This window comes from Olivibacter sitiensis DSM 17696, from assembly GCF_000427965.1.
Taxonomy (GTDB): Bacteria; Bacteroidota; Bacteroidia; order Sphingobacteriales; family Sphingobacteriaceae; genus Olivibacter; species Olivibacter sitiensis.
In genome coordinates, this window is the sequence record NZ_ATZA01000023.1 from 1 (window position 1) to 57,671 (window position 57,671).

Below are 57,671 nucleotides of genomic sequence, written 5' to 3' on the forward strand. Positions count from 1 at the left end.
GGCTTTTTTATCTAATGAAAATATTTACTGATAATCAGTAAGTTAAGTGAGTTTATTGCCTGTTTTTAAGTTTATCCGTTTGGTAGTGTTTATTTTTATATATGAACAGGGGTAAACTTGGAATCGAACACCATATTGTTGAATTGAAATCTTTTATTTTTGCGTTGGTATTTGGGTGTTTTTCCATGTCGCTATTTGCTCAAAATGGATCGATAGAAAATGATCCTGCCGCTCGTCAGGGACATATCCATTTTATGGATCAAAAGTACGAGCAGGCCATTAAATATTTCAAGCAGGTCAAAGCACCAAATGCATCGGTCAACTACATGCTTGGCTATTCACAATTTCAGCTGCAGGACTATAAATCTTCTATAGCCTCATTTACAAGTGCAATAGAGAGCAAGCAACTCACAAAGAATTTGGCTTCTGCCTACTATTATCGGGCAAAGGCCAAAAATACCTTGGCACAGGGCGATCTTAAAATCAGTGATACCGAACGGGAGAAATTATTGGCTTCTAGTATTGAAGACTATAGCAGTGCAATTGATTTGAATAACAATGAGACCAGTTATTATTTAAATAGAGGAATTGCCTATCGTGATTTAGGAATATTAAGAGGTACTGAAACGACGGCTGGATACGACAAGGAGTTGGCTTCGAGCTACTACCAAAAGGGAATTGATGACCTGCAGGTGGTACTGAGCAAGAATAGTAAGCGCGAAGATATAGCGAAAGAAATCAAGAAAGTCTCAATCTATAAGGAGAGCTTGAAGTAAATAGGAGGGTAGTTTTTTAGGAAAAACTAATTGTTCCCGTACGGAGAAAATTGATAAAGAGGCTGTCTAAAAAAAGTATTAGATTTCGTCATTTCGAGCGAAGTCGAGAAATCTATCATATTGACAATGATATCTGTCCCTGCCTACCGCAGGCAGGCGTTACGCTTCGCTCCAGTCGAGATGACGAATTACACATTTTTAGACAGCTTGTTTTATTTGTTAAGGGAACCTGTTATTTTATATTTTTTTTCTCCCAACAGACGTACATGTTGCTCTTTGCTGATGCGGTACATGGAGTCAGGAAAATAATCTAGGTGCTCAGTGGAGCGGTATAGACTATTGCTATCGCGGTTTTCTATGTGAATATGTGTCAAACGACCTTTGTAGTGCTTAATTTTAATTAGTTTTGTCCTTATTTCTGGATTCTTTGAGGTATAGCTAATTTGATTTGAAGTACTATCTACCCGGAACTCTCCAATCCAATCACTTTTGTTAATGTCCGAAGAAATGAAAAAGTCGAGCTCGTTTTGCCAATTGGCTATTTGCATTTTTCTCGCTTCTAGGGCTGTATCCTGGCTTACTTCTTTGAAAATATAGGGGTTCGATTTTTGCAGGCTATCGGCTTGATGCAAGAAGAAGCCTTTGATGTCGAAATAGGTCTTGTTTTCTGGGATAGCCTCATTGTCCTTATTGGGTAGGCAAGCAGTAGGGAAAAACCCTACTGCGCATAATAAAGTGCCCAATACCCAGCCCTTATGTTTTTGATCCATCACTACTTGAGGTACCTATTTTGATACTAAGACATTGCCTGTCATCTTATCGGGAATAGGCACGTGCATCATGGCTAATATCGTTGGAGCCACATCGCCCAACTTGCCATCGGCAATCTTGGTAAATTCGTTGTCAATAAGTATGCAAGGCACCAAATTAGTGGTATGTGCCGTATTGGGAGTTCCATCTTGGTTGACCATGAATTCCGAGTTGCCGTGATCTGCCAAGATAATGAATGAGTAGCCTTCCTGAATACCTAATTCGACTACCTGTTTGGTACATTGGTCTACGGTTTCTACAGCTTTGACCACCGCATCAAAGACACCAGTATGGCCCACCATATCTGGATTGGCAAAATTGAGGCACACGAAATCTGGGTGGTTGGCTTTTACTTCATCGCAGATAGCGTCCGCTATTCCTTGGGCACTCATTTCGGGCTGCAGGTCATATGTCGCCACCTTTGGAGAAGGGATCAGCAAACGTTTCTCTCCTTCAAATTCCCTTTCCCGTCCTCCCGAGAAGAAAAAGGTAACATGTGGGTATTTTTCCGTTTCGGCTATCCGTATTTGCGTTTTTCCATTTTTCTCCAGTACTTCTCCCATAGTTTCCGTCACGTCGGCCTTTTCAAAAACAACCTTGACCTTTTTGAAGGTGTCGTCGTAATTGGTCATTGTGATATAATAAAGATCGAACGGTTTCATGTCGTATTCGGGGAAGGCCTTTTGCGTCAGTGCAATGGTTATCTCGCGGCCTCGGTCTGTACGGAAATTGAAGCAAATGACCACATCGCCCTCTTGAATGGTAGCTACTGCATGTCCGTTTTCCTGAATGACAATCGGTTTCACGAACTCGTCCGTTATGCCATCATCGTACGACTGCTTGATGGCCTTCAGAAGGTCATCTGTAGGGGCACCTATGCCGTTTACCAACAGGTCGTAAGCCCGCTTTACACGTTCCCAGCGATTGTCTCTGTCCATCGCATAATAACGACCAATGGCCGACGCCAATTTAATGGGCTTGTCTTGCAAATAAGTCTTTAGATTATCCACATAGCCATAGCCAGAATGGGGGTCGGTATCGCGGCCGTCTAGGAAGGCATGGATATAAGCCTTATCGATTCCGGCTTCCAGCGCCGCATCGCATAAGCCTATCAGATGCTTGGTGTGCGAGTGTACACCACCATCAGATAGTAGTCCTATAAAATGTACTTTTTTTCCATTTTCCCTGGCGTAGGTGAAGGCATCGTTCAAGATGGGATTTTTTATGAGATCGCCATCGGTTACAGCCTTATGTATGCGGCCCAACTCCTGGTAAACAACGCGCCCTGCACCCAAATTCATATGTCCCACTTCCGAATTGCCCATCTGCCCATTGGGTAATCCCACAGCTTCTCCGGAGGCGTCAAGCTTGGAGTGTGGGTAAGTGTCCAATAAATGATCTATAAATGGTTTTTTTGCGGCATTTACCGCATTGGATTCGTCAGTCTTTCCATATCCCAGCCCATCGAGGATAATTAACATTGCTTTTTTATGGCTCATATCTAAATTGCTCTATATGCCTACAAACCTAATATAAAAAAATGCTTTTATCAATTCCTGAACGAAGGAAGCGCTTGCTTTCCTGCTGCCTGTTTTATTAGCACGTTGTATGTTTTTATCTACAATAGCATGATCTGTTTATGCTTCTTGCTAGACTTCAGGAGCTGTACCGCTTCGTTTAAGGATTATTTCGTGGGATTCATCAAAAATGAGTTTATATGGCAGGATTTTTGATGACCGGTGACAAATGTTCTTTTAAGATGGATGTTCGGCAGTTGTATATAATGATTTTAGATGTATTATAAAAAGGCTCTTTTTGCGTTTTTTTTGTCTTTTGCAAGTATGTTTTGGGTACAAGGTCAAACAGATCCCGTAATTAACGATGTATCTTCCAGCTTCGCCTTGGCTAACAGTAAAGAAATAGCCAAATATTTTGGAGCTTCTGTGAGCATTTCTATACTCAATGAGGAAAGTGTCTATTCTAAAACTCATGGGGAAATGTTGTTGAAGAACTTTCTCGATAAAAATCATCCTATTTCTTCGAAGGTGACACAGTTTGTTCCAAGTTCAGGCGGAGGCAAATATGCTATTTTGTCGCTGAAGTGCAGCAACTCAGACTACCGTGTGAGTGTGTCGCTAAAAATAAATGCCGATAAATATACAATAACGGAGCTGCGTATCGACGCGTTGTAACAGGCTTTTTAACTGTTTATTAATGTAGCAAAGTTTTCAACTATTTGCTCTTGCAGTTAGCTTGGGCGGGGTCATTATGCTATTTTTAATAGTCATATAGTTTTAAATTATTATTTTTGGCCCATATTCTATTCCAATATGGAGAGTTCTACGGAAATTTTATTAAAAGCTTTTGTGCAAAATGCCTTGGCCGAAGATGTCGGTGATGGCGACCATACATCCTTGGCGACCATTCCCATCGGGCAAGAAGGAGAATCGAGACTACTTGCAAAGGAAGATGGTATATTGGCTGGTCTGGAAGTAGCTAAATATATATTTCATGAAGTGGATCCAGAATTGAAATTGGCCATCTTCAAGAATGACGGCGATCGGATAAAAAAAGGAGATGAAGTACTGCATGCTCGGGGTAGCGTACACAGCCTGCTCAAGGCAGAAAGGCTGGTATTGAATGTGATGCAGCGCATGAGCGGCATAGCAACGAAGGTGGATAGGATTGTCGATAAGTTAAAGGGAACGCGTACCAAGGTACTTGATACAAGGAAAACTACTCCCGGGATGCGGTTTTTGGAAAAGGAAGCCGTAAGAATTGGAGGAGGAACGAACCACCGGACAGGGCTGTATGACATGATTTTAATCAAGGACAATCACGTTGACTATGCAGGAGGAATTGCGGCGGCCCTAAAGGCGGCCAATGACTACCTGGCGAAAGTAGGTAAAAACTTGAAGATAGAAATAGAGGTTAGAAACCTTGAAGAGTTGCAGGAAGTGTTGGATTATGGTCATGTAGATCGTATTATGTTGGACAATTTTGATATTTCGACCCTTAAAGAGGCGCTAAAACGTATCGGCGGGAGATTCGAAACAGAAGCATCGGGCGGAATTACCGAAGACGAGATATCAGATTATGCAGCCACGGGAATGGACTATATTTCCGTAGGTGCTTTGACACATTCCGTAAAAAGTCTGGATTTGAGCCTGAAGGCGATAGTTTAATGTGTTTTTTAGATAATGGCTAAAAGTTTGATTTTTTGATGATCCCTTTAGGAGCTTTGATTGCCGTAATGGTAGCGTATCTCTTTGGTTCCATACCAACTGCTGTATGGCTGGGCCAAGCATTCTATGGCGTAGACGTAAGGGAATATGGAAGTGGCAATGCGGGTGCTACCAATACGTTTAGGGTCTTAGGTCCCAAAGCCGGTACTGCCGTGATGCTGATAGATATTCTCAAAGGCTGGACGGCCACTAATTTGGCTTATTTCATTGGTGTTTCAATTACGGGTCCGTCGGGATCTGTCCTGTTTATCAATTACCAGTTGGCATTGGGCGTGACGGCAGTGGTGGGGCACTTGTTCCCCATATTTGCCGGTTTTAGGGGCGGAAAGGGAGTAGCTACCCTATTTGGAATGGTACTCGCTGTTCACTTTCCCGCTGCGATGGTATGCGTGGGGGTATTTTTGCTGGTGCTTGTCACTACACACTATGTTTCACTAAGCTCCATTAGCGCGGGCTTTGCCTTTCCATTCAGTATAGCTTTCCTTTTCCATACAACGGTTAAATCGGTGTTGCTATACGGTATCTGTATCTGTGTGCTTATTTTGGTTACCCACCAGAAAAACATTGAACGCTTACTTAAAGGGAAAGAATCCAAGGTTCGGTTTTTCGGAAAAAAATAGGGGCAGGTGCTCGGCATAGATATTGCTTAACGTATCATGCCAAATAAGGTTTTGCCTTAGGTTTTGGAGGAAATAATTGTTTACTTTTACTCAGAAAAAATGAAACTAAATATTGCAAGGAAGTCAATTATATTAATAGGAATGGCCGTCTGTGTCTCTTGCTCTACTGTGCCCCTTACGGGACGGAAGCAATTGAGCTTGGTCAGCGAGAGTACCATGCAACAACAAGCGGCACTGGCTTATAAAGACTTATTGGCCGATCCAAATACCAAAGTTGTCAAAGGCAATAGCAATGCACAGATGGTACAGCGAGTAGGTAACAAGATAGCGCAGGCAGTAGAAAATTATATGAAGGCCAACGGGATGGCCGATCAAGTGAATTTCGCATGGGAATTTAACCTGATCGATGACAGCCAAGTGAATGCATGGTGCATGCCTGGAGGAAAAGTAGCGGTCTACACAGGTATATTGCCTGTCACTCAGAACGAAGCGGGGCTTGCCACGGTGATGGGGCACGAAGTGGCCCATGCTATTGCAGGGCATTCCAGGGAAAGAGCGTCCAATACCTTTGCCGCGCAGTTGGTAGGTGTAGGCGTTGGCGTAGCTACCTCTGGTAAGTCTCAGTTGACACAAGTAATGGTATCGCAGTTGTACGGAGTGGGAAGTCAGGTTGCTTTGTTGAAATATTCACGTGGACAAGAAAGTGAAGCGGATAGATTGGGCTTGATCTTTATGGCCATGGCAGGATATAATCCACAGGAGTCCGTGGGCTTTTGGGAACGTATGGATAGTAGAGCAGGAGGTAATAGCCAACCAGAATTCTTGAGCACGCACCCTAGCAATGAACGCAGGATAGCCGACATCAACAAACATCTGCCAGAGGCCTTAGGTTATTATAATAAATAGACGGCCTTACGTGCTAATAACCAACAAAGCCTCTAGAACCTAGGTTCTAGAGGCTTTGTTGGTTATGTTGCGGCCTATGGCTTACCAAGTACTAAAGTTTCCTAATTTTAATGTTCCTAAAAGCGACTTTGTTCCCATGGTCTTGCAAGGCTATTTTTCCACTGTCATATTTAGCAAAGTCTTTCCAGTCCTTAAATTTGCTGTTGGCAATCAATTCATCCCATGTGCTGCTACCTCGTTTTACAGAGGCCGTCTTAACATCGTTCAGCCAAAGGGTTATTTCGCCATCTTTCTGATGAATGCGAGCAGTGTTCCATTCTCCAACAGCTTTGGGCTTGGATACCTCGGCATTTCCAATAAGATCATAGAGCGAACCTGCCAAATGGTTAGGGATATGTCTATCGCCAGCCTCGATGTTATCAAGTACTTGCATCTCTATACCCGTGAGGTAAGTAGCATTGAACTCGGGTTTTTCCTGCACGTTGAAAATAATGCCACTATTTCCGCCTAGGCTTATTTTCCAATCGATACTAAGCTCGAAATCACCATAAATATCATCGGTGACAATGTCGCCTCTTTCTGAGGCGGTAGGATCAAATGTCAGCGCACCGTCTTCCACTCGCCAGGCATTTCCCACCCCATCTTTCAAATAGGTGTGCCATCCTTTGGTGCTTTTGCCATCGAAGAGCAACTTCCAACCATCTTTCTTTTCGGAGTTGCTTAACGTGTTTGGAGCTTGGGCAAATGCCTGCATAACTACAGCAAGCGATAAAACTATTGCGCACAGCGTTCTTTTTGTCTTTTGTTTTCGTGACTTGGTCATCATAGATAATAGGGGTTTTTAATTTTTTAACTGGTAGCTATTCTTTTTCTTACCTGTTCAAGAAAGGGGCAAAATAGTGACAATCGGCCTAATATGCAAGAGCAAAATCGTTTTTGTGGTTTGTATGTTTATCGGTTTTTATATATGTTTGATGCTCATTATATTTAGGGAGCGGCTTTGATACGAACTATTTCCATCCAATATTTCCATGCCATATTTTCGTTGTTGTTTCTTTTGCCTAGTTTGTTGTATGCGCAACAAGTGCAAAGAGTTACGCTCAATGGAACCATTAGGGACGGGAAATCGGGCGAGACGTTGGTAGGAGCCAGTATACGTGTACAAGGCGCCACTAACCTTGGTACTGCTGCCAATAGCTATGGTTTTTTCTCTCTCAGCCTAAGTCCTGGACAGTACGATATCGTTTTTTCTTCCCTGGGTTATCAATCTACGACCCTATCTATAGATCTGCAGGAAGATAGAAGGCTCAATGTGGAATTGATGCCAAACAATGTATTGGACGAGGTGGAAATAGTGGCAGACAATGGAAGTAGAGAACGACTGGAAAGTCCGAAAATGGGCGTGCAAAAGTTGGAGATTCGAGAAATGAACAGGGTGCCGGTCATATTTGGCGAGCGTGATGTACTGAAGGTTATCCAGTTGTTGCCAGGGGTAATGTCGGGCGGGGAGGGCACGAGCGGCTTTTTCGTTCGAGGTGGCGCTGCCGATCAAAACCTAGTGCTATTGGATGAGGCCGTTGTCTATAATGCCAGTCATTTGCTTGGTTTTTTCTCCAGCTTCAATTCGGACGCTATAAAGGGCTTGGAGCTGTATAAAGGGGGGATGCCTGCACAGTACGGCGGACGACTGGCCTCCGTGTTGGACGTGAGCATGCTGGACGGTAACAACCAGCAATATGGTGCTGAGGGAGGTATAGGGCTTATCGCTTCGCGATTGAAGGTAGATGGCCCCATCGTAAAGGGTAAAGGTTCGTTCATGGTGAGCGGCAGGCGGACTTATGTAGATCAGTTTCTGCGTATTTCCCCAGACAGTACGGTAAATAGCAGTAAGCTCTATTTTTACGATTTGAATATGAAAGCCAACTACCAGCTCAATGCCAATAATACCCTGTATCTTTCCGGTTATTTTGGCAAGGATCTACTTGGTTACTCCAATACCTTTGGTTTTGACTGGGGAAATGCGACGGGGACACTTCGCTGGAATCACTTGTTTTCTGATAAGCTGTTTTCCAATACCTCATTGATATATAGTGACTTCAAGTACAACGTCAATGTGTTCAACGACAACAACGACTTCAGGATAGCAAGCAATATCAAGAATGCCAATCTGAAGCAAGATTTCCAATACTTCGCCAGTAATGCCAGTACCCTGCGTTTTGGGGTACATGTACTACGGCAGCAGATCAGTCCAGCAGGGATAGAAGCTTCAAATACATCGGACATCAACTCACTCACGATAGATCGCAGGATAGGCCATGAGGTGGCTGCCTACCTATCTCATGAGTGGAAACCGAGAACCAATTTGAGCTTCTTGTATGGGCTGCGGATGAGCAGCTTTCTACAGTTTGGACCAGGTACTTTCTATACATTTGATTCAGAAGGCGACCCCACATCGAGTGAAGAATACAGGGCAGGAAAGTTGGTGCAGACCTATTTCAACATGGAGCCGAGGTTTTCCGTGAATTACATGATGGGAGAAAACACGAGCCTGAAAGCATCGTATAACCGCAATACGCAGAATTTGCACCAGCTGTCCAATTCCATTTCTTCTTTGCCCACAGATGCATGGGTGATGAGTAGCAATATCATCCGGCCACAGATAGCAGATCAGGTATCCGTGGGATATTACCGGAATTTTCTGGGAGATCGGTATGAGTTTTCGACAGAAGCATACTATAAGGATATGCAGCGTCAAATTGATTATCGCAATGGTGCCGATCTCCAGGCCAATGAATACGTAGAGTCGGAATTGATCTTCGGTAAAGGAAGGGCCTATGGTTTGGAATTTTATGTGAAGAAGAATAGGGGGAGGCTGAATGGCTGGCTGAGCTATACCCTTTCCCGGAGTGAACGCCGGTTTGACGGTATCAATGAGGGAAGGTGGTTTGCCGCAAGGCAGGATAGAACACATGATGTCGCCGTAGTAGCGATGTATAAGATATCGGATCGTTGGGATTTAAGTGGTAATTTCGTTTTTCAAACAGGCAATGCGGTCACCTTTCCCAGCGGGAAATATGACATGGGAGGAAAAACCTTGTTCTACTATACGGAAAGAAATGCTCACCGTATGCCCAATTACCATCGCATGGACTTAGGGGCTACGTGGACGGGCAAGGATAGGGCAGACAGGCGGTTTCGCTCTAGCTGGACTTTCGGCCTGTACAATGTATATAACAGGCAGAATGCCTATATTATCGATTTTCGCGACAAGAAAGGCAGTCCAGGGCAGACGGAGGCATACCAGGTTTCCCTGTTTGGCATTATCCCTTCTGTTACATGGAATTTCAGGTTTTAAATTTTCTATTCGAATGATGAAACTAAACGTCAAATGTAAAAGTCCGCTGCTCCTTATCGGACACTTGTTGTTCCTGATGAGCTTCAGTGCGTGCGAAAAGGTAATCGATATAGATTTGAACGAAGCAGAACCTGTTTTGGTGATTCAGGCAGAAATAGGTGGTGACCGAACCACCCAAGCGGTTGTATTGCAACGATCGGTCGCTTTTTCATCTGCCGTTACATCCGAACCGGTGAGTGGGGCACTCATCACCGTAAAAGACGAAAGGGTAGCCGATAGTAGCGGAAATCCAATAAACGGCAACTCGCTTGTTCGCAATGCTACATATACCTTTCGGGAGGTAACGCCAGGCGTATATTTACTGGACAATTACAGGGGCTATCCGGGGGTAAAGTATACCTTGAATATCTTATTGGACGACCATCAGTATGAGGCTTCCTCCGTGATGCCTCCATTGGTGAAAATAGATTCTATAGGGACCACTAAGAGCAGTATATTCGGCGAAGATCGAAATATGGTAGCCGTGAAGTACCTGGATCCGGAAGGGGTGCCCAATTACTATCGTTACCAGCTCGTTCACAACGGTGAATGGATGAATACCATTTTGGTGCGCAGTGATAAGTTTAATGACGGGCGGATGGTGGAGCAAAGCCTGTTTGATCTGGATGTGGATTTCAACGTTGGAGATCACCTTGAGGTGATACAACAAAGCGTATCAAAGGAAGTGTATGACTTTTTCAATGCCGTATTGTCCAATAATCCAGGTTCGGCGGCTCCTGCCAATCCGCCCAGCATGTTTGGACCTGGAACTATCGGGTATTTCAGTGCCTATAGTGCCGATCAGGCCGCTACTTTAATCAGCAATTGATTTTTATAAAAGCCCAAAACCAAAGCCTTTGCTTTTCCAATGGCCTATGGCCTTTGGTAGGGCATATAGCATGTTTTGTCTGGCCTTTATGTTGTCATGAAAGACAATGATGGAGCCGTTTTTTGCGTATTTTATCGCGTTTTCGTAGCAAGCTTCGGGACTAAGGCTTTGGTCGAAATCGTAGGTGATAACATCTGCTATGACTACTTCGTAGTGCGGTTTGAGTTGTCTCAGCTGGTTTTTGCTGATGCGGGCATAGGGGGGCCTGAACAAATGGCTATGTACAAGTGACTGGCATTGCGCTACATTTTCCAAGTATTCTTTCTCGGGCGTTTTTGAGCCGTTTAAGTGGTTATACGTGTGATTGCCAATGTGATGTCCGCCAGCCTTTATCTGTTCAAATAAATCAGGATGCTTGACGATGTTTTCCCCAACACAAAAAAAGGTGGCCTTGATGTCTTCCTTTTTTAAAATTTTCAACACCTCGGGTGTAACATCCGGTATAGGGCCATCGTCAAAGGTGAGAAAAATGCGCGGCTGCGACCTGTCTTTATGCCAAGTAATATCGGGATAGTACCATCGTACCAAAGCAGGAGGACTTACAATGCGTAGCTTCATAGTCGCTAAAAGTAGAAAATAAAAATTAAAAAATAAAAGCCACAGTCCGTAGGGGGACCTATAGGCATGGCTTAAAAAGTATTAGATGAACAATATGTTTTTACACTATACCAAGACGTTTGTCCTTTCAGTTTGCTTCTCTTTGTGCTTCGTTTATGTGAATGCGCAGGAGCCTAAGGTGGTGACCTTGCAGGAAGCCATCAAGCAGGCATTGGATAACAATTTGCAGGTAAAGCAGGCGGCTTTCCAGGAGTCTTTATCTGAACAGGATGTCTTGCAGGCGAAGATGAATATTCTTCCATCCATTAGCTCAAGTATATCCAGTAGCAAAAATTGGGGGTTGTTATTTGATCAGACTGCTGGGGTGTTGGTGAATTCCACAGTGACGTCCGCCGGAGCCAGTGCTAGCGGTAATCTTGTGCTATTTAGCGGATTTCAGCGAGTCAATCAGATAAAAATGAATAAGTATCAGTTGTTGGCGGATGAAAGCAATGTCGAAAAAGTAAAGAACGATTTAGTTTTATCCGTGGCAACAAAGTATTTAGAAGCACTTACTAACCACGATTTGATGGTAGCTGCACAGCAACAAGTCAAATTGTCGAGTGAGCAGGTAGAAGTGCAGCAAGCTAACTATGATGTAGGGAACAATACCTTGGCCGATTTGTCTCAAGCAAAAAGTCAGTTGGCTACGGATGAACTGAGCCTTACTACAGCGCAAAATGGCTATGAGATATCTGTCCTTGACCTTAAACAGTTGATGGAAATGGATCCAAAAATCAGGATAGAACTTCAAAAACCTGCCTTGCCGAATGTGGAGAAGCTAACATCGAGCTATGACGCCGAATCCGTGTATGAAAGTGCAGTTGACGATTATCCAGATATAATATTGGCGAAGTTCAATTCCATGGTAGCCAAAAAGAATGTAGACGTCAATCGGGGAGGTTTTTACCCTCAATTATCAATAGGTGCGGGATATGGAACGAACTACTCTTCGCAGGCGCAAAGGGTTGTATCTAGAGACCCGCTGATTATGGAGCTGATACCGTTTGGTCAGCAACTTGATCAAAACAGGAATCGCAATGTTTTTGCGTCATTGAGCATTCCTGTTTTTGACAATTATAGAAGAACTATCAATTATAGAAAAGCAAAGATCTCTTATAACAACGCTTTAAATAACGAAAGGCTTGCCAAGAACAACTTGAACAAGATCATTAATCAAGCTGTATTAGACTTGCGTGCAGCTGAGAAGAGATACTACTCAACAGAGCAGGCCTTTACATCGGCCAAGGATGCTTTTGAGGTGACCAAAGAACGCTATGATGTGGGCATGTCCAATGCGGTGGAACTGGCCACGCAGCAGACAGCGATGAACAAGGCTGAGTTCGACTTTATACAGGCAAAATACGATTTTATCTTTCGCAGTAAGGTGATCGATTTTTATCTTGGCAGAACAATAGCATTTGATTGATATAGATAGGAGATATGAGACGTTAGACATGAGATGTCAGGCGCAAACTAAAGCAAATTGCTAATAAGAAGTCTTGATGCTTGATACTTTTGTCTCGATACTGATCAATAACAAACAACGAATAACGAACAAAAAATACATATGGCAAAGAATAAAAAGAGTGGTTGGAAATATTTTATCATCATATCGGTAGGTATTATCGTGCTCTTGGTGATAGCCAAGATGGCTGGCTGGATAGGCGGGCCTAAGGTGACCCAAGTTGCTACCGAAAAAGCTGAGAAGCGGGTGGTGAACGAAACGGTTTCTGCCAGTGGCAAGGTGCAGCCCGAGATAGAGGTGAAATTGAGTTCCGAAGTTTCCGGTGAAATTGTGGAGCTCACCATAAAGGAAGGCGATGCCGTGAAGAAGGGGCAGTTGCTTTGCAAGATCCGTCCAGATATCTTACAATCGGGATACGACAGGGCTGTGGCCAGCCTCAACGCACAACGCGCCACGCTGGCTTCTACGGAACAGCAGTACAGGCAGGCGGAAGCGACTTTCCAAAATGCCGAAGCTACGTTCAAGCGCATTGAGGAGCTGTACAAGCGCAAGGTAATTTCGGCATCCGAATATGACAAGGCACTCTCCGACTACGATGGTGCCAGGGCGAACCTAGAGGCACAACGCCAAAATGTGCTGGGCTCACGGTATGGGATAGATCAGTCGCAAGCGGCCGTGAAAGAAGCCGGTGACAACCTTGCCCGTACCAGTATCTATGCCCCGGTAGATGGCGTTATCTCCATCTTGAGCGTTGAATTGGGTGAGCGTGTAGTAGGAACGGCACAGATGGCAGGAACCGAGATCATGCGTATTGCCAATATGTCTTCCATGGAAGTGAATGTAGACGTCAATGAAAGTGATATCAATAGGGTAGCGGTCAACAATACGGCAGACATAGAAATAGATGCTTTTCGAGGCAGAAAATTCAAGGGGATAGTCACCGAGATAGGTAGCTCATCCAAGGAAAATGCCAGTGCAACTACAAGCAGTACCGACCAAGTAACAAATTTTAACGTAAAGGTGCGCATACTGCCTGATTCGTATAAGGAACTGATGAAACCAGACCTTCCCAACCCATCACCGTTTAGGCCCGGACTATCGGCCACCGTTGATATCAACACCAAAAGTGACAATGGTCTGTCGGTGCCTATACAAGCGGTAACTACTCGGGAGGACAAGCAAGCAAATCCTGTGGTAGATACCGAAAAGGATAAGGCTTCGAATGGTCAGGAAGAAAGTAGCCAAAAGAAGGTGAAAGAATATGTTTTTGTCTATGAGGGCGGAAAGGTAAAACAGGTGGAGGTAAAGACAGGTATTCAGGATGACACTTATATCCGTGTGCTTTCCGGTCTCAATGAAGGTCAAGAAGTAGTCACTTATCCTTTTAATGTGGTAAGTAGTACCTTGAAGGACGGGGATTTGGTAGAAAAGGTAGATAAGTCAAAGTTGTACTAATCTAGTTTCCATACCATAACTTGCTTGTCGTCGCTTACGGATACCAGCTCATTTTTATGTTGACCCCATAGGATGGCATTAATGGACAGGCGGTGCACGTCATAGCCTTTCTCCAAGGTGATGTTTTTTGCTAGGGAAAAATCTTCTGCACGCCATAGCTTGATGCTCTTGTCACGACTTGCCGTAGCAAGGTAGGGCAAGTTGGGATGATAGGCTATGCCATAGATGCTGAAGAGATGAGCGGCGATGCTTTTTTGTAAAGTATAGCTCTTGGTATCAAAAACATTAAGCTGTGCATCGCGTGCGCCAGATAGGAGACGTGCGCCGTCGGGAGAATATGTGAGGGCAGTAATGGGCATACGATGAAAATCCAGCTCTTGTAACAGCGTATAATCCATGGCGTCATAAATTCTGATTTTGCCATCTTTAGAGCCAAACGCCAATTGCTTTCCTTGCGGGTGTACCGCAATGCAGCGCACTGTCTGCGGGGAGACCCTGAAATTATACAGTAAGTGATGTTTTTTGATGTCCCAAACCGATATAGAACCATCTTCGGACGATATGACTAGTTCTTCCTTTTCGACCAGGTGTTGGATATCAAAGACAGGCTTTTCATGGTGTTGTAGCCGAGCAACCATTTTTTTGCTCACCACATCTACCAAGGTGACAAGGCCGCTTCGCTCGCCAATGGCTAGCAGATCGCTCCCGGCAATATGACGTAAAGCGTACACGGAGGACTGGACGGGCATCAGCACATGCCGGAAAGTCATGCTATCCATGTCCCATTCTACCACTCCCTTGTCGTTGCCTGCCGTGAACAGCATATGCGGCAGAGGCCCATTTTCTACCGCAAATATGGGGTTTTGGTGTCCAGTCAATGTCGCTATTTTTTTGATGTCTATCATAGGGTCAAGTATCAAGATTTTAGTGTCAAGTATCAAGACTGTTTTCCAGGTCGTCAGGACGCCCCAACTTATATACCTTATTCCCCAGACCTTATGCCTACAGATTTTGAAAGCCGTTTTCTATAGCCTTTTCATCAATACTAATGAATGAATAGTGCCTGGGCAAGAAAAAGGCCATTGCCTGCGTAATGGCACGGAATGTATCGAGGTTTGGGAACATCGCTGGCGTGAGGTTAAATACCAGGTCGTAAACCATATTGCCATTGCTCTTGCGGCCCATGAGCAGTACCTTCACCGTTTGTTTCAGACCGTTTGCCTTGAAAAACTCCCGGAGGGCATAGCGTAACGATTGCGGAAGGATATCGTTTGGCGGAAAGCCAATGGTCACTTCTTCCTCTTCGGCTATGCTCCCTTCCTCATCTTGATGAGTGTTGAACATGCTTTGATAGGAATAAAACGATTTGCTGATGCTGTAGTTGATCAAATCGCCAAAACTGAGTATCCAATCCGGTTCGCCATAAGAAGCATTGATTACTACGCCAAATCCATTTTCCAATAAAAACTCATCGATCATCTCCTCGATGCAATAGCTTTGAAAGTTCTCTCCCGGCCTTGGTATCTCCAGATTGAAATAAGGAAAACCATCTGGGCCAGTGACCACTTGAGGTTCGCTGGGCTTGAGACTAGCTTTGGCCAAGTGCTCCACAAATTTCGTCTGCCAGGCAGCATTCCTTTTGTTAGGCGCTACTTTGGACATTTCCAACAGCACGCTGGTATTTGCCAAATTGCCCAAAGGGGATTTTTCTATCGTATTTGCCTTTTCTTTGTTCTTACTAGCCATTTTAATATAGTATTAGTGACTTAGAGATATGAGATATGAGATATGAGATTCTGGCTCATTAAGCCAACAACCGACAACTCACAATTCACAAACTCATAAGTCCATCAATCCTCTCGTCTAGGTTGCCCATGCCTTATTTCCAGATTCTTGGCTATTTGCTCTAGGGTATATCCTTTCTCTTTAAGAAGAAAGAGAAAATGAAATAACAGGTCGGACGATTCGTTTATAAACTCATTCTCTGATTCATAAAGAGCGGCAATGACGGTTTCTACGGCTTCTTCTCCTACTTTTTGGGCGATTTTGTGTACACCTTTATGATGCATCTTGTTGATATAGGATCCTTCTACGGGATGCTCATAGCGATCGTTGATGATGTTTTCCAGTTCAAAAACGAAATTCTGATTGTAAGGCGTGTTGAAGCAACTTCTGTTGCCCGTGTGGCAAGTGGGGCCTATGGGCTTCACCTTTATCAACAAGGTGTCCTGGTCGCAATCTTCCGCTATGCTCACTACTTGCAGAAAGTGACCACTGGATTCACCTTTGGTCCATAGCCTGTTTTTGCTTCGAGAGAAGAAAGTGACTTTGCCTTCTTGTGCGGTTTTCGTCAGCGCTTCCTCATTCATATAACCTAGCATTAGCACTTCGAGCGTCTGGGCGTCCTGAATGATGGCTGGCAATAGGCCGTCGCCTTTATTGAAATCCAATGTCATCTACATTCAACTTTTTTACTTTTTACTTTTGAATTTTTACTTTTAATACTAGCGTACGTCGATGCCGCTGCCCCGCAATAGGTTCTTGAGCTCCGGTATGTTGATTTCACCATAATGGAATACTGAGGCAGCAAGAGCAGCGTCTACATTGCTCTGTTGAAATACATCAACAAAATGTTGCGCTTTGCCGGCACCACCAGAGGCGATAACGGGGATGCGCAAGCTGTTGTTTATCCTGGTAAGGAATGGAATATCAAACCCGTTCTTAGTGCCATCGTGATCCATGGAAGTAAGCAAAATTTCTCCCGCTCCGCGACTTTCGGCTTCCTTGATCCATTCTTCCGTGCGGATGTTGGTTTTTAGCCTTCCTCCATTTAGGAACACGTAGGCGTCGCCATCCACAAAGCGCGTATCTACCGCAAGTACTACAAATTGGATACCGAAAGCCGAAGCCAGCTCATCAATGAGCTCGGGACGACGTACTGCGGCGGAATTGATGGAAATCTTGTCGGCACCCGAGTTGAGCAGTATTTCGGCATCTGCAATCTCCTTGATACCTCCACCTATGGTGAAAGGGATATTGACCTGCCTTGCAACGTTCTTTACCATATCTATGGTAGTCTTGCGCTTCTCATGGGTGGCCGTGATATCCAGAAAAACCAGTTCATCAGCTTCTTGCTCAGAATATTGCCATGCTAGTTCCACCGGATCGCCAGCATCGCGTAGATCTACGAAATTCACCCCTTTTACTGTCCTGCCATCCTTTACATCGAGGCAAGGGATGATGCGCTTGGCTACGCCGCTGGACTTGGCTAAAAGGTGATTAGTTGGCGTAGGTTCCATTCCTTGATGTCTTCTATGCTGATACGTTGCTCGTAAATAGCCTTGCCGATTACGCAAGATTCGATACGTAAGCTGTCTAGCTCTCTCACATCATCCATTGAGCTGATTCCTCCAGAGGCGATCAATTTAATGATAGGGGAGTGATCCAAGAGCTTCTTGTAAAGTTCCACACCAGCTCCACCAAGTTTGCCATCTTTGTTGATATCCGTACACAAAAAACGGAAAAAACCCAATTTAAGGCATCTGTCTATATAATTGATCAGCTTAATAGGGGAACTTTCCATCCAACCCGAATATTTGATGACCTCATCCAGTACGTCGATGGCGATAACGATATGGTCCGAGCATTTGACACCATTGCAATAAAGGTGACTCAACTCTTCCAAAAAGGTGGGGTTGGTGATAGCCTGGGTGCCTACTATTACGCGATGCACACCTGCGTCTATAAGTTCTTTGACTTTTTCTATGCTCCTGACACCTCCACCGTACTGGACTTTCATGTCGGTCTTGTGAATAATGTCAAATAGATAGCTTTGGTTGCTAAAATCGCCCTTGGCACCGTTGAGGTCTATGATATGGATTAGCTCTGTGCCATTGCCTTGGTACTTGGCGATCATCTCTTCCAAGCTTGTGTCATAGACGGTCACGTCTTCATACTTGCCTTCGCGAAGGCGGACCACTTTTTGATCCAAAATATCTACCGCTGGAATAATATACATTTTCTTTGCTTATATTATGTATGTTATAGTTTTGAAAAGTTACTTAACAATTTTTCACCTTCTTTGCCCGATTTCTCAGGGTGAAATTGCACTCCTATAAAGTTGTCCTGCTGTATAGCAGCAGAAAAAGTTGTGCCATATTCCGTTTTGGCTATTGTGAAATTTTCATTATACTCTAGAAAGTACGAATGTACGAAATAAAAATAAGCATCAGGTGCAATCCCGTCGAATAGTGGATGCTGACGGCTGATGAGCGCTCTGTTCCATCCTATATGAGGTACTTTCAGTTCAATGCGGCCCGCGAAATGCAAGGTGTTGATGGGGATCAATCCAAGCAGATCCACGTTTCCCTCTTCGGAATGCTCGCTTAGCAACTGCATGCCTACGCAAATACCCAATACGGGTTTGGTCAACGCTTTGATGGCAGGCACCAAACCACTATGCCGCAATTTGTCCATGGCTGCGCCAGCATGCCCCACACCAGGTATAATGATGTGGCTATGGCTGTCAAAGTCAGCTATGGTATTGACCATTCCGTAAGGCAAAGCAATGCGATCCAAAGCGGCGGTGAGGGAAAAGATGTTTCCTGCCCCGTAATTGACTATCCCAATAGATTTATTGTTGCTCATGTTGCCAGCTTTATCATCTTGTTAAAGTACCCCCTTGGTACTGGGCAATTGCATATGTTCCACGTCGCGTTTTACGGCCATTTTGATTGCCTTGGCAAAGGCTTTGAAAATAGCTTCTATTTTGTGATGCTCGTTTTGTCCCTCCACCTTGATGTTGAGGTTGCTCTTTGAGGCGTCTGAAAAGGACTTGAAGAAATGATAGAACATCTCTGTGGGCATTTCGCCGATTTTTTCGCGATTAAATTCTGCATCCCATACCAACCATGCCCTGCCGCCAAAATCTATGGCCACCTGAGCCAGGCAGTCGTCCATGGGTAGGCAAAAGCCATAGCGTTCTATGCCTCTTTTATTGCCTAGGGCCCGTAAGAACGTTTCGCCCAACGCTAAAGCCGTATCTTCAATGGTATGGTGCTCATCAATCTGTAGGTCGCCCTTAGTGTGGATGGTGAGGTCCAATTGGCCGTGACGGGCGATCTGTTCCAGCATATGGTCAAAAAATCCCAAACCGGTACGGATGTCAACTACTCCGGTACCATCGAGATTCACCTTGATATAGATGTCGGTCTCGTTGGTCGTCCGTTGGTGCTCGGCTACACGATCTCCATATTTTAAAAACTCATAGATACGAGCAAAATCCGTAGTTTCCAACGCTATATCCTTCTCATCTATCTGTAGGTTTTCCAATGCTCCCAGCTGATCATTGGCCCTGAGCCAAATGGCCTTACAGCCCAAATTGTGCGCCAGTTTCACGTCGTTCACCCTGTCGCCTATCACAAAAGAATGCTGCAAATCGTACAGGTCTTCATTGAAATAGGCTCCCAGCATTCCTATACCGGGTTTTCTGGTTGGCGCGTTTTCGTGTGGGAATGTGCGGTCTATATGTTCATGGGCAAAATGCACACCTTCATTGGCAAAGGTCTTGATGACAAAATGATGGACGGGCCAGAAGTTTTCCTCTGGGTGCGATGCCGTACCCAATCCATCCTGATTGCTTACCAAAATAAGTTCGTAATCCAGCTCTTTGGCAATGCGTGGGAGGTATTGCAGTGCGCCCGGGTAAAACTCCAATTTCAGGAACGAGTCTATCTGCTCATCTTCGGGTTCTTTAATCAAGGTACCGTCCCTATCTATAAAGAGAAGGCGTTTTTTTTGTTCTTTTACTGTCTCGGCCATTTTTTTGAAAGTGGATTCAAAGCTACTAAATTTATTTGTATTGAGGTGTAAGGTTGTAGGGGGTTAAGGTGTAAGATTTTAAGGTATGAAGCAGAGAGTCGTCGACTGTTTATTTCAATAAATTTTTAAGGCTTTCTGCATTTGGTAGTGCATCTTTAAACTGTTCGGGTATTTCGCTACTTGTTCTATAGGTAGCTACTCCCATTGCTTTACTAAAATCCCTGAAACTGTATTCTACAATTTTATTGTTTTTTTCTTTGCAAAGAATGATCCCTATAGATGGGTTTTCGTGTGGCTGCCTGATGGTATCGTCCAATGCCGATAAATAAAAGTTCATTTTGCCAAGATATTCGGGTTTAAATTTTCCTGTTTTTAGCTCAAAAGCAACCAAACATTGTATTTTTCTATTGAAAAACAATAAGTCAATAAAGTATTCTTGCTCTTCAACAATCAGACGATATTGATTGCCCATAAAGGCAAAATCGTTACCGATGGTCAGGATGAATTTTTTGATATTACGTACGATTTCATTTTCAATCAACCGCTCATCTTCTTCGTCGGGATTTTCAATATTGATAAAATCGAGAAGGTATTCATCCTTGAATGACTTTAATGCTTTTTCATTGTTGGTTGGAGATAATGCCGATTTGAAATTATTGGGCAATTTACCTTGTTGGCTGTATAAACCGGTTTTGAGTTGTTGTTCCAAATGACGATAGCTCCAGAATTCCGATGCTGTTTTGCATAAATAGAACCATGCTTCATATAGTGAGTTTGTTTTAGATGCAATTAGGTAATGATTCGAAAAACTAACGGAGAAAAATACATTCGCGAAGTTCTCCGAAATGAGTTGTTGCCCTTCTTTTTGTAATAAGTTCGGCAGTGTCAAATTTATTGCTTCATCTGGATTTATCAATTGGTTCGACACTGTCGAACCAATTGATAAATGGTTAAGCCAGAACTCTGAAAAGACCCTCATTTTCTTAATATTGCCACTTGAAAAACCCTTTAATCCTGGCAATTCTTTTTGTAACTCGAATGAAATTTGGTCTATAACCTTACTTCCCCAAGCCATTTTTTTTATATTGGAGCTAATTTTTTTGCCAATATCAAAGTAAAGGACTATCAATTTCTTGTTTACCAAACGGGCAGCCTGATACCTACTTTGGAGAATGGCATTTTTAAGTTCCCTTATAAAGCTATCGTCGTATTGTTTCGTCATTTTCATCAAATTAGATATCGTCTGGCATTTCTGTCTTAAACCTTTCCTCTCTACAGTCCTATTCCTTCCAATTGCTTCAACAATACCTCGTTCTCCTCAGGCGTACCCACGGTAATACGCAGGCAAGCATCGCAGAGCACCACTTTTGAGCGGTCACGGAGGATGATGCCTTTATTCACCAAGGTCTCATATACCTTTCGGGCACCATCCATTTTAACCAAGATAAAATTGGCGTCCGATGGGTACACTTGGCTCACAAAATCGAGCGACATTAATGCCGTAGCCAACTTTTCTCTTTCCTCCACGGTTTGTTTCACCCAAGAGTCTACCTGTTCCTTGTTGTCCAAGGCCTGTAGGACTATTTCCTGCGTGGCTTGATTGATGTTGTAGGGAGGTTTTATCTTGTTGAATACCTGGATAATGTCTTCACTGGCAAAGGCCATCCCAAGGCGTAAGGCAGCCAAGCCCCAAGCCTTTGAAAAAGTTTGCATGACCACCAGATTGGGATATTGATTGAGCTGAGAGATGAAGGAGGGCGTATCGGCAAAATCAATATAGGCTTCATCTACAATCACAAGGCCAGGGAAACGATCCAATAAGGTGATTACATCGGCCTGCTTTACGGCATTGCCAGTGGGGTTGTTTGGCGAGCAGATAAATAGGAGTTTGCTTTGGGCATTTGCTGCTGCCAAAATACCTTCTGTGTCCAATTGGTAGTCAGGCGTGAGGTTGACCTTTGTGAGCGCTACGTCGTTGATATGAGCCGATACCTCGTACATGCCATAAGTGGGGGGTACAATGATGGCATTGTCTATTCCAGGCTGGCAAAATGCTCTATAGAGGATATCGATGGCCTCATCGCTGCCATTGCCCAAAAAGATGTGCTGTGATGCAACTTGCTTGATCTCGGCAATTTTGTTTTTCAGTTTCCACTGCAGCGGATCAGGGTACCTGTTGTAATTGGTGGCCAATGGCGAACCAAAGGCATTTTCGTTGGCATCTAGTAGAATGCTTGCCTCTCCCTTGAACTCATCGCGGGCGGATGAGTATGGAACAAGTTTTTTTATGTTGTCCCGCAAGAGGGCGTTGAGGTCGAAAGTTGCTGTGTTCATCGTTTTGCTTATTTCTTATCTTTTATGTCCTGAAGCCTGATGCTTACTGCATTTTTGTGCGCCTGCAATCCTTCTATCTCTGCCAATACCTCTACGGTGGAGCCAATTTGTTGTATCCCTTTGGAGTCTATGTGCTGAAACGTGATTTTCTTGACGAAAGAATCGACAGATACGCCCGAATAGGCCCTAGCAAAAGCACTAGTCGGTAGGGTATGGTTAGTACCCGAGGCATAGTCGCCCGCGCTCTCTGGGGTAAGGTGTCCAAGGAATACGGAGCCGGCATTGGCGACCTTTGGAACAATTTCCTCCCAGTTGTCGCTTTGGATAATCAAATGTTCAGGTGCATATTCGTTGCTGAAGTGTATGGCGTCTGCTAGGGTGTCGCACGATACCGAGTAGGAGTTTTCAAGTGCCTTTTGGGCAAAAGAAGCTCGGGCTAGGACGGACAATTGCGTTCTTAGCTCCAGGTTGACGGCCGCTATCAGGTCTTCATCCGTGCTGACCAATATGGACTGGCTGTCTACCCCGTGCTCGGCCTGTGCCAATAGATCGGCCGCTACGTAGCGGGCATTGGCAGAGGCATCGGCAATGACCAGCACTTCCGATGGGCCAGCGGGCATGTCAATGGCCAACCCCATGCGCGACTGAAGGAGCGTTTTTGCCTTTGTGACATACTGATTGCCTGGGCCAAATACCTTATTCACTTGAGGGATGCTTTCCGTGCCATATGCCATGGCGGCGATGGCCTGTGCACCGCCTGCCAGATAGATGCGGTCTATCTGCAAAAGCTTTGCTACATATGCTAGATACGCATTTACCTTGCCATCTTTTTGCGGCGGCGAGCAGACAACGATTTCCTTGCATCCCGCTATGCGGGCAGGAATACCTAACATGAGGAAAGTACTGGGCAGTACGGCCGTGCCACCGGGGACATATAGGCCTACCTTCTCAATAGGTCGTGGCTCACGCCAGCAGTTGACCCCCGGCATGGTCTCTATTTTTTTCTCCTTACGCAGTTGAGCGGCATGGAAACGATGGATATTGTTGAAGGCGATTTCCAGTGCGCGTTGCTCCAGCCTGTTCAAGGTGGCGGCTAAGGCATCTATCTCATCCTGTTCTATGTAAAGCTGTTCCAGCACTACGCCGTCAAACTGCTGCGCATAGTCCCGCAAGGCGGCATCTCCTTTTGCCATTACCTCGTCTATAATGACGTTTACTCTATGGCCAATCTCTTCCGATGCGTCCACATTGCGCAAAGTAAGCTCTTTTATCTCACTTGGCAACAAGTTGTTGAATGAATAACTCTTTAACATAACGCTCGCAAATTAAAGCTTACAGAATGATTTTTTCTATGGGCATCACCAGTATCCCTTGTGCGCCTATCGCTTTTAGTTTATTTATCTTATTCCAGAAATCGGCCTCGGGTATCACCGTGTGTACGGCCACCCAGTTTTCTTCTGCTAGGGGCACCACCGTAGGACTTTTGACGCCCGGTAGCAAGGCCAGTATCTCGTCCAGGTTTTTCCGGTCGGTGTTAAGAACAACGTACTTCGTTTCCTGTGCTTTCAAGACCGATTGGATGCGTTGCAATAGTTCTATCACGATGGGATTTTTGGCAATGCCGTTCATGCCGATGAGTATGGCTTCAGACTTGGCCACATCGGCAAAAGGTATCAACCCATTGCTTTTTAAGGTGCTGCCAGTAGAAACGATATCGCAAATCGCATCGCTAAGGCCAAGTCCCGGTGCTATCTCTACCGAACCGGAGATGGTGCGTATATCGGCATTGACCTTGTTCTTGTCGAGAAATTTCTGGAGGATGACGGGGTAGGAGGTGGCGATGGACTTGCCTTCGAGGTCTTGGAGGATGGTAGCCTTGCTATCGGCGGGAACGGCAATCTTTAAGGTACATTTGCCAAATCCCAATCGCTGCAGGTAGGTGACCGATACCTCGGTTTCGTCTATCACGTTTTCGCCCACGATACCTAGGTCGGCAATGCCATCCTGTACGTATTCTGGTATGTCATCGTCTCGGAGGAACAATATCTCCAGTGGAAAATTGGAGGCCGTGGTCATGAGGGAACTCTTGTAGTTGTCGAAATTGAGCCCGCATTTTTTCAGTAGTTCGACTGATTTTTCGTTTAGTCTGCCCGATTTTTGAATCGCTATCTTTAATGTTTCCATTGTTGTTTTTGCTGGTTTTCTGATTCCAAATACCTGATATTACTTGTTTGATAAGTAGGGACCAGAATCAAAAAAGCCTATGCTTGATGATAAAAATTAACAAAATTAAAATTAAAACGTTGGGGGGTATTCTGCTTCACGTAGAAACATACTTATATCATATCGCCACAATGGCGATGATGGATATGGGTATGATGTGTGAAGACTTGGATCATTGCATGGCAAATGTAAACAATGATACCACTTGTGCAAAATTTTTTTTGAAAATCTTGTCTTATGCTCCAGCTCTTGAGGCAATAGGGATTTCAGGTCAAGCGTAGGCGCTGCGATTTAAAACATCAGTTCCTTGACGGCAGGCAGGTAGTTCCTGCCTATATTGATCTCGACGTCATTGGGCAATGCCACAAAGAGTTTGCTTATATCGCGATAGAGCTCTTGGATATAGTCGATGTTGACAATATAGGACCGGTGTACGCGCATGAAAAGTTTGGGGTCTAACTTGTGTTCAAGCTGCCCGATCCCGTTGGTGCTCAGATATGATTCTTTATTGATGGTGAATATCCATGTATAATCTCTATCTGCCTTTAGGTGCGTGACCTGATTGACGGGAACACTGACCAATCGATTTGACTTTTCCACCAAAATGCGGGACGGATACACATGTGCCGCCTTCCCTGTGCTGTTTGCTTCGAAGAAAGGCCTATTTCTTTGCTCAAATTTATGTAGGGCGTCTTGTATCCGCTGGAACGTGAGGGGTTTGAGCAAGTAGTCTATGGCATGGTACTCAAATGCTTGGGCGGCATGTTCTGGGCTATTGGAGGTAAAGATCACGGACGGGGTATGTTCAACTGTTTTCAATACTTCAAATCCGCTCTTGCCAGGCAACATGATGTCCATAAATACCACATCAGGCTGTAATGCATCTATGTATTTAATGGCCTCCAGACCATTGGCACATTCCCATATAGCAGTGTAGGATAGAGACCTCATCGCTTCACGTAATTCTTTTCTTGCTAGATCATCCTTGTCAACTAACAATAATGTAGGCTTTCTCATGGTTTCGTCGGCTTTACTTTCCTACAAAGTTAGGGCTAAGGTGCCTTGTTTATAACTGACATTTGTCAGGAATTGAATCATCTATTGCTTCCTGCGTATTGACTAGTTACCCCCATCGATCTAAAGGGAGTGTTTGTTGGCAAAATATTGCGGTTGGTCGAAATATTTAGGGAAAAGATATTCGAAAAATTAGTTTTGACGCAATTTGAACCAAGGACCAGAACAGTGTCTTGGTAGAATTGGTTGCGAAACCGATGAGTGAAGTTTATAAGTTGCGATTATTATGAATAGAATAATTTGGTGTTTTTTAGGGTTGTTTTTATTGTTTTGGGCGTGTAGTGACCGAGAGATTTCCCAAGATTTGGATCCGGACGATGTGGGAAACGACTGGGATATAGTGATTGGGTCCTCAAAAGATCGGCCTGGCATAGGCAATGCGGAGGGGCAGCCTCTGGGAGAGACTTTTTCTTTGCCAGATGGGATTGAGTTGGTAACACGGCCATTTAAGTCTTTCGACCCAGATCTAGGCTTATTATATGGTAGCCTCAATACCTTTTATGCCGATCTTAGTTTCGTGAACAGGGGGGATACTACTATACAGTTGGAAATACCCAGCGGACTTATTTGCCTGTTCAGGCATGAAGGAAAAACGCAGAATGGCATACTGACCTCGGCTGTGCGCATCGCTATCCCGCCTACCTACGGTGGGGTAAGCCCCATGGCCGATACTACTACTATTTACTTGGGGTTGGGATGCCTCAACTATTCCATGGCCTTTCCTTGGGAGGAAAACCAAGAAACGGATACGCGCGACTATCCTATAGGGAAAAACATGTATATGCCCAGTGTCATTACGTCGGATGTCAATATTCGTAAACTGTTGGATTTGTTGAAAGACTATCCTAAGCTTCGGCTTACGCGGCATTATAACCCGCAAGATACGTTTGAGCCCGATTACGAATTGCCCGAATGGCAGAAGATATACGTTTTAATACAAGATGCGTTGTGGGACATTACGGACGGTCATGGTTTGACGCGAAAAGACTATAGAACGCTTTTGGAGGCCTTAAAGAATTACAAATAAATTGACATTAAAGATGAAATCAGTATTGATCCCAATGCTCCTTTGTATGGGGCTTTCGGCAACGGCGCAGTTGCGCTTTGGCACTTATCGATATGAGGATGACGACAGGGTGGGGAATGTACTTCCGGCCGCCAATGCGTTAGCGGCAGCAACTTATAATACCGCCACGGTAATAAGCTACCCGAGCGTGCAGGCATTAGTTGAAGCCATTCAGCAGGATGAAGTAGATGTCGCTTTTATCAACACCTTTGGATACCTGTTGCTAGCTTCGGATTCGGTGAGGCAGCAGATGGAGCCACTAGCAGTTTGGAAGGCGTCCAAATCTCTTGAAATACCTTTAGGGCCTGTGTTGGTTAATCGGAAACTACCGGAACCTATGCGACTAAAGCTTGCTTCTGTACTATTTGGCCTACACCGAAGCCATAAGCAGGCGTTTTATGCTGCCAGGAACGGGTGGATGGAAGCAAAGCATGTGAAAGCATTTGTTCCCGTACCAGAAGACTACCATGAACGATTTTTGCACCTATTTGGAAATGCGATGGAGCGCAAGCACATCTTGGGTGAGTTGTTGGATGATTGCTCATAAAATTGTCAGCCAGGTATCTGCCCACACTATCCGTCATAGGGCCCCTATTCCTCCCATTGAATGTTGCTTTGATCATCCAAATAGGCTCCTTGGGTAGGGTGGGTGGGCTTGGCTTTTTCACAGGTGATCCATACCCCATCTCGTACATACCCTACTTGCAGCACTTCACCTGCATAGTACTTCCGGTCTGCCGTGAGGAAGTCTTCGGAAGAGCTGTTGCCTCTATCAAGGCGCATTTGTAGGGTGATCACCACGAGCAGTACCCTGCCTTCCGCATGGGGGAGGGGAATGTTTAGTTTTTTGGGCTTGCTTGTTTCTTCCTTGTTCGTTCGGGTGGGGATTGATAGGGCAGCGGAGATGTGCGCTTGAACATCGCAGGTGCGCTCATCTATTTCACAACAGGTGAAGCGGACAAGTAGTTGAGTGGCCCTTTCCGGTACATGGATATCTTTTCGTGGGATGATCTCCCGACCGCAGGAAACCGAGCTTGAGATGTAATTATTGTGCGGGTTTAAGAGTTTCCTTCCCAACTATTATATGCAAAATATTATTGGGAAGGAAAATAAGTCCATGAAATCTATGAATGGCTTTTCAACTTATCGGTGCGTGTCTTGACCAGTTGAAATGCCTTTTCGGTGGCTTGCTTCAGGGCCAGGCCGATATCGTCTGCCGTTGCTACAACAGCCTCTGGATTTTGACCTTTTATGCGTACCTCGATGGTGCAGCGCTTGTCGTTACTCCCTTGCTTTTCGCTGTTCTCATCGGCCAAAAAGACCTCTATACGAGTAATAAACTCGTCAAAGCGGGATAAAGAATCATGGAGGCTCTCGGTGATCTTGGTGATAAAACTTTCACTTGCCTGGATATTCTTGTCTGAATTAACTTGTATCGTCATAATTAGTTTTTTTTTGCGATAATACGAATAAGATGGGATTATAAGGAATCTTAAGGCAATTAACGGGTCATTTTACCCTGATAAATGAGCACTATCATATAATTAGGTGATACAATAGAGATTTGCGATCTCCGCAATAGTGAATTTTGAAAACATGATTTTAGTATCTTGCTAGAGGTACCCAAAAAATAAATTTGACATTTAAATGTTTGAACATTTAAATCGATTTTACGTTATTCGCATCAAAATAATTTAATGATTTAATATGAAAAAAATTAGCGTACTAGCATTGGCAGGTTTTGCATTTCTGATGGCGGCTTGTGGAGGCAATAGCTCAAACACTTCCGTCAGTGAGGAACAAGAGGTGGCCGAAAAGCATGGGGATGCTTATGTAGTGGATTTGAATGCATCAAAAGTGGATTGGAAGGCATTTCACAAGGGTGGATTTGCACCACGTTGGGGTACCCTTTCTATCCAATCAGGTGAGGTTTCGGTAGAAGATGGTGCTATCACTGCAGGTGATTTCGTAATAAACATGCAGTCACTGAAGGTCGATTCGGCATCGGTGACAGAAGAAGGCAAAAAAGCGTCGGATTTGGAAGCACACTTGAAGAATCCAGATTTTTTCGATGTTGAAAAATTTCCTAAAGCAGAATTTAAGATTACCAAGATTACCGATCTGGACGAAACAACGGCAAAGGGAGCAATTGAAGGCGCAAACAAGACGATTAACGGTAATTTGACCTTGCTTGATAGCACATTGAATATCTCTTTCCCCGCGAAAATCTCCGTGACGGACGACAAGGCTTCTGTAGAAGCTAAATTTACAGTAAACCGTGCCGATTGGGGTATTAAGTTCGGTACTTCTGATGCTGATCCAGCTGAATGGATGATCAGTAAAGATATTGAAATAAGTATATCTGTGGAAGCAGGTAAAGAATAAGTTGATATAATTTCAACTTTAAAAATCGTCCTCTATGTTTTGCTATGCAAACTAGAGGACGATTTTTTTGCCCAGTAAAATGGGGTTTGTTTTTTCCTAATGCTCTAAAAAAGATGGGCTTTGAGCCCATTACTTTCTCTGATCCCCCAACCCGGTGACCGATAATGCATTCCGTCAGAATACGCGCAATCAGTAGGTGAATTGGCGAGCTTCTTGAATTGTCAAGCCCACCACATGTGATTTTTTAGTGATAGTTCCGTTAAACTATATCACAATGTAGTCATACGACCCTCGTTCAAGATAGGGCTGCCTGAAACTAATTCCGGTGCGAAAATGCTCGGATAGGGTTTGATTTGCCGAATGGAAACACCTCCTAATCCACCGCTTAAACTCTTTGTCGAGCCATTCTCATAGGTAAAGGTACCTTCCAGCTTATCCCAATTCAGGGTTGCTACGGGCGTGCTAGGCGACTTTGCCGTAACGCCCCATACCGTAGCGCCCACTACTTTGGCCGTAAATTCCAGCACGCCGGCATCGACTTCCATCACAATTTTATATACTGTAGGAATAAATGCCCCCAAGGCCTGAAGGTACGCCCATTCTAGGTGTTCAATAGTGAAATCTCCTGTTGGGAAATACAGGTTTTCTTCGGCCAGATTGAGCGACATATCCTTGTTGCCCAGCTTCATTTCATACATGCTGCCGAACGCTTCATCAAAATGAAACCACATCCAGTCTTCCCATCCACCGATCTCCGCCGCGGAAGAATCAACCGCAATATACCTTTCGCGAATACCCTTTCCCGTAAAGTTTATTTCACGTCCTTCGATGAAGAGCTTGCCTTCTACGATACCCGACCAATTGTATCCATAGGCAATGCTATGCGGTGTGAGGTACGATGGTTTTTCCTTTCCGTACCAAGTGGGAAAACCTGCTCCGTGGTGTACAAATTCGACTTTGATGCCTTTTTCCTCGTCTTCAATGCTGTAATGCCAGGTCTTGTCGTCCTTACAGATCACCTGGAAACTGCCTAAGTTAACTTTTACTTGGTTAACAGCCCTCTCTACCTGTAGGGAACCACCCGGCAAACTATGGCGGGTGGTTATACCAACGGGCGGAAAATCGGCAATTTTATAAATAGTTCCTGGCATCGGGACGACTTTCCCGGTTTCCCAACTGATTTCCAGGTTCCACATATCGACGTTTTCAAGAGCCAAGATAAGGGGGGATGTACCGAACCAATACATTTTTCCATCATCCCCATAGGCAACTACGGAACATAGCCAATCCAAAAATCCGGCTTCTCTTACGTCTTCGGGTATCCCATGTGCTTCGATATCCAAAGTCACCTCGGGGTTATCTACTTGCTTTTTGAGCTTGTTCATAATAAATCTGATTTTTGTTATCTGCTGGGTTGCATAAATACTTAAAAAACTAATTGTTCCACGGAAATATCGGATTGGAATTTTTGCTGTGCCAGCTTATATCGGTAAAAGTAAAGATGTGCATGGACGTAAAAAAGGTCAGTATTAGATAATATTGTTCTCTTTTAGCTATTTTGTTTTTAAATCGAGCAAAATGTCTTTTTTTGTGTGTCGAAAAGAAAAAGACATGAGGAACATTGCCATCCATAATATCTACGAATCGCTCAAAAAAAGAGCGGACGTAGACCAAATTGAGCAGGAAATCTATATATATGAAACAACCGAAATAAACCACGACGGGCATAGCCACCCGCTTAAAACGGACTGCACGATTTGCTGTATTTGCCTGAAAGGGGAGATGAGAGGAAAAATTGATCTAAAAGAGTATCATGTTAAAAGCCCTGCACTGACTATTTCGGTGCCAGGCCAGGTACTTGAACATGAGAGTTGCAGCGATGATTTTAATGGGATATTGATTTTCATGACACAACGGTTTACGGAAAAATTCAATCTTTTGTTGGGGCATTCCATCTCTATGAGTATAAAGAACCATCCTTATATGGCATTGGGCAATGAGGAACTGCAATCGATACTGGCTTATTGCCATATGGTAAGAAAGGTAATCAGAACCGATGATAACCCCAATCGGTTACAAATCATAACCCATCTCACCATCGCTTATTTTTACGGTATAGGGTATTTCCTTCACAAATCCATTAAGGACGAAGGTCTATCCAAGGACAGGGACATTGCTGAAAAATTTCTACAAAAGGTACGCCAGAACTACAAAACTGAGCGTAAAGTGGAATATTACGCAGTACAGCTTCAGCTTAGTGCCAATTATTTATCGCATGTAGTAAAGGATGCGACGGGCAAGACCGCGGGAGAATGGATTGACGATTACATAGCATTGGAAGCAAAGGCACTGCTAAAGTCTACCAATATGACCATACAGCAAATTGCCGATGAATTGAACTTCCCCTCCCAGTCCTTCTTCGGTAAATTTTTTAAAAGGGTGGTGGGTGTAGCTCCCAAGTATTACAAATAGCGTTATAGCTTAATCCGTAAGATTTAAAAATGAAAAGGAATATCCAGGGAAATATTATCGCTGTTTCTATGGCCAATCTAAGGGCTAAAATAATGTCGGTTTTTTTTGTTTTTATAAACATCATGTTATCGATTGTACCTATCGCTGCCCAACAACCGGACTCGGCCTATATCAGGTCCTATCCTCAAATAATTTGGGCTACGGGATATGTATCGACCAATACCCTTCAGGTGGAAAATGATAATAATACCTTCAGCCCCAATTACCCCATCAACGCCGGCATCGGATTGGGCATCAGAAATACGATGGTCAATTTTCTATTGGGGCATAGCATCGTTCCTTTGAAGGGAGACAAATATGGAAAAACAAAAGCCGTCGATTTGCAGGTACACAGCTATGGGCGACATCATCTCATCGACCTGTACTATCAGAAATATCGCGGTTTTTTTAGCGAAGATGAAAATACACTCCGTTTGTATCCAGGATTGTCCGTACAGCAAATAGGGATGGAGGACACCTATATTTTCAATGGAAACCAGTTTTCAGCAAAAGCGGCGTTTGAACAAAGTGAAAAGCAGGTGCTTTCTGCCGGGAGCTTTCTGTTGGGGGGTGGTGCTTATTGGCATAGAATGGTGCCCGATAGTACCCAGGAACTGCTGGACGCTGAGCCATTTAACAATGTGCAATTGGGAATAAATACCGGCTATGCCTATTCTTGGGTGATAGATCAACACTGGTTTGTAACTGGTATGGCTACTGCGGGAGCTAATTTTGGAAATGAAACAGAATTGGCGAAAAAGGGACGATTAAAATTATATCCTACCGTTATGGCACGAGCCTCCTCCGTATACCACAAAGATGATTGGTCTATAGCTTTTTCCATGCTGATCCACAACAAAGCGGTCTATGCCCCTGTCAACGATTTGTTCACCCTCACGTCATTGAACATGCAACTGTCCTTTGTAAAGCAACTAAACTATATTTTCAAAAAGCAAGAGTAAGAAATGGTATGATGGGCTATCTTAGCTTACCAACATTCCACCGTCCACGATGATTTCAGCCCGAATCTCCGAAAAGGATTGGTGAGATAATTGAAATTCATCCGCATGTTATTCATCATCATCTGCCGTGTCTAAGGCCGTCATACCGCCCATCATTATGCCCAGCAATTTCATTGCATAGTTGATATCGGTGAGGGCATACAAAGGTTCTGTTTTCTTCGGCACGAGCATACTGTCGTCTATAGTGGCTTTTTTAACGGATGTCATCTCATAGACCATAGTCGGTTCCGTTCCTTTGTCCAGGTAAATATCGATCCGCATGATCCCATGGTCTTCTGGCAGGTAATAGGGATGTGAAAAGTTGATACCTTTTGGAAGGTCTTTGCTGGTATAGACCACCAGCTTATGCACCTGCACGCTTGGTATGCCCATCGCCGAGCCGGCGTCTGCTTGCAGGGACTTAGGCGTATAAGTCGAAATGGCACATGCATATCCGGCAACCGTGGCTGTTTGCGGTGAGTGCTCGACATTGAATTTTTCCGTAGTGATGCGCTTGTCGTCCGTAAATAGTGCTTCATATCCTTGAGAGGGCTTGTAAGAAGCCGTTACTGCTTCGTCGGGTTGGATCAACGAAGCAGTATAGAGAAGTGCCTCGTCCGTCAGCTCATTATGATAGTGCTGGATCTCATAGCCCAGCCCCCTCGTTCTCGCAAATGCAACTTTATCCTTGACATGGATGGTCGCCTGCGGAGGTGTCATGGCCAAAGCAAATCCCATCATGGGATTTTTCTCCATCATGTCCTGCAACCTGGAAAGATCCTTGGCAGGAATGGATTTATATAGCGTTGCCATTTGCTCCTTTACATCTCCTCTTTCGTAATCGATCTTTTCCGTGATTGGGCTCATGTCCACACCTGCAAAGGTAACCCGGGTGGTCAAGGTTCCCTCGAAAGCGGATTGCGCAAACAATGCTTCAAGACAACCAAGACCAAACAATACGAATACTAAAATTTTTCTAAGTGATTTCATCGTTTATAAAATTGAACTTTAAATAACCTCATTCTCCTTCTTTAAGCAAGAGCAGTGGCACTTCCACCTTATCGCTTAGTCAATCGCCTATACTCCGGCGGAACAGCCCATCAAAGAAAGCATATTTTTGGGATACCGTAATCATTTACGGATTTAACGGGACAAACATAAGTTCTTGTTTTTACGAAATTATTTATAAATCGTTAATTTTAAATGAACCCTGGGAGCTTATTCGGCTTTCTTTGACGTTGCATTGGCAATTACTTCGCCAATAGCTGGAATTATTGCTAATTCATTCGGTTATCAAAATGTATTTGCATTGGGGGCATTGGGGGCAATCGCTTCAATAGTTATTGCGGTGTTAAGTATAAGGCGAACCAACAAGAACTAACAAAGCCCGTGCTGCCAAGTTGTATTGGCATCAGGTGGAGTTCAATGCTTCGCCTGTACTTTTTGGCTACTACAATCCGCCTTTTGGCTACATCGGTTTGCTAAGTTGTGCGGAGTTTTGCATTGTCGAATTAAAAGAACAAAAAATGAAAGTATTTGTAACAGGTGCATCCGGATTTGTCGGCTCTGCCGTAGTGAAAGAATTATTAAGCGCAGGACATCAGGTAATTGGTTTGGCACGTTCGGAGCAATCTGCAAAAATTGTCAGCGAAGCAGGTGCAGAAGTATTGATGGGAAGCCTTGAAGATCTGGATACTTTGAAGCAAGGTGCATCAGAGGCTGACGGTGTCATCCACGCTGCGTTTTCTCATGATTTTACTGATTACCTGAAAGCCAGTGAATTGGATAAGACCGCTATCAATACAATGTGCCAAGCAATGCTTGGCACAGCCAAACCGATTGTAGTCACTGCGGGTATATTGGGATTGGAGCCGATAGAAGGAGCGATCACGGAAGAGAGCAGTACAGCAAATTCACCACGGCTTTCTGAAGCAACGGCTTTGGCATTGGCGGAAAAAGGCGTCCATGCATCTGTCGTTCGTTTTCCACCGTCTGTCCATGATAAAGGTGATAAAGGCTTTGTGCCATTTCTAATTCAACTAGCACGTAATAAAGGCGTTGCCGCTTATCTCGAGGGCAATATTCGCTGGTCATCTGTACATCGTCTGGATGCGGCCAGAGCTTTTCGTTTAGCGGTAGAAAAATCTGCTAAGGGCGCTGTGTATAATGTGATTGGCGATAATGGCATAGCATTAAGGGATATGGCTTTGTTGATTGGTGAAAAGCTCAATGTACCCATAAAATCATTGAAAGATGAAGAAATTGACAGCCATTTTGATTGGATGGGCCGCTTTATACGGTTTGACAGTTATGCAACTAATCAAAAAACAAAAGAACTGTTGGATTGGGAACCGACGCATATCGGCTTATTGGAAGATATGGAAGAAAACTATTTTTAATCCCGAAACAAAATGAAGTACCTATTCATCCTATTAATATCCCTTACAATGACAATATTTTCTCGAGCACAATCCAATGTTTCTGCTTCAAAAAATGATGAAGCGGCAGTTGAAAAACTAGCAACACGATTTGCCGATGCGTGGAATAGGCACGATGCAAAAATATTCGCAGCTTTTTTTACAGAAGATGCCGACTTTACCAACGTACGTGGTCAACGTTTTATAGGGCGCACCGAGATAGAAACCCATCACGAACCAGCATTTGCTTCCCGATTTAAGGAATCGCATGTAACCATTACCAAAACCGAAATCCGGTTTATAAAAAAGGACGTAGCTACCGTGGATGCCTGGTGGGAAATGAACGGCGTAAAACTCCCGGATGGCAAAGAAGCACCTAATGAAGCAGGTCTGATGAACTTCGTAGCCACCGAGATGAATGGGGAATGGCTAATCAGCGTCATACACAATATGGGTTTGCATACAGATAATAAGATTTCTAACTTGATCGCTAAAAATTCAAATACTATGGATTTCCTTTCAACAAGGATTATAACGGGCGACGTAAAAAAAATGGTAGATTTTTACCAACATATCACAGGAATAAAGGCCACTCAGTTCACTCCCGATTTTGCCGAATTCAAAACCGACGCAGCCGCATTGGCAATAGGAAGTACGGGTACTATGCAATTTTTTGGTGGTGATGAAGTGGCCAAAGCGGCACAAAACCAAACTGTCATCATAGAATTCAGGGTAAAAGATGTGGATGAAACTTATACCAAACTCAAAGATTTTCTACAAAGCAATCTTGTACAGCAGCCTACTACTATGCCCTGGGGGAACAGGTCATTGCTATTCCGTGACCCAGATGGAAATCTTATTAATTTTTTTACACCAGTAACGCCTGAAGCTATCAAACGATTTGATGGAGAATAACGTAAGAAAAGGTTAATAGTCATCTGTTGGGTATTCTTGAACCATTAAGGAGTTAAGATTATTAAGAAAAAATAGTAGCAACCACTTTTAGAATTTCGCTTAATGTCCCTTCATTCCTTAATGGTTTAAAAAGAATATAATGGAGAATTAGTTAACAGTTTTAAATTTATGCTATGGCAGCAAATACAAAACCAACACGGATAAAAACAATCACTGAATTTCACCGTTCAAGGGGACTGCCACCACCCGAGCATCCGTTGATCAGCGTGGTAGATTTTAGTAAGGTTGAACGCCCAACTAATATGAATGATGTCAATTGGATATTTGATTTCTACCAGATTTCACTGAAAAGCGGAATAGACTTCAAAATGAAATACGGGCAACAAGCGTATGATTTTGACGAAGGGGTTATGTTTTTTATATCCCCCAATCAAGTCTTTAGGATCGAAACTGAATTAGAAGTTACAACAAAGCGCTCTGGATGGATGCTGCTCATACATCCGGATTTTCTGTGGAATACATCACTTGCCAAAACCATTAAACAGTACGAATTCTTTGATTATGCGGTGAATGAGGCTTTGTTTCTTTCAGAAAAAGAGAAACAACTGGCCAATGGAATCGTTCAAAATATTCAGCAGGAATATCATTCCAATATTGATGATCTGAGCCAGCAGATTATCATTTCCCAGATTGAAACATTACTCAGTTATAGCGAAAGGTTCTATCGTCGTCAGTTTTTAACACGTAAGATAACAAACCACAATATCCTGGACGGTTTGGAAGATTTATTAACAGATTATTTTAGCAGTGACAACCTCATTTCCAAAGGTCTTCCTACCGTGCAGTTTCTCGCTAAAGAACTAAACATTTCTCCTAAGTATCTAAGTACCTTACTAAAGGTGTTGACGGGGCAAACAACACAGCAACACATCCATCAAAAACTGATAGAGAAAGCCAAAGAAAAACTTTCCACAACCAATTTATCGGTTGGGGAAATTGCCTATCAATTGGGCTTCGAACATCCACAATCGTTCAATAAATTGTTTAGGAACAAAACCAAACAATCGCCTTTGGAATTCAGGCAATCGTTCAGTTGAAAAAGTAGCAAAAAGGGACTATTGAGGCCGGGCCCGGCGTTCGGGCGGGTTGTTTACATGGAAACTTCCGTACGAAGCCGAAAGCTCAAATTTAGCACAATTTTCAAACGAAGATCGTCTGTCGCTTGACTTAAAACCGCTGTTACGGGTAGTGTCATTTGTCCACTTCTAATCAAGGTAATTGCATAAAACTTGCTCCAATAACTTTCAATGTGTCGTCAAAGCGTTTCCAAACTCTAAAATATCTGAATTTTCCTTCTATTGGCGTTCCCATCACTTTTCCCTTCGCTATCATGGTAACAATTGAAAGAGCAGTGTCGCCCGTTATTTTGATGTCGTCAATTTCTGTTGAGGCGTCTTCAATAACCATTGTTTTCGCTTTATGTGAGTTCAGGTCCATTTCTTTAGTTAAAATTTGTCCTGTCGGTGCCACTGCAACCAAATCATCGTGCAATAGCTGGTCAAGAATGTCCACATCGCTCACAAGTTGAGCCGAAAAAAGTTTGTTTTCTGCTTCGGCGACATTTTCTCTGGTAATTTCTGTTTTGTCCATATTCTTATTTATTGTCGTTTCGTTTGTTGGATTGCCTGCCCGTAATTATTTTTTCTAACATTTATTTAAAAAGACGATAGAAGTCCGTCAGTAAACCATACTCCGTCTCTATTTTTTCATTGCTTCAATTTTCAGCTCTTTTGGCATTTTTTCAATAGCGTAACGAAGAGCTGTTCGTGGCATTATTTCTCTTTTTGATATGATGTAGTCAAATACTTTTTCCTGGTTACTTTCGCTCGCTGCTTTTAACATCCAGCCATAACCCTTTTGGACTAAATCATCTTTGTCTAAAAGTAATATATCGGCAATTTCAAATATTTCTTTCAGGAATAATCCTTTTCTTGCAGGGATGATAAGTGTTACGGCAGATGCTCGCTTTGTCCAACGATTTGACGATGTTGCCCACTTCTTTAATTCGCTGATATATTCGGGATACATCATTATAAATGTTCCGATAGTATGGTTGCACAGCGTGTCACAGTCAACCCAATTGTTGACATAATTATTCACCCAATGCTCAAAAACCCCGAAGTCCGTTGGCTCATATTGTTTCTCTAATGATTCTGTGAATTGACAAGCTATAATTGCTTCTTCAAGATATCTGGATTTCCATAATTTTTCACAAATTGCGAAAACATCTTCTTTTGAAAATGATTTTGCCTGTTTCCAAAATTCTTTTGCAATTTTATTTGCTTCTGCAGTTTTTACGCCATATACTAACGCTTCGTCTCCCTTTTTGAAAAAACGGCTTGAAGACTTCCGTGTTGCAAGGTCTGCATTATTTAGCAAAGCTGTTCTAAGCTCTTTTATAAATTTCTCTTTCATCCCGCTTATTTTTATCAAAGGTTCTTTTTATGATTGAGCAGAATAATAAAGTCTTGCAGCGTTTTTTCATCTTTTATATCTACGGTTAACGGAATGAGTTTTCCAACAGGTTCTCTATTAGCGAATGAAGTTTTAATTGCTTCGTCAAAGTTTAAATTTAGTACAGTCGGTCGGTTTTTTTCTGTAAAGTAAAAACTTGCTTTAATGAAATTTTCCCAAGCCGAAATCCAGACCAAGGTCTTTTTTTTGTAAGTAGCTTTTCCTAACCACGCTTTTCCGTCTTTATAGTATTTCCATTCAAAGGCGATATCTGCCATAGAAAAAGTTTGGTTGATTTTTTTCATAACCCCAAAAATGTTTTTATCAAGAACACGCTTAAATAAAATATCATCAGGTTTATGTTCCGGATTTCTGAGAAGTTGTTTAGGTGTTTCTTCTTTCATTTTGTTGGATTATGATTTTTATGGTCGCTCTTTTGGGATTGCCTATAACGGTCGGCTACTTGGCGTAGTGGGGGCTTTTCAGCACTACACTTTATACGAAGCACGCTGTTCAAATTTAGCAATAATTTTCATACGAAGCACGTCACCCTGCCATTACACCAAACCCTTATTGGCAACACAGGCTTTTATTTGTTCGTCCGTCAGTTAAACGACAGTCTGAACTCCAAAGGCGACATTTCGGTTCTGCTTTTGAATAATCTACTGAACGCCTTTTGATCGCTCTGAAAATCCCAATGCCGTTAATATCAGTGCCAGCTGGGTAAGAGATAGAAATATGCGTTTAGTATGATCCACGAAGAAATAAAACAATTTATTGTTTTTTGAATTTTCATCTTTATAAGATCATCGTGTAGGACGAGGAAGCGTTACGGGCCAACCCCAATCCTTTTGCCGTTTGCGTGCTCATGGCCCTGCTGGCATTGAAGCGTAGGGGAGCGGACGACAATGAGCTAAAGGCCTGAAACACGACTTGTACAACCAGATGATGCGTAGGAAGATCGCAAAGGCCAAACGGTAGGGGATATGCCCTTTCCGTTCTTTTGTATACTTTTCTTATGCCAAACTCACATTAATAAAAATTTGAATGAGGTTAAAAACTATTGATGCGTCATCATTAACACCAGCCGAAATGCAAGGTTATTTGCACTATGCCATTGCACCCCGGCCGATATGTTTTGCATCCACTATTGATAAAAACGGCGAGGTTAATTTAAGTCCGTTTAGTTTTTTTAATGTGTTTAGTATCAATCCACCGATATGCGTTTTTTCGCCGACAAGCAGGGCGCGGGACAACACCGCTAAGCATACGCTTGAAAACGTTTTGGAAATACCTGAATGTGTGATTAATATTGTGAACTATGATATGGTTCAACAGGCCTATTTAACTAGTAAAGATTATCCAAGAGAAGTAAATGAGTTTTCGAAAGCGGGGTTTACTGAATTGGCTTCGGAGACGGTAAAGCCACCCAGGGTAGCGGAATCGACCGTTCAATTGGAATGTGTAGTGAATGATGTGATATCGTTAGGGAAAAACGGAGGAGCAGGTAATTTGGTTATTGCAGAGGTGAAACGGATTCATATCAATGAAGATATTTTGGATGCTAATGGCAGAATAGACCCTCATAAAATAGATCTGGTGGCTCGTTTAGGCGGTGATTGGTATTGTAGGGTAAGCAGCGATAATTTATTTAAAATTTCCAAACCAATAGATTATGCCGGAATAGGTATCGGCGTAGATGCTTTTCCTAAAGAGGTTAAAAACTCCAACGTATTAACCGGGAATAACCTGGGGTTATTGGGGCTTGTTAAAACGCTACCATCTGTTGAGGAGGTAGAAGCCTTTGGCAAAACCGATGAAATGAAAGAACTGCTTGATGGTGCCATTGACAGCCACACCCGCACCCTACGCCTGCATTTAAAAGCCAAACATTTGTTAGATAACGGCCGCGTAATGGATGCCTGGAAAGTGTTATTGATGTAGCTTCGGCCACCATTTTATCCATCAACAAGCAAATGGCTCGTTATCTTTCATAGCCTATATTTTATCAAACCAAATCTTTTAGATAAACAATGGATTACTCCAAAAAAAGAACAGGACAAACGAAAATTTATTTCATTTATCCTGTTTAGTAGCCCCGACGGGAATCGAACCCATATCTAAAGTTTAGGAAACTTCTATTCTATCCGTTGAACTACAGGGCCATTTTCTGTCTGCAAAGATTTTAAAAATTCTTTACCTATACCAGATTTATAGTGTTTTTCTTTTTCTCTTGCTGCACTTCTATCTGCAATCTCTTCTATATGAACCAATTGCCAAGGAATATGTCCCTTGGTAGATTTTGTTTTTCCAGTATTGTGTTGCACCAAGCGCCTTTCGACATCACTAGAAAACCCAACATATATTCTTCCGTCTCTTTTACTCCTCAAGGCATATACATAATATATTCCCATATCTAAAGTTTAGGAAACTTCCCTGCCTGCCGGCAGGTATTCTATCCGTTGAACTACAGGGCCGTCAAAAAGTGGCACAAATATAAGCATTATTATAACAGTAGATAACGCACAGAATGAAAAAACTTAGAGATTTAAGCTTTCTATCAAGAGAGTTTATTTTGTTTGTTTGTTATTATAATTTTTATCTATATGTCTATAGTGATTAATGATAGTGTTTTTGATACACTAGTCGTATATTTGTGGCAGTAAAAAACAAAAGAAATATTCATTTATCAAATTAAATAATACAGTTATGAGTTTAGTAGGAAAAAAATTCCCAAATATTACGGTAGATGCGATGGATCATATGGGTGACGATTTGAAGATCAATATCTTTGAAGAGGCAACCAATAAAGGCAAAAAAGTATTGTTGTTTTGGTATCCAAAAGATTTCACGTTTGTATGTCCAACCGAATTGCATGCTTTTCAAGAAGCTTTGCCAGAATTTGAAAAACGCAATACAATTGTCATCGGCGCTTCTTGCGATACCAATGAAGTACATTTCGCTTGGTTGAATACGGCTAAGGACAATGGCGGTATCGAAGGTGTTACCTATCCTATATTGGCAGATACTACGCGCAACCTGTCTAACGTATTGGGTATTTTGGATGTTCAAAAGGCAGAGTACAGCGAAGAGTTCGATTCAGTGATCTTGGAAGGTTCCAACGTGGCTTATCGTGCTACCTACTTGGTAGACGAAGATGGTAAGATTTTCCATGAAAGCGTGAACGATATGCCCTTGGGTAGAAACGTAAAGGAATATTTGAGGCTGATTGACGCTTACGCACACGTACAAAAATTTGGCGAAGTATGTCCAGCAAACTGGGAAGAAGGCAAGGATGCCATGAATGCCGACCGTACTGGAGTTGCTAGTTATTTGGCTTCGCACTAAAAGAGGAGATTTAAAATTATGTTGAAAGAATTAGAAAAAGATAATCTGGCAGAGATCGTTGACAGCAACGATGTGGTATTGGTACAATATGCCGCGTCTTGGTGCGGAAACTGTAGGATTATGAAACCAAAATTTAAAAAATTGGCTTCCGAGAACGAAAGTGTTCCATTTGTAATAGCTGATGCCGAAAATTTCCCCGAATCGAGGAAGCTGGCGGATGTGAGCAATCTGCCCACCTTTGCTGCTTTCAAAAACGGTAAATTGGTCAATCAAATACAAACAAATAAATTGGAGGCCCTAGCATCATTAGTAAATGAAGTTACCAGTAATTAAGCACCTCGTTCAATTCATAGAGGACAACGACGAAGATTATGTCTTGGAAACAATAGAGACCTTAGAAAATCTTACTGAATTGTCATCCCTTAAGGACGAGGAACTCGATGTCATTGGCGAGTTGATATCTAACATGTATGGCGCAGTAGAGGTGAATAAACTTATTCGTGAAGGTGCTAGCCAGAAGGATGCACTGAATACCTTTATGAAGCGCGTACTTGGATCCATTGACAAAGGTTAGTTGATAGACAACAAAGACCTAATAAACAAAAGGGCAGTCTTTTCAAGGCTGTCCTTTTTTGCTATTAAGGTGGTCGCATGAAACCGAGTTAACCGAAAAGCCTTTCCAGCAACAGGCTCTTTTTTGCGGTAGATACCTCCACTTCCATACTGTCGGTAAGCACTAAAGTTCCACCATCACCCTTTCGGTACTTGACTACATGGTCCAGGTTTACAATGACTGATCTATTTACCCGTATCAGCACATCGTTGCCCAGTAGTTGTTCATAGTCCTTTAGGGTCTTCGATACGACGATTTTTCGGTCGTCGGAAAGGTAGAACACGCTATAGTTACTCATAGCCTCCACGCGTATAATATCGTCTTTTTTGATTAGATGTATACCCTCCATGGTAGGAAGGGCTATGCGCTGGCGTTCTGGAAGGTGGGGAGTATTTCCTACTTTGGTTTTACTTTGAAGACGTTGTTTTAGGCGTTCTATGGAACCACGCAATTCTTCTATATCTACGGGTTTGAGCAGGTAATCGAGCGCGTTTATGCGCAGGGCATGTAACGTATAGGCGTCATAGGCAGTTACGAATATCACTTCAAATTGAAATGTTCCCAATGCCTGAAGAAATTGAAAGCCGTTGAGGACGGGCATTTCCACATCCAAAAAGAGGACGTCTATGCTTAATTCGCGTAGCGGGTTGAGGGCTTCTATTGAGCTTGTATATATTGCCATCACTTCCAGTTGTGATTCAACCAAATTAAGCTTATGGAGCAGTAGCTTCGCCCCCCTTTCTTCATCGTCCAATATGACTGCCTTTATCATGGTGTTTGTCACTTTGCCTAAAGTCCAAAAAAAACTTTGTTTTCAATTACATACCTTACCAATGAAGCGGTATTGTTTAACCTCAACTTAGCTAAGATATTCTTACGGTGAGTATCTACCGTTCGTACGCTGAGGAAGAGTTTGTCGGCTATTTCGGTATTTGTATAACCTTCCACCACGAGCTTTACGATATCTACCTCTCGGCTAGAGAGGTTGGGCAACTTGTTTTTGTCTGCGCGATTGCTTCCAGCCGAAATGTGTATTTTTTCCCTTATTTCCTTGGTGATGTAAAAGCGGTCTTCCAATACGGTGTCGAGGGCTTCGTAGAGCTCTTCCTCGTCAGCATTTTTAAAAAGATAACCTTTGGCTCCTGCATCAATCAATTTGTTTACGCTAAGCTCATCTGCCAGCATGGAAAGGATAATGATTTTGACATCGGGATGCCGTTTGCTCACTTGCAGTGTAGTCTGGTACCCATTCAAAATGGGCATATTTACATCCAATAGCAGTATATCTACAGACTCGTGTTCGAGCAGATCAAGTACCTCTTGGCCATTGTGGGCGGTAGCCACTACGCGGTAGTTGCTAGCTGTAGAAAGCAGAAGTTTTAATCCATTAATGAACATGGTATGATCATCTGCAATGAGTATACTTTTCATAAATCACTCGTTTAGGTTTTAGAATTAGTTTTGTCAATGGCAGTTAACGGGATCGTTAATGTAGCAGCGAGTCCCTTTCCCAAGCTACTATCGATGCTCAGTTCACTGTAAATAGCCTGCGCATGGGTTTGTATATTCGTAAGACCATATCCTTTTTTAACATTATCGATCTGAAAGCCGACGCCATTGTCCTCGTATAGAAATATTAGGCTATCATTTCTATATACCAATGAAATGTAAATGTGCGTAGCAGAAGCATGCTTAATGGTATTGTTGATCAATTCCTGACATATTCTGTAAAGTGCATATTGTACCGTTTTCTTCAGCTGCGCAGAATGCGTATCGGTATTTACTTCCATTTCTATACCCGTAAGTCTTTCTATGTTGGAGGCCAAGTCCTTGATAGCTGCCGCCAGTCCATTTTCTTCCAGGGTTTTTGGGCTAAGGTTGAAGAGGATATTGCGTAGCTCTGCTATTGCCTGATCAAGTAATTGAGTGGTTTGCTTGTGTGTCTCTCGGTGCGCTTCCGGAACGGCCTTAGCTGCAGCCTGGATATAGAGCTTTAGTGAAGATAGGCGTGCACCGAAATCATCATGCAGATCGCTTGCTATCCGTTTTCGCTCTTCTTCCTGGGAGTTTATCATGATCCGTAGCTGCTGCAACTGCTGGTTTTTGATCCATTTTCCGTAGCAATAGATTGCCAAGACAGCCAATGTCGAAAGGATAATCACGCAAATAGCTATAAACCAAGTTGTTTTCCAATAGGGGGGCGCAATACTGATATGCATTAGAGTTGCTTCGGTATTTTCTGCACTTTTCACGCTGAAAACGTATTCTCCATAAGGCATTTGGGCGTATCGCACTTCGGAAGCGCCGGTGATTTCCACAGGGAACTCGTCATAGCCAAGCATTTGATAGCTTAGCTTTCTATGAGTTGCATTTTGGAACTCCACGGGCACAATTTGGAAAGTAATGGTGTTTTCATTATGCTCCAGGTTTAGCCTGGGATTGAGAATGGGATTGATGCCGTGTGAAAAAAACTTGTCGTTAATGCTTATTCGCGTTATTAATGTACGAAACGGCAGGTCCAGAGGGTTTATGTCTTTGGGATTGAAGAGATTAATGCCGTTGTTGCCAGCTATGATGATCTTTCCATCCGATAGGCACTGCATCGTGCCAACATTTGCGGTAGGTCCTTGTAGCCCTTCGGCTTCGCCATAGTTGCGGAAGGTGTTTTCCTTCGGTTTGTAACAATAGATGCCATTGTTGCTGCTTATCCATAGTTGACCGTCATTGTCTTTTGCTATACCTGTACAGTAAGATGATAGTAAAGGCGTTTCGGCTAGTTGCTGTAATTTGATATCATAAGTTAGGAGGCCGGAGGTTGTGGACAAATAAAGCATGTTGTCCATTAGTACCGAACCATTGATGTTATAGGGCGTACGGGCAATCTCTTTGATCAGCTTGTATTGCGCACCTTGTTGTCTGAAAAGATATAAATTGGTGTAATACGCTTGAACTAAGATGTCTTTGCTGGGAAGTTGGATGAGCTGGCTCACGTTGGGCCATTCCATCTTGTCATTGATATGGTCATATAATAGCAAATGTAGGGTAGTGTCATTTTTGTTTAGAACTTCGGCAATGCCACTTTCCGTACACGCAAAGAGCTTGTTGCTGCTTTTGTCTTTTAAGAACTGATTGATCGACAGGCTTCCCATGCTGCTAATAGAGCTGCTTATGGCAACCGGGGTGAAGCTTTTAGACAGAAGGGAATAAATGAGGAACGAATTTCCCTTTAGTTCAATAATCAATTTCTGATCGCCAAATGGTACAATGCTTTTTACGCCTTCCTTGGCCAATACATGATGCAGTACAGTTTTCATGTCTTCATCATAAATAAGGATACCTGAGTTGTTAGTCCCACACCAAATATCGCCGTTTTTTGCTTGGTATATGGCAGTGACATCATTTTCCGTATTTAATTTGAGGGCATCTTCCTTGGAGAGTAGATGCGGAAAAATGATTTGATTGAGGTTCGTGTAATCCAGTCCGTTATTCTGTAAGGCAACGAAAAGATTTTGCTTGCTATCTATATAGATCTGTTTTATATGATTTCCTGCTAAGCTATTGGGGTTGTTATAAAGGTGTTTATATTGCGCAATGTAAGCTTGTTTTTTTTTGTCGAAAAGGAGAAGTCCTTCTCCATCTGTTCCAACAAGTAGCCAATCACTATCCGGGTACGGATATACACACGTGGCCACTAAATTATCTGCCTTAGCATGGGCTGAATAGGTGCTGTATTCTCTGGATATCGGGTTGAGGGCAATGAGTCCCAGCTCTCCAGCAAGCCATACAAGGCTGTCGGATTCGATATATACATGGTTTATGGTGGCGGGCGGACCTACGGCTTTTTCTGCATTCATAAAAAACGGCATTACCTTTCTTTCCTGATAGCCGTTCATGTAGTTGACGAATATGCCTTTAGGTGCCTTTGTAACGTACCATTTGAGCGTTTTATAAAAACGTTGGTTGACAAACGTATTTCCATTGGAAAAGGCGGTGATGAACTGCAGGTGGTTGTTTCGCTCGTCAAAAACATAATTGTTTCCCGCTAGGTGAACCCAGAGTTTTTCAAGATGATCAATGTAAAAAGGGAAAGCATAGTAATATGTTTTTTGCTGGTCCGTTCCGAAGAATTGAAAATATTTGAAGGAGTTGTACCTATAATTATATTTAGACAAACCTTTTTGTGTACCTATCCAAAGATCGGAGTTTCTGTCTTCGATAATATGGATGATGTTGTTGCCCTGAAGATTGAGGCTATCTATAGGGCTACTGTGAAAGTTGACACAGTTTGCGCCGTCAAACCTGTTCAAACCATTGAAGGTCCCTATCCAAAGAAAACCGTATTTATCTTCGTGCAGCGAGCGGACATTGGGGTCCGATAATCCATTGCTTTGATTTAGGTGCTTGAAATATAAATTGGGGAGCGACTGGGCGTAGACAGCGCATGTCATGAAATGGACGACATATATTATCGCTGAAAACCGGAATATGGTCTGCCAATTGTCCATTATACTTAAGCTGTTTGTTTATCAAATACAAAAATATTCAGTATTAATTATTTACACATACCCTAAAAAGCGTATTTTTAAGCTAGCACCAAGTCCATAAAATTACGCCTTTTGGTGTATTGCACGCTCTTTCCTTCGATTTTATTTTTGGAAGATGATGATAACCGTTAAATATCCAATTTGTAGGAATAGCACTTATATCCCGATCCAGTTCACTCATTAAAAGAGGTTGTTCAATAGCCGAAAGGCCTAGCCGAATCAATTTCATGATTTGAAAGCCGAATATATCATAGTTTAGGCTGTTAAGAGTACGGCTTAAGGTGCAAAATTTACAGATGACGATATTATTGACCTTATGTGATACTTACATATTCTAATCGAGAGAGACTGATTGGAATAATATAACAATTGTGTACTTAAAATCTTACTGTTTATGAAAGCTTTCAATACTTTCAAAAGTTGTTTATTCGCTCTTTTCATTGTAGCTTCTTTAACGCACTGTACCAAGGAAGGTGCAGTAGGTCCCCGCGGGGAAGCGGGAGAGGCAGGGGCAGATGGTTCCATTATCTACAGTGGCACGGACGTACCCGAAAATAGTTTAGGTAGCATTGGGGATTATTATTACCGAACAACTACCAGCGATTTCTATGGCCCAAAGGCAGAAACCGGTTGGGGTACGCCTACCAGTCTGAAAGGAGCTACCGGAGCCACCGGTGTAGCAGGACCAACGGGTGCGACCGGAGCCGCGGGCTCACAAATCTATAGCGGAACAACGGCGCCAGGAACGGCGCTTGGTCGTGTGGGCGATTTCTATTTCAACCGCAACAACGGTGATTTTTACGGTCCAAAGACCGATGCCGGTTGGGGAACGGCCGTAAGTTTGAGAGGAGCAACGGGGCCTGCCGGTGCCGACGGATCGACGATCATCAGTGGGGCAGGGGAGCCAACGGCAGCCATAGGCAAAATTGGCGATTACTACTTTAGGTCGCTTACTGGAGATTTCTACGGCCCCAAAACTGCATCTGGATGGGGTGCACCGACCAGCCTGAAAGGAGCCACTGGCGAAACAGGGGCTACTGGGGCCACAGGTGCCGCTGGTTCGCAGATCTTAAGTGGTACCTCGGCCCCTGCCGCAGCGTTGGGCCGTGTGGGCGACTTCTATTTCGATAGGAGCAATGCCGATTTCTATGGCCCTAAAACTGCCTCTGGATGGGGGACACCAACTAGCCTGAAGGGTTCTACGGGCCCTGCTGGGGCGGATGGATCGACCATCATCAGTGGTGCTGCTGTACCTACGGCAGCCATAGGCAATATTGGTGATTATTACTTCAGGTCGCTCACGGGCGATTTTTATGGTCCCAAAACGGCATCCGGATGGGGTACGCCAACAAGCTTGCGAGGTGCAACGGGCGCTACCGGTGCAACTGGCGCCGCTGGCTCGCAGATCTTAAGTGGTACCTCGGCTCCTGCCACCGCATTGGGCCGCGTGGGCGATTTCTATTTCGATAGGAGCAATGCCGATTTCTATGGACCCAAGACATCCTCTGGCTGGGGTACGCCCGTCAACCTGAGAGGCCCGCAAGGTCCTCCCGGCACGGCCAATGTGATTTATAGCGATTGGATTACGGTAGGAGCTTCTGGAGATACTCCTGTTTATAATCATACGATCTCTGCTCCGGCATTGACTCAAGAAATATTGGACAGAGGACAAATATCGGTTTACATGCGTGCAGATAATCATGGTACTTGGGAGGTGTTCCAATTGCGTGAGGGATGGTTTTCTACAAGTGAATATGGGATAGGTTATAGAGCACGGGTTGCAGCAATTGCATTAACCACATCTGGCGGTGTAAGATTGAATGATTACCAATACCGCTATGTCCTTATCCCTGGGGGGATCCCCGGAGGGGGGGATGCATCAGCCAATCTAAAACTGGACGATTACGAAACGCTGAAGGTACAGTTGAAACTACGCGACTAGCGAAAAACGGCGAAATATGTAAAGCGGTGTCATGAAAAGCAATGGTAGAAAAATGGTCATAAGGTGCGCGGCAGCTTTCCTCTGTCTATGGGCTGGGATGGCCAATGCCCAAGATTTCAGTAATATAGGCAACCAAAAGCCATTCGGTTTTAATGGTGGTCTGGAAATGCGCGGTATCTTCTACAACGCCAGCGGCATCGCCAATAGGCGAGAGCCCTTTACCTACCTGTTCAGTGGTAGTCCCACGGCCAGTATTTACAGCTGGAGCATCCCGTTCAGCTTTACCCTGAGCCGGGACGACCGCTCGTTCCGGCAACCCTTCAACCAGTTCGGCTTGAGTCCCACCTATAAGTGGCTCACCATACACGCTGGTTACCGCAACGTGACTTTTTCGCCTTACACCCTGGCCGGACACACGATGCTGGGCGGCGGCTTTGAGCTCAACCCAGGTAAGTTCCGTCTAGGCTTTATGTACGGGCGGCTCAATAGGGCTACCGTCATCGATACCACCACGCAATCGCTCGCACCTTTTTCCTTTAGCAGAAAAGGCCTTGCCGCCAAGGTGGGGTATGGCACGGCCAGCACCTACCTCGACTTGCATCTGTTGCATGCCAAAGACAATAGCGATTCGCAGCCCGATTTTCCGTTGGCAGATGAGGTCAATGTTTTGCCTGCGGCCAACTCGGTGGTGGGCTATGGTGCTAAAGTATCTCTATTTTCCAAGATTTTTCTAGAGAGCGATGGCGCCTTGAGCGTCTATACCAACGATATCAACTCACCCATCACCTTCGACTCGATTGCCGATGGGACATTGAGGCGATTGGGAGGCTTGATGGACGTCAATGGCACCACGGAATGGTTCTATGCGTTCAGTGCGGGTGTGGGTTACAAGGCCAAATATTATGGACTGAAAGCCAACTATAGGCGCGTTCAGCCTGATTTTAAAAGCATGGGGGCCTATTTTTTTGCCAATGACGTGGAAAACGTCACGCTTAGTCCGCAATTTGCCCTGCCCAATGGCAAGGTCCGCGTCAATGCCAGTGTGGGGATTCAAAAAGATAACGTGAACCTGCAAAAGGAAGCCACCAACAGGCGCATCATTGCCTCGGGTACCGTAGGTGCCGAATTTACGGAGCGGCTAGGAGTAGATCTGATGTACAGCAATTTTTCCAACAACCAACGCCCCAATACGCTGCGCTTTGCCGATTCGCTCAAGATAGTCCAGACCACCCAGACGCTCAGCGTGATGCCCCGGTATACGATTGTGGGCGAACGCGCGATGCATATGGTCATGCTATCGGTAAACATCAGTAGTATGAATGATTATAACGGTTATTTTGGCGATACGGCTCCCAGCAGGGATATCAGCACGGGGCAGTACCTAGTCAATTATTCTATTTCCCTGCCCCAGAAAAGAATTTCCCTCTTCTCCAGCCTCAGCCATACCGCATTGAATAGTGCTGATAACAAGACGAGTTATAATGGCGTCTCCCTGGGAGGCAATTACAGCCTGGAAAGCCAGAAAATGAAGATGGGGCTAAACAGCAGCTTGATGCAGGGCGATGCCAATGGAAACAAGAGTTTAATCATCAACGGGTCGGCCAATATGAGCTATGTGATCAATAAACTACAGTCCATCAGGTTTTCATTTTTCTTGACCAGGAACAATCCCGGCAGCGTGGTGACGGGCCTTAGTCCCGCCTTTACGGAGTCGAGGGGTGAGCTGGCTTATCAATTCAACTTTGGGTTATGAAAAGACTATTTCGCTTTTTACCATTCCTGATATTATTCCTCATACAGGAAATTGTCTCCGCACAGATTAACGTCAATATACGCGTATTGCCTCCCTATCAGAGCCGCATCAGCGAATATGCCTCAAGACCAGATTTAATGTTGTTGACACTGACCAATACGGGGACGGTGACGAGGCAAGTGCAGCTTACGGGCTCTATCACGGGCGACAATGGGATGGCGGCATGGGTGAAGCCCGGCTACCGCAGTCCGCAACCCATTGAGTTGGCCCCAGGTCAGGCGATAAACCTGAATGGTAATGATATTGCCTTCCTGTTTGACCACAACCAGCTGGAATATACCGGTGTGAGCCGCATAGACTTCACCCGGGGTGTAGGCCTTGTGGAAGGAACCTATCAACTATGTATTAGGGCGCTCGACTATAATACGCATGCCCCCCTCAGTCCAGAAGAGCCTATTGGCTGTACGCAGCTCATCATCAGCAATGTGGAGCCGCCCACTATCATCATGCCCTTCAACGAGCAGGAAGTGAGGAACAGGGGCATACAGGCCTTTCCCATCACCTGGAGCACACCCCCCGGCGCTTCGCCGTTGACCCAATACAAGGTGAAAATGGTGGAAATGATCGCCCCCCGAAATCCCAATGATGCCATGCAGTCGGCTACCACGCCGCCTTTCTTTGAGGAGACGGTACCTTTCAATACGCTGTTGTATGGCCCAGCACATCCGCAGCTTACACCTGGTAGGCAATATGCCCTCATGGTGCAGGCCATCGATCCGTATAATACCATCAGCTTTCGCAATCAGGGCATGAGCGAGGTGATTACTTTTACCTATGGAGAAATGCCACAAATCGTTATGACCGATTCGCTGGCCGTACCGGAAGTGGCATTGGTACCTAGTTGCAACTGTGCCATTACCGAGCTGCCCATGGGCAACAACGAGAACCGGCGCGTGCGCGTGAACAGCGAGATTCAGGTGAACCATTTCAAGATGAAAGTGACCAGCCTGACTTCCAAGAAAGGAAGAGCAGGACTGAGCGGCACAGGTACTATATTGCTGCCCATCAACGGACGGGACGTTCCTTTCGTGCGCCTAAAGGTGGCTTTCGACGACCTGTTGGTGACGCTGAACCGCGCCATGCAGCTGCAGATGATAGGTGGCGAGGTGACCGGAGCAATCGCGGGCGATGCACCCCCAATGGATTTGGTTGCAGACAGTGCCGGACTCAAGGTGCTGGCCATGAGCCAGGGGCAGATCGATACACTGGAACGCTATTTTTCTGCCAATAAGCGCAAGAAGCTTTCTAGCTTGGAAAACAGCGCTTCCAGTAGTGGGCTAGACCTGCCCATTAACATGGATTTGGGCGACAATCCCATTGCCATGACGGCAGCCTATTTCAGTCCCACGCAGAGCTGGTTTGATGCCGTGGCGATCGTATCGGTACCGGACAGCAATACCACATTGCGTGTCGCTTTCACGGGCGGCGGTATTTGTATGGAACCACAGGATATATGCGGGGAAGCTGAGCTGCACTTGGCCAAGGACATCCCATTGACCAATAGCGGGCAGACCCTCCTGGGTGGGGCCAATGGCTCGCAGGTATTCTTTGGCAGCGATGGCCTGGAGCAGCGCGTGGTCTTGCGCACGGGTACTGGCGATGGCCCGCCATTGCCTATTTTTGGCCCTATGACAGCCCTGTCGCAACCCATAAGCCATATAGGCCAGATGCCTGATTGCGGGTGTAAGACCGACGTCCCACAAGGACAGGCCGCTAATGGCAATGTCATAGTGGGCAGCGATATTGGTGTGAACTATTTTAGTATGAAAGTGCTAAGCGTCAACTCGTCCGGGGAGGGACTCAGCGGCACGGGCACCATTCCCTTGCCTATCATAGGAGCAGCTGTCTCCCAGCTCAAGCTGAGGGTGGTGTTCAGGGACTTGGTAGTCAATGCTGATATGCAGATGATGTCGGGGGAAATCAGTGGGGTGATAGCCGGGGACGCAATGGGCCTGATACCCATCGCGGACAACCCCGAGATAGGTGCTATGCCGCTCAACTCCGATCAAATAAATCAGATAGACCAATATTTCAACAATAACGCAAACCATTTGCTCTCGGCAATGGGCAACTCGGTATCGTCCGCGGGCTTTGAACTGCCACTGGGTATAGACAAGGGGCCACTGACCATCGGTATCACCAAGGTATTCTTCAATGCCAGCCAAAGCTGGATGGAAGCCGTTGCGGTGATGCGCACGCCCGATGGCGGGGCCGGTTCCAAAGTGGCATTTTCTGGCAGTGGTATTTGTATCAAGGCAAGCGACCTTTGTGGAGACGCCACCTTGTCGCTCAGTGAGGATTATGTCGTAGGCAGTACGGGGCTTTCGCTCAAGGGTGGGGCGGACGGTACGCACATCGTATTCAATAACGGCGGCTTCAAGCAACTGGGCGTCGTGGCCGAGTACCGCTTTCCGGAAGGAACCATCATGAATGCCGCTACCCACGAAGAGGCAGTAATCAGCCTGTCGGCAACGACCGAAGAGGGCTGGCACGACTGGATAGCCAAAGTGACCTTTCCGGACTTTTATGTGGCGGGTATGCAAAGCATCAGGTTTTCACAGGGAGACCGTGGGATATCCTATGACCATTCCGATCTGAAAAATCCCGATGGCATCCCCCCGCAGTTTGCTTCTTCGGACCCGAATGAAGTACCTATCAACACCGAGGCAAAAACCTGGCAGGGCTTGTATATCCCGCAAATCACGGTTTATCTGCCGGAGATCATAAAAAACACGGGAAGTGGGGCGGGTATTTCCATTCTCGGCTCATCCATCATCATAGATAACAATGGCGTCACGGGCACCATCAAAAACAGTGGTACGATACTGGACATTGGTGACGGTTCCATGGATGGATGGTATGCCTCCATCGACAACATAAACCTGGAGTTTTTCAAATCGGCTTTCAAAACGAGCAAGATGACGGGCAAGATGGTGCTACCGGCATCTACCGACTATAGCAACACAAGCAACCAGCTCGACTATACCGCCACGTTGACCACCCCGCAGAATGGCGAGGGGTTGAGCTATAATTTTACGATAACCCCCAAGGACAACCTGGCATTTAATGCCCTGTTCATGAAAGTCAATCTCAATAGCAATTCCGAAATAGTGGCGAGCGGATCCTCGAGCGAATCGTTGACCGCAAAAGCGACCTTGTTCGGCAAGTTGAGTATTTCAAATACATCGGACATGAAAGTGCCGGGCATAGGTCGGGTCGAGCTGCCCGGTGTCACGTTTGAGCATCTCGAATTCATGACCTACGCACCTTTCATCAATAAGGAACAGTTTGTGGTCAAGCTCAGTTCCGATGCCAAGAAAGTGGCGGGGTTTGATTTTAACCTTGCCGTGGGAGACGGTAAGTCTAAGATGATCGAGCTGGTTTCTGCCGGGAATAGTGCGGAAGTGGGGATGATCTTTTCGGGCAATATCGATCTGGCGGGAGGACCCATATCGTGTAAGGCTGACGCTAGCTTCATGCTATCTTCCGGAATCAAAAAGGAAAACGGCCGTATCAGCTGGAGCGGTGTCGGGGGCAGGCTCCGGGATCTGTCCTTTGCCGGGGGAGCCGACCTGGGGGCTTTTAAGATCAAGGGAATAGTAAAATATTTTAACAAGAGCAGTGGCAATAACGTGGACGAGGGCTTTGTAGGTGCGTTGCAGACCAATATTGCGTCCCTGCTCACGGTGAATATGCGCGCCCGCTTTGGCACCAGGAGCGATGCACAGGGCAATTTCAACTATTTCGATTTCAACGCCATGGTGGATTTCGGCCAGACGGGCATCACCTTTGCGCCCCCCGTACCTTTGGCGCTGTACGGATTTGGCGGCGGTATCTATTACAATATGGGGCTGGACGATAAGTCCGTTCCCGCTGCGGCCAATGTTCCTACCGTCACGAAAACGGCCGATATGGATGTCGTTCCGGAGACCTATGCCAGTGAGCTGGATCCCAAAGAAGACGACAATATCGAACAACTGTTGGAGAATCCCGCGGGGCTCCGGCTGACTCCCAAACGAGGTGAATTTGGCTTACAGGCCACCATCCTTTTCGGGTTGACCAGTAGGAATACCCTGGATGCGGATGCCACGTTCTCCATGGGCTTCAAATCCGGAGGAGGTGTTGATTTTGTGCGCATCAACGGCAATGCCCGTATCCTGACGGACGTCAGCAAGCCCTTGCCCGAGCGGAACGGCGTATCCACCGGTGCGGGATGGCTATCCATCGATTACAATTTTCCGGAAAAAACCTTTCATGCCGAAATCGGTGCTGCCTTAGGTCTCCCTAACGTGGAAAACCATGAGCTTATCTATGCTACGGGCGGGCTCGTCTTTCACTCCGAACCCGGGGGCTGGTACATCTACGCCGGCAGGCCGGAAGAATATGGCGAACCTAATCGAGTAGAGCTATTCAAAAGTATATTCAAAGGCACTTCCTATTTTGAGGTGGGCAGTATGGTAGATCCCATGCCGGACATTCCACAGAAGGTCAAAGACATCGTGGGATATGGCAATGCGCAGACAGGCAAATTGAAAAAACCGCCCGAAGTGGCCAACAGGGGTGATTACAAGCCGGGAAGTGGCAGGGGGCTCATCTTCGGGTCACATACCGAATTCGGCTTTGATGGTTCTTTCCTGATGTTTTTTGGTACACTGAAAGCATATACCGGTTTCGACCTTTCCATCAAGCAGGGCATCACTTGTGACAATGTGATTGGCGCGGGCGGTCCGGGCGGTTGGTATGCGCAGGGCCAAGCTTACCTCGGGGCCCAGGCCAAGATAGGCATCCAGATCAATCTCTTTCTCATCAAAGGCAAGTTCACCATATTTGATGCAGGGGCGGGAGCGGTGATACGCGCGGGTCTTCCCAACCCGGTGTGGATAGAGGGTGCCATAGGCGCTTACTTTAAGCTGTTCGATGGCGCTATTTCCAGCAATTTCAATTTCAGGGTGGCGCTGGGCGATAAATGTGAAAATGCCAATGCGGACGCCCTGGGCGGCCTGGAGATCATATCGGAGCTGCGGCCGGCCAACCAGACCAGCACGCCTGTACCGCTGACCGTATCGCCTATCGCCACTTTCAACCTCCAGATGGGCGGTGATTTTGGCAACGGAAGACGCCGGAGCGGCGAATTGGAATTTGACGACTATGAAAACGTGGATGACCACGGAAATCCGCGCAAGCGCTTTTTCCTGTTCGACAGATCCTGTATCATGGCTACACTAGATGGACAGGACGTCACGCAACAATTGAGACCTGTGGACAACCAAGGATTTACTTTCTCCTTTGGCGGATCCGATTATCTGGAGAAAGATACCGAGTACACGTTCAAGATAGAAGCTAAGATGAAAGAACGCCGTTATTTGTCGCCCACTTCTTATACCTATGAGATCGTCAAGCAAAGCAACGGGCAGGATGCCATGCAGGATATGGTCACCACGTTCAAGACCAATATGGGCTTCACGGAAATCCCGAGCTCGGAATATGCCCTCACCGGGCCACTGCATAGCCACAACGCCGTGCCTGTGCAGGAATATGGCGACATCATGTTTATCGAGATGAAGCGCCAGATCAGGAATTCGGATCCGTCGACTTTCTTTGAATATCCAGCAGGAACGACATACCACGCACGTCTTTTCAAGGATGGACAACGGCAGGGGCAGGATATCGCCGTGCGTTTTGAGCGGGCACGCAATCGACTGGACGATGGCACCAACACGGTGTACAACTCGCTGGGCAATGTCATTCACAGCGATGCGGATGCACATACGCTCATTGCCTGGGACAGGCAGGAACTTGTCAAAAGTGCCAGCTATACCGTTCTGTTGATCGCCAAGACACCGGGAGAAAGCTCGGGAAGTGACGCAGAGACTACGCTTAGCAAACGCGAGGCGACCGTATCTGCCACCAATGTAGGCAATATTCAGATGTCCAACACGTTCCTGCTACGCTCCGCAAGGTTTGAGGGCGATATCAATGAACTATCCCCACGGGAGAAGATTGCCGGTGGCTATGCTTTCAGAACCAGCAGGTATGCCACTTATCAGGAAAAGCTCAATAACTTAAAGACGACCAATCTGTATCACCGGGAGGCCAATAATATCGTCAGTCCCTCGCGGATGAAGGGACAGAACCTGCAGGCTTTCCGGGGGTGGATACCCCAGGCTTCCGACGGCAGTTACAACATCCGCTTCGGCATGCTCTCCAATTTTCCCGTAGACGAGACCCTTTCGGGGGAATTGTTTAGCAAGGCTGATAGAGCGTCCTTTACGTCGGATGAAATCTTCCAGCCCGTCTATGAAGAGGGGCAGTTACAGCGAAATATCCGGACACCGCGCTTATATAATGTAGATAGACCTACAGGCTATGGTGACAACCTCAAGGAGTATATTGCCGAGCAGACGAGTATACCCCTGCAGCAGATCAAAGTTGAGTACGTAAGCCCTGGTCAACCGGGTAGTCGCGGAGGCATGCGATGTCATGTGCAAGGAGGCTCCGAGGGTTCGTTTACCAATAAGATCACGGCAATAGGAGCCCAGATACCGACGGAATTGCCCCAGGCAAACCAGGCTACCGTCACCGAAAGCGGGATGATCATGATCACGGTTACTTTCACGGTAGACCAGCCGGTGATGTTCGTATCTCACCATGGGGAGATACTGGATTGTGAGTACCCGGCCACGCCAAGTTTCACGAACCCCATCCAAGCTGGTATAGACCGGCTGACGCAATGGGCGGTCAACTGGGGCGATGCAGGTGGTCCGGGTATTGGCGGAGGGGCTCCCGTCGTTCCCGGTGGCGGGATTCCGAGGTTTAACAGCGTGTCCGCCTGGCAAGCGGTAGGAGGCATTACGGATGCCGCCATTGGGGCAAACAACGTAAACAAGCAGCAGATTCAGAGCCAGGTAGGAAGCGCCTTGAGGTTTTAAAAAATGCAACAACATGGAAAAGGATAAAATAAGGAGAATGCTTGCCATGCACAGGGCCATGC

Annotated in this window: 53 protein-coding genes and 1 tRNA gene (1 of these 54 running past the window's edge); 26 read left to right on the forward strand and 28 right to left on the reverse strand. The window is 44.8% G+C overall.

What is annotated here, in order from left to right; genetic code table 11:
* Positions 1-101: 101 nt before the first annotated feature.
* Positions 102-776 (forward strand): tetratricopeptide repeat protein, encoded by a 675-nt coding sequence (locus tag A37S_RS0112695; RefSeq protein ID WP_051293130.1) that lies wholly within the window; start codon positions 102-104, stop codon positions 774-776.
* A 212-nt stretch (positions 777-988) separates the two neighbouring features.
* On the opposite strand, the gene A37S_RS0112700 is transcribed toward A37S_RS0112695, so the two are convergent.
* Complete coding sequence (locus A37S_RS0112700; RefSeq protein ID WP_028297311.1) at positions 989-1,546, reverse strand: hypothetical protein; 558 nt, start codon at positions 1,544-1,546, stop codon at positions 989-991.
* Positions 1,547-1,561: 15 nt separating this feature from the next.
* Complete coding sequence (gpmI, locus tag A37S_RS0112705) at positions 1,562-3,085, reverse strand: 2,3-bisphosphoglycerate-independent phosphoglycerate mutase (protein WP_028297312.1); 1,524 nt, start codon at positions 3,083-3,085, stop codon at positions 1,562-1,564.
* 294 nt (positions 3,086-3,379) lie between these two features.
* On the opposite strand from gpmI, the gene A37S_RS0112710 reads away from it, so the two are divergent.
* The 4 genes from A37S_RS0112710 (at position 3,380) to A37S_RS0112725 (ending at position 6,357) form a co-directional block, all read left to right on the forward strand.
* Positions 3,380-3,778: a DUF4783 domain-containing protein gene (locus tag A37S_RS0112710; protein ID WP_028297313.1), complete on the forward strand. Its 399-nt coding sequence runs from the start codon at positions 3,380-3,382 to the stop codon at positions 3,776-3,778.
* Positions 3,779-3,916: 138 nt separating this feature from the next.
* Positions 3,917-4,771, forward strand: coding sequence for a carboxylating nicotinate-nucleotide diphosphorylase (gene nadC / locus A37S_RS0112715; protein WP_028297314.1), 855 nt, complete (start codon positions 3,917-3,919; stop codon positions 4,769-4,771).
* Between the two features lie 38 nt (positions 4,772-4,809).
* Entirely contained in the window at positions 4,810-5,451 is a 642-nt protein-coding gene (gene plsY, locus A37S_RS0112720; RefSeq protein WP_028297315.1) for a glycerol-3-phosphate 1-O-acyltransferase PlsY, read from the forward strand.
* Positions 5,452-5,550: 99 nt separating this feature from the next.
* On the forward strand, positions 5,551-6,357 hold the full coding sequence (locus tag A37S_RS0112725) for a M48 family metallopeptidase (RefSeq protein ID WP_028297316.1): 807 nt from the start codon (positions 5,551-5,553) through the stop codon (positions 6,355-6,357).
* A gap of 91 nt (positions 6,358-6,448) precedes the next feature.
* On the opposite strand, the gene A37S_RS0112730 is transcribed toward A37S_RS0112725, so the two are convergent.
* Positions 6,449-7,111: a 3-keto-disaccharide hydrolase gene (locus tag A37S_RS0112730; RefSeq protein ID WP_051293132.1), complete on the reverse strand. Its 663-nt coding sequence runs from the start codon at positions 7,109-7,111 to the stop codon at positions 6,449-6,451.
* A 246-nt stretch (positions 7,112-7,357) separates the two neighbouring features.
* Here A37S_RS0112730 and A37S_RS0112735 point away from each other — a divergent pair, with 246 nt between their 5' ends.
* Both A37S_RS0112735 and A37S_RS0112740 read left to right on the forward strand, forming a co-directional pair.
* Positions 7,358-9,712, forward strand: a complete 2,355-nt coding sequence (locus tag A37S_RS0112735) for a TonB-dependent receptor (protein WP_245586376.1) — start codon at positions 7,358-7,360, stop codon at positions 9,710-9,712.
* Between the two features lie 13 nt (positions 9,713-9,725).
* Positions 9,726-10,580, forward strand: coding sequence for a DUF4249 domain-containing protein (locus A37S_RS0112740; RefSeq protein ID WP_028297319.1), 855 nt, complete (start codon positions 9,726-9,728; stop codon positions 10,578-10,580).
* 3 nt (positions 10,581-10,583) lie between these two features.
* Here the strand turns inward: A37S_RS0112740 and A37S_RS0112745 are convergent, their stop codons facing one another.
* Entirely contained in the window at positions 10,584-11,198 is a 615-nt protein-coding gene (locus A37S_RS0112745; protein ID WP_028297320.1) for a polysaccharide deacetylase family protein, read from the reverse strand.
* Between the two features lie 94 nt (positions 11,199-11,292).
* Between A37S_RS0112745 and A37S_RS0112750 the strand changes: the two genes are divergently transcribed.
* Both A37S_RS0112750 and A37S_RS0112755 read left to right on the forward strand, forming a co-directional pair.
* Positions 11,293-12,666: a TolC family protein gene (locus tag A37S_RS0112750; protein WP_036602433.1), complete on the forward strand. Its 1,374-nt coding sequence runs from the start codon at positions 11,293-11,295 to the stop codon at positions 12,664-12,666.
* Positions 12,667-12,807: 141 nt separating this feature from the next.
* On the forward strand, positions 12,808-14,160 hold the full coding sequence (locus A37S_RS0112755) for an efflux RND transporter periplasmic adaptor subunit (protein WP_028297322.1): 1,353 nt from the start codon (positions 12,808-12,810) through the stop codon (positions 14,158-14,160).
* Here A37S_RS0112755 and A37S_RS0112760 read toward each other — a convergent pair.
* The 11 genes from A37S_RS0112760 to hisG all read right to left on the reverse strand — a co-directional run bounded on the left by A37S_RS0112760 (position 14,157) and on the right by hisG (position 24,498).
* Positions 14,157-15,065, reverse strand: coding sequence for a WD40 repeat domain-containing protein (locus A37S_RS0112760; RefSeq protein ID WP_028297323.1), 909 nt, complete (start codon positions 15,063-15,065; stop codon positions 14,157-14,159). The genes A37S_RS0112755 and A37S_RS0112760 overlap by 4 nt on opposite strands.
* Positions 15,066-15,162: 97 nt before the next feature.
* Positions 15,163-15,906: a hypothetical protein gene (locus A37S_RS24630; RefSeq protein ID WP_051293134.1), complete on the reverse strand. Its 744-nt coding sequence runs from the start codon at positions 15,904-15,906 to the stop codon at positions 15,163-15,165.
* A gap of 104 nt (positions 15,907-16,010) precedes the next feature.
* Positions 16,011-16,616, reverse strand: coding sequence for a bifunctional phosphoribosyl-AMP cyclohydrolase/phosphoribosyl-ATP diphosphatase HisIE (gene hisIE, locus A37S_RS0112770; protein ID WP_028297324.1), 606 nt, complete (start codon positions 16,614-16,616; stop codon positions 16,011-16,013).
* 48 nt (positions 16,617-16,664) lie between these two features.
* Positions 16,665-17,459: an imidazole glycerol phosphate synthase subunit HisF gene (gene hisF, locus A37S_RS0112775; RefSeq protein WP_051293137.1), complete on the reverse strand. Its 795-nt coding sequence runs from the start codon at positions 17,457-17,459 to the stop codon at positions 16,665-16,667.
* Complete coding sequence (locus A37S_RS0112780; RefSeq protein WP_028297326.1) at positions 17,429-18,178, reverse strand: 1-(5-phosphoribosyl)-5-[(5-phosphoribosylamino)methylideneamino]imidazole-4-carboxamide isomerase; 750 nt, start codon at positions 18,176-18,178, stop codon at positions 17,429-17,431. Before A37S_RS0112780 ends, hisF begins: the two co-directional genes overlap by 31 nt.
* A 23-nt stretch (positions 18,179-18,201) precedes the next feature.
* Positions 18,202-18,807 carry an imidazole glycerol phosphate synthase subunit HisH gene (gene hisH, locus A37S_RS0112785; protein WP_028297327.1) on the reverse strand — a complete coding sequence of 202 codons (606 nt, stop codon included), beginning with the start codon at positions 18,805-18,807 and terminating at the stop codon, positions 18,202-18,204.
* A 21-nt stretch (positions 18,808-18,828) separates the two neighbouring features.
* The gene (gene hisB, locus A37S_RS0112790) at positions 18,829-19,980 is read right to left on the reverse strand and encodes a bifunctional histidinol-phosphatase/imidazoleglycerol-phosphate dehydratase HisB (protein WP_028297328.1); all 1,152 of its coding nucleotides are present in this window, start codon (positions 19,978-19,980) and stop codon (positions 18,829-18,831) included.
* 109 nt (positions 19,981-20,089) lie between these two features.
* On the reverse strand, positions 20,090-21,202 hold the full coding sequence (locus A37S_RS0112795; RefSeq protein ID WP_211229790.1) for a PDDEXK nuclease domain-containing protein: 1,113 nt from the start codon (positions 21,200-21,202) through the stop codon (positions 20,090-20,092).
* A 50-nt stretch (positions 21,203-21,252) separates the two neighbouring features.
* Positions 21,253-22,314 carry a histidinol-phosphate transaminase gene (gene hisC / locus A37S_RS0112800; RefSeq protein ID WP_036602424.1) on the reverse strand — a complete coding sequence of 354 codons (1,062 nt, stop codon included), beginning with the start codon at positions 22,312-22,314 and terminating at the stop codon, positions 21,253-21,255.
* Between the two features lie 8 nt (positions 22,315-22,322).
* Complete coding sequence (gene hisD, locus A37S_RS0112805) at positions 22,323-23,627, reverse strand: histidinol dehydrogenase (protein ID WP_028297331.1); 1,305 nt, start codon at positions 23,625-23,627, stop codon at positions 22,323-22,325.
* A gap of 19 nt (positions 23,628-23,646) precedes the next feature.
* On the reverse strand, positions 23,647-24,498 hold the full coding sequence (hisG, locus tag A37S_RS0112810) for an ATP phosphoribosyltransferase (RefSeq protein WP_028297332.1): 852 nt from the start codon (positions 24,496-24,498) through the stop codon (positions 23,647-23,649).
* A gap of 86 nt (positions 24,499-24,584) precedes the next feature.
* On the opposite strand from hisG, the gene A37S_RS0112815 reads away from it, so the two are divergent.
* Positions 24,585-24,818, forward strand: a complete 234-nt coding sequence (locus tag A37S_RS0112815; protein ID WP_028297333.1) for a hypothetical protein — start codon at positions 24,585-24,587, stop codon at positions 24,816-24,818.
* A 10-nt stretch (positions 24,819-24,828) separates the two neighbouring features.
* On the opposite strand, the gene A37S_RS0112820 is transcribed toward A37S_RS0112815, so the two are convergent.
* Positions 24,829-25,554 carry a LytR/AlgR family response regulator transcription factor gene (locus A37S_RS0112820; RefSeq protein WP_028297334.1) on the reverse strand — a complete coding sequence of 242 codons (726 nt, stop codon included), beginning with the start codon at positions 25,552-25,554 and terminating at the stop codon, positions 24,829-24,831.
* Between the two features lie 283 nt (positions 25,555-25,837).
* Here A37S_RS0112820 and A37S_RS0112825 point away from each other — a divergent pair, with 283 nt between their 5' ends.
* Positions 25,838-26,638: a hypothetical protein gene (locus A37S_RS0112825; RefSeq protein ID WP_157278630.1), complete on the forward strand. Its 801-nt coding sequence runs from the start codon at positions 25,838-25,840 to the stop codon at positions 26,636-26,638.
* A 13-nt stretch (positions 26,639-26,651) separates the two neighbouring features.
* On the forward strand, positions 26,652-27,224 hold the full coding sequence (locus A37S_RS0112830) for a substrate-binding domain-containing protein (RefSeq protein ID WP_157278632.1): 573 nt from the start codon (positions 26,652-26,654) through the stop codon (positions 27,222-27,224).
* A gap of 44 nt (positions 27,225-27,268) precedes the next feature.
* Here A37S_RS0112830 and A37S_RS0112835 read toward each other — a convergent pair whose 3' ends face one another.
* The gene (locus A37S_RS0112835; RefSeq protein ID WP_028297337.1) at positions 27,269-27,754 is read right to left on the reverse strand and encodes a hypothetical protein; all 486 of its coding nucleotides are present in this window, start codon (positions 27,752-27,754) and stop codon (positions 27,269-27,271) included.
* Positions 27,755-27,801: 47 nt separating this feature from the next.
* A complete protein-coding gene (locus tag A37S_RS0112840; protein ID WP_028297338.1) occupies positions 27,802-28,119 on the reverse strand; it encodes an HPF/RaiA family ribosome-associated protein in 318 nt (105 codons plus the stop codon).
* A 265-nt stretch (positions 28,120-28,384) separates the two neighbouring features.
* Between A37S_RS0112840 and A37S_RS0112845 the strand changes: the two genes are divergently transcribed.
* The gene (locus A37S_RS0112845) at positions 28,385-29,062 is read left to right on the forward strand and encodes a YceI family protein (RefSeq protein WP_028297339.1); all 678 of its coding nucleotides are present in this window, start codon (positions 28,385-28,387) and stop codon (positions 29,060-29,062) included.
* Between the two features lie 269 nt (positions 29,063-29,331).
* On the opposite strand, the gene A37S_RS0112850 is transcribed toward A37S_RS0112845, so the two are convergent.
* Complete coding sequence (locus A37S_RS0112850; protein ID WP_028297340.1) at positions 29,332-30,447, reverse strand: hypothetical protein; 1,116 nt, start codon at positions 30,445-30,447, stop codon at positions 29,332-29,334.
* Between the two features lie 226 nt (positions 30,448-30,673).
* Between A37S_RS0112850 and A37S_RS0112860 the strand changes: the two genes are divergently transcribed.
* Together A37S_RS0112860 and A37S_RS24635 are read left to right on the forward strand one after the other, a co-directional pair.
* Positions 30,674-31,534 carry a helix-turn-helix domain-containing protein gene (locus tag A37S_RS0112860; RefSeq protein WP_028297342.1) on the forward strand — a complete coding sequence of 287 codons (861 nt, stop codon included), beginning with the start codon at positions 30,674-30,676 and terminating at the stop codon, positions 31,532-31,534.
* Between the two features lie 29 nt (positions 31,535-31,563).
* Positions 31,564-32,535, forward strand: a complete 972-nt coding sequence (locus A37S_RS24635) for a DUF4421 family protein (protein WP_051293139.1) — start codon at positions 31,564-31,566, stop codon at positions 32,533-32,535.
* Between the two features lie 108 nt (positions 32,536-32,643).
* Here the strand turns inward: A37S_RS24635 and A37S_RS0112870 are convergent, their stop codons facing one another.
* Positions 32,644-33,564, reverse strand: a complete 921-nt coding sequence (locus tag A37S_RS0112870) for a hypothetical protein (RefSeq protein WP_028297343.1) — start codon at positions 33,562-33,564, stop codon at positions 32,644-32,646.
* A gap of 410 nt (positions 33,565-33,974) precedes the next feature.
* On the opposite strand from A37S_RS0112870, the gene A37S_RS0112875 reads away from it, so the two are divergent.
* From A37S_RS0112875 to A37S_RS0112885, 3 genes are all read left to right on the forward strand, one after another.
* Entirely contained in the window at positions 33,975-34,973 is a 999-nt protein-coding gene (locus A37S_RS0112875) for an SDR family oxidoreductase (protein ID WP_245586377.1), read from the forward strand.
* Between the two features lie 48 nt (positions 34,974-35,021).
* Positions 35,022-35,906 (forward strand): SgcJ/EcaC family oxidoreductase, encoded by an 885-nt coding sequence (locus tag A37S_RS27775; protein ID WP_211229791.1) that lies wholly within the window; start codon positions 35,022-35,024, stop codon positions 35,904-35,906.
* A gap of 173 nt (positions 35,907-36,079) precedes the next feature.
* Positions 36,080-37,003 (forward strand): helix-turn-helix domain-containing protein, encoded by a 924-nt coding sequence (locus A37S_RS0112885; protein WP_036602426.1) that lies wholly within the window; start codon positions 36,080-36,082, stop codon positions 37,001-37,003.
* Positions 37,004-37,175: 172 nt separating this feature from the next.
* Here the strand turns inward: A37S_RS0112885 and A37S_RS0112890 are convergent, their stop codons facing one another.
* The 3 genes from A37S_RS0112890 to A37S_RS0112900 all read right to left on the reverse strand — a co-directional run bounded on the left by A37S_RS0112890 (position 37,176) and on the right by A37S_RS0112900 (position 38,824).
* Entirely contained in the window at positions 37,176-37,556 is a 381-nt protein-coding gene (locus A37S_RS0112890; RefSeq protein WP_028297347.1) for a nuclear transport factor 2 family protein, read from the reverse strand.
* 108 nt (positions 37,557-37,664) lie between these two features.
* A complete protein-coding gene (locus A37S_RS0112895) occupies positions 37,665-38,381 on the reverse strand; it encodes a DNA alkylation repair protein (RefSeq protein WP_028297348.1) in 717 nt (238 codons plus the stop codon).
* 14 nt (positions 38,382-38,395) lie between these two features.
* Entirely contained in the window at positions 38,396-38,824 is a 429-nt protein-coding gene (locus A37S_RS0112900; RefSeq protein ID WP_028297349.1) for a DUF3788 family protein, read from the reverse strand.
* A gap of 643 nt (positions 38,825-39,467) precedes the next feature.
* Between A37S_RS0112900 and A37S_RS0112905 the strand changes: the two genes are divergently transcribed.
* Positions 39,468-40,364 (forward strand): flavin reductase family protein, encoded by an 897-nt coding sequence (locus A37S_RS0112905; RefSeq protein ID WP_028297350.1) that lies wholly within the window; start codon positions 39,468-39,470, stop codon positions 40,362-40,364.
* A 149-nt stretch (positions 40,365-40,513) separates the two neighbouring features.
* On the opposite strand, the gene A37S_RS0112910 is transcribed toward A37S_RS0112905, so the two are convergent.
* Together A37S_RS0112910 and A37S_RS26700 are read right to left on the reverse strand one after the other, a co-directional pair.
* Positions 40,514-40,585, reverse strand: a tRNA-Arg gene (locus A37S_RS0112910).
* Positions 40,559-40,834 (reverse strand): GIY-YIG nuclease family protein, encoded by a 276-nt coding sequence (locus tag A37S_RS26700; protein WP_084163894.1) that lies wholly within the window; start codon positions 40,832-40,834, stop codon positions 40,559-40,561. The genes A37S_RS0112910 and A37S_RS26700 overlap by 27 nt, the downstream gene beginning before the upstream one ends.
* A gap of 295 nt (positions 40,835-41,129) precedes the next feature.
* On the opposite strand from A37S_RS26700, the gene A37S_RS0112920 reads away from it, so the two are divergent.
* Genes A37S_RS0112920 through A37S_RS0112930 form a run of 3 tightly spaced genes read left to right on the forward strand, consistent with a single transcriptional unit; the run spans position 41,130 to position 42,342 of the window.
* Positions 41,130-41,768 carry a peroxiredoxin gene (locus tag A37S_RS0112920; RefSeq protein WP_028297352.1) on the forward strand — a complete coding sequence of 213 codons (639 nt, stop codon included), beginning with the start codon at positions 41,130-41,132 and terminating at the stop codon, positions 41,766-41,768.
* 18 nt (positions 41,769-41,786) lie between these two features.
* Positions 41,787-42,101 carry a thioredoxin family protein gene (locus A37S_RS0112925; protein ID WP_028297353.1) on the forward strand — a complete coding sequence of 105 codons (315 nt, stop codon included), beginning with the start codon at positions 41,787-41,789 and terminating at the stop codon, positions 42,099-42,101.
* Positions 42,082-42,342 (forward strand): DUF6952 family protein, encoded by a 261-nt coding sequence (locus tag A37S_RS0112930; RefSeq protein ID WP_028297354.1) that lies wholly within the window; start codon positions 42,082-42,084, stop codon positions 42,340-42,342. Before A37S_RS0112925 ends, A37S_RS0112930 begins: the two co-directional genes overlap by 20 nt.
* A gap of 88 nt (positions 42,343-42,430) precedes the next feature.
* On the opposite strand, the gene A37S_RS0112935 is transcribed toward A37S_RS0112930, so the two are convergent.
* From A37S_RS0112935 to A37S_RS0112945, 3 genes are read right to left on the reverse strand one after another with little or no spacing between them, the layout of a single operon-like run.
* Positions 42,431-43,153, reverse strand: a complete 723-nt coding sequence (locus A37S_RS0112935; protein WP_028297355.1) for a LytR/AlgR family response regulator transcription factor — start codon at positions 43,151-43,153, stop codon at positions 42,431-42,433.
* A 17-nt stretch (positions 43,154-43,170) separates the two neighbouring features.
* Positions 43,171-43,812, reverse strand: coding sequence for a response regulator (locus A37S_RS0112940; protein WP_028297356.1), 642 nt, complete (start codon positions 43,810-43,812; stop codon positions 43,171-43,173).
* An 11-nt stretch (positions 43,813-43,823) separates the two neighbouring features.
* The gene (locus tag A37S_RS0112945) at positions 43,824-46,829 is read right to left on the reverse strand and encodes a sensor histidine kinase (protein WP_169719494.1); all 3,006 of its coding nucleotides are present in this window, start codon (positions 46,827-46,829) and stop codon (positions 43,824-43,826) included.
* A 490-nt stretch (positions 46,830-47,319) separates the two neighbouring features.
* On the opposite strand from A37S_RS0112945, the gene A37S_RS26305 reads away from it, so the two are divergent.
* The 4 genes in view from A37S_RS26305 to A37S_RS0112965 are tightly spaced (at most 52 nt apart) and all read left to right on the forward strand, a layout consistent with a single transcriptional unit that may run on beyond the window.
* Positions 47,320-48,867: a hypothetical protein gene (locus A37S_RS26305; RefSeq protein ID WP_051293141.1), complete on the forward strand. Its 1,548-nt coding sequence runs from the start codon at positions 47,320-47,322 to the stop codon at positions 48,865-48,867.
* 52 nt (positions 48,868-48,919) lie between these two features.
* Positions 48,920-50,620, forward strand: coding sequence for a hypothetical protein (locus A37S_RS24645; protein WP_169719495.1), 1,701 nt, complete (start codon positions 48,920-48,922; stop codon positions 50,618-50,620).
* Positions 50,617-57,609: a hypothetical protein gene (locus A37S_RS0112960; RefSeq protein ID WP_028297358.1), complete on the forward strand. Its 6,993-nt coding sequence runs from the start codon at positions 50,617-50,619 to the stop codon at positions 57,607-57,609. Before A37S_RS24645 ends, A37S_RS0112960 begins: the two co-directional genes overlap by 4 nt.
* Before the next feature lie 13 nt (positions 57,610-57,622).
* Positions 57,623-57,671, forward strand: partial view of a fibronectin type III domain-containing protein gene (locus A37S_RS0112965; RefSeq protein WP_028297359.1) — the beginning only. It continues 2,042 nt past the right edge of the window; 49 of the gene's 2,091 nt are visible here — the first part of the coding sequence; the start codon lies at positions 57,623-57,625; its stop codon lies beyond the right edge, outside the window.

Bases quoted from the DNA above. Each gene is read 5' to 3' on its own strand.
- A37S_RS0112895 (WP_028297348.1), bottom strand. From the start codon at position 38,381: ATGAAAGAGAAATTTATAAAAGAGCTTAGAACAGCTTTGCTAAATAAT.
- A37S_RS0112760 (WP_028297323.1), bottom strand. From the start codon at position 15,065: ATGATAGACATCAAAAAAATAGCGACATTGACTGGACACCAAAACCCC.
- hisF (WP_051293137.1), bottom strand. From the start codon at position 17,459: ATGGAACCTACGCCAACTAATCACCTTTTAGCCAAGTCCAGCGGCGTA.
- A37S_RS0112945 (WP_169719494.1), bottom strand. From the start codon at position 46,829: ATGACATGCGCTGTCTACGCCCAGTCGCTCCCCAATTTATATTTCAAG.
- A37S_RS0112700 (WP_028297311.1), bottom strand. From the start codon at position 1,546: ATGGATCAAAAACATAAGGGCTGGGTATTGGGCACTTTATTATGCGCA.
- gpmI (WP_028297312.1), bottom strand. From the start codon at position 3,085: ATGAGCCATAAAAAAGCAATGTTAATTATCCTCGATGGGCTGGGATAT.
- A37S_RS0112815 (WP_028297333.1), top strand. From the start codon at position 24,585: ATGATAAAAATTAACAAAATTAAAATTAAAACGTTGGGGGGTATTCTG.
- A37S_RS26305 (WP_051293141.1), top strand. From the start codon at position 47,320: ATGAAAGCTTTCAATACTTTCAAAAGTTGTTTATTCGCTCTTTTCATT.
- hisG (WP_028297332.1), bottom strand. From the start codon at position 24,498: ATGGAAACATTAAAGATAGCGATTCAAAAATCGGGCAGACTAAACGAA.
- A37S_RS0112755 (WP_028297322.1), top strand. From the start codon at position 12,808: ATGGCAAAGAATAAAAAGAGTGGTTGGAAATATTTTATCATCATATCG.
- A37S_RS0112730 (WP_051293132.1), bottom strand. From the start codon at position 7,111: ATGCAGGCATTTGCCCAAGCTCCAAACACGTTAAGCAACTCCGAAAAG.
- A37S_RS0112745 (WP_028297320.1), bottom strand. From the start codon at position 11,198: ATGAAGCTACGCATTGTAAGTCCTCCTGCTTTGGTACGATGGTACTAT.
- hisC (WP_036602424.1), bottom strand. From the start codon at position 22,314: ATGAACACAGCAACTTTCGACCTCAACGCCCTCTTGCGGGACAACATA.
- A37S_RS0112695 (WP_051293130.1), top strand. From the start codon at position 102: ATGAACAGGGGTAAACTTGGAATCGAACACCATATTGTTGAATTGAAA.
- A37S_RS0112860 (WP_028297342.1), top strand. From the start codon at position 30,674: ATGAGGAACATTGCCATCCATAATATCTACGAATCGCTCAAAAAAAGA.
- A37S_RS0112710 (WP_028297313.1), top strand. From the start codon at position 3,380: ATGTATTATAAAAAGGCTCTTTTTGCGTTTTTTTTGTCTTTTGCAAGT.
- A37S_RS0112780 (WP_028297326.1), bottom strand. From the start codon at position 18,178: ATGTATATTATTCCAGCGGTAGATATTTTGGATCAAAAAGTGGTCCGC.
- A37S_RS0112930 (WP_028297354.1), top strand. From the start codon at position 42,082: ATGAAGTTACCAGTAATTAAGCACCTCGTTCAATTCATAGAGGACAAC.
- A37S_RS0112725 (WP_028297316.1), top strand. From the start codon at position 5,551: ATGAAACTAAATATTGCAAGGAAGTCAATTATATTAATAGGAATGGCC.
- A37S_RS0112940 (WP_028297356.1), bottom strand. From the start codon at position 43,812: ATGAAAAGTATACTCATTGCAGATGATCATACCATGTTCATTAATGGA.
- A37S_RS0112900 (WP_028297349.1), bottom strand. From the start codon at position 38,824: ATGAAAGAAGAAACACCTAAACAACTTCTCAGAAATCCGGAACATAAA.
- A37S_RS0112750 (WP_036602433.1), top strand. From the start codon at position 11,293: ATGTTTTTACACTATACCAAGACGTTTGTCCTTTCAGTTTGCTTCTCT.
- A37S_RS0112825 (WP_157278630.1), top strand. From the start codon at position 25,838: ATGAATAGAATAATTTGGTGTTTTTTAGGGTTGTTTTTATTGTTTTGG.
- A37S_RS0112870 (WP_028297343.1), bottom strand. From the start codon at position 33,564: ATGAAATCACTTAGAAAAATTTTAGTATTCGTATTGTTTGGTCTTGGT.
- A37S_RS0112740 (WP_028297319.1), top strand. From the start codon at position 9,726: ATGATGAAACTAAACGTCAAATGTAAAAGTCCGCTGCTCCTTATCGGA.
- A37S_RS0112820 (WP_028297334.1), bottom strand. From the start codon at position 25,554: ATGAGAAAGCCTACATTATTGTTAGTTGACAAGGATGATCTAGCAAGA.
- A37S_RS24635 (WP_051293139.1), top strand. From the start codon at position 31,564: ATGAAAAGGAATATCCAGGGAAATATTATCGCTGTTTCTATGGCCAAT.
- hisH (WP_028297327.1), bottom strand. From the start codon at position 18,807: ATGAGCAACAATAAATCTATTGGGATAGTCAATTACGGGGCAGGAAAC.
- A37S_RS0112885 (WP_036602426.1), top strand. From the start codon at position 36,080: ATGGCAGCAAATACAAAACCAACACGGATAAAAACAATCACTGAATTT.
- A37S_RS0112925 (WP_028297353.1), top strand. From the start codon at position 41,787: ATGTTGAAAGAATTAGAAAAAGATAATCTGGCAGAGATCGTTGACAGC.
- A37S_RS0112960 (WP_028297358.1), top strand. From the start codon at position 50,617: ATGAAAAGACTATTTCGCTTTTTACCATTCCTGATATTATTCCTCATA.
- A37S_RS24645 (WP_169719495.1), top strand. From the start codon at position 48,920: ATGGTCATAAGGTGCGCGGCAGCTTTCCTCTGTCTATGGGCTGGGATG.
- A37S_RS0112850 (WP_028297340.1), bottom strand. From the start codon at position 30,447: ATGAACAAGCTCAAAAAGCAAGTAGATAACCCCGAGGTGACTTTGGAT.
- A37S_RS0112830 (WP_157278632.1), top strand. From the start codon at position 26,652: ATGAAATCAGTATTGATCCCAATGCTCCTTTGTATGGGGCTTTCGGCA.
- hisB (WP_028297328.1), bottom strand. From the start codon at position 19,980: ATGGCCGAGACAGTAAAAGAACAAAAAAAACGCCTTCTCTTTATAGAT.
- A37S_RS0112840 (WP_028297338.1), bottom strand. From the start codon at position 28,119: ATGACGATACAAGTTAATTCAGACAAGAATATCCAGGCAAGTGAAAGT.
- A37S_RS0112890 (WP_028297347.1), bottom strand. From the start codon at position 37,556: ATGGACAAAACAGAAATTACCAGAGAAAATGTCGCCGAAGCAGAAAAC.
- A37S_RS0112905 (WP_028297350.1), top strand. From the start codon at position 39,468: ATGAGGTTAAAAACTATTGATGCGTCATCATTAACACCAGCCGAAATG.
- A37S_RS0112920 (WP_028297352.1), top strand. From the start codon at position 41,130: ATGAGTTTAGTAGGAAAAAAATTCCCAAATATTACGGTAGATGCGATG.
- A37S_RS0112795 (WP_211229790.1), bottom strand. From the start codon at position 21,202: ATGACGAAACAATACGACGATAGCTTTATAAGGGAACTTAAAAATGCC.
- A37S_RS26700 (WP_084163894.1), bottom strand. From the start codon at position 40,834: ATGGGAATATATTATGTATATGCCTTGAGGAGTAAAAGAGACGGAAGA.
- plsY (WP_028297315.1), top strand. From the start codon at position 4,810: ATGATCCCTTTAGGAGCTTTGATTGCCGTAATGGTAGCGTATCTCTTT.
- A37S_RS24630 (WP_051293134.1), bottom strand. From the start codon at position 15,906: ATGGCTAGTAAGAACAAAGAAAAGGCAAATACGATAGAAAAATCCCCT.
- A37S_RS0112935 (WP_028297355.1), bottom strand. From the start codon at position 43,153: ATGATAAAGGCAGTCATATTGGACGATGAAGAAAGGGGGGCGAAGCTA.
- hisD (WP_028297331.1), bottom strand. From the start codon at position 23,627: ATGTTAAAGAGTTATTCATTCAACAACTTGTTGCCAAGTGAGATAAAA.
- A37S_RS27775 (WP_211229791.1), top strand. From the start codon at position 35,022: ATGACAATATTTTCTCGAGCACAATCCAATGTTTCTGCTTCAAAAAAT.
- A37S_RS0112845 (WP_028297339.1), top strand. From the start codon at position 28,385: ATGAAAAAAATTAGCGTACTAGCATTGGCAGGTTTTGCATTTCTGATG.
- hisIE (WP_028297324.1), bottom strand. From the start codon at position 16,616: ATGACATTGGATTTCAATAAAGGCGACGGCCTATTGCCAGCCATCATT.
- nadC (WP_028297314.1), top strand. From the start codon at position 3,917: ATGGAGAGTTCTACGGAAATTTTATTAAAAGCTTTTGTGCAAAATGCC.